The 57,055-nt window shown below is 59.6% G+C and carries 52 protein-coding genes (2 of these 52 cut by a window edge); 23 read left to right on the forward strand and 29 right to left on the reverse strand.

Translation table 11 applies throughout. The features are described 5' to 3' along the window. Both tcyJ and AC3Y64_RS01240 read right to left on the reverse strand, forming a co-directional pair. Positions 1–170: the 5' end (the start) of a cystine ABC transporter substrate-binding protein gene (gene tcyJ / locus AC3Y64_RS01235; RefSeq protein WP_489986160.1), read on the reverse strand. 631 nt of this gene lie to the left of the window's left edge; only the first 170 of its 801 coding nucleotides appear in the window; the start codon lies at positions 168–170; its stop codon lies beyond the left edge, outside the window. A gap of 286 nt (positions 171–456) precedes the next feature. Then, the gene (locus AC3Y64_RS01240; RefSeq protein ID WP_489986161.1) at positions 457–1,449 is read right to left on the reverse strand and encodes a D-cysteine desulfhydrase; all 993 of its coding nucleotides are present in this window, start codon (positions 1,447–1,449) and stop codon (positions 457–459) included. A 190-nt stretch (positions 1,450–1,639) separates the two neighbouring features. On the opposite strand from AC3Y64_RS01240, the gene epsC reads away from it, so the two are divergent. Beyond that, on the forward strand, positions 1,640–2,566 hold the full coding sequence (gene epsC, locus AC3Y64_RS01245) for a serine O-acetyltransferase EpsC (RefSeq protein ID WP_489986162.1): 927 nt from the start codon (positions 1,640–1,642) through the stop codon (positions 2,564–2,566). Positions 2,567–2,967: 401 nt separating this feature from the next. Beyond that, entirely contained in the window at positions 2,968–4,929 is a 1,962-nt protein-coding gene (gene betT, locus AC3Y64_RS01250; RefSeq protein ID WP_489987912.1) for a choline transporter BetT, read from the forward strand. 24 nt (positions 4,930–4,953) lie between these two features. Here the strand turns inward: betT and AC3Y64_RS01255 are convergent, their stop codons facing one another. Both AC3Y64_RS01255 and AC3Y64_RS01260 read right to left on the reverse strand, forming a co-directional pair. Further along, positions 4,954–5,214, reverse strand: a complete 261-nt coding sequence (locus AC3Y64_RS01255; protein WP_489986163.1) for a hypothetical protein — start codon at positions 5,212–5,214, stop codon at positions 4,954–4,956. Positions 5,215–5,398: 184 nt separating this feature from the next. Next, positions 5,399–6,436: a LacI family DNA-binding transcriptional regulator gene (locus AC3Y64_RS01260; RefSeq protein ID WP_489986164.1), complete on the reverse strand. Its 1,038-nt coding sequence runs from the start codon at positions 6,434–6,436 to the stop codon at positions 5,399–5,401. 206 nt (positions 6,437–6,642) lie between these two features. Between AC3Y64_RS01260 and AC3Y64_RS01265 the strand changes: the two genes are divergently transcribed. The 3 genes from AC3Y64_RS01265 to mgrA all read left to right on the forward strand — a co-directional run bounded on the left by AC3Y64_RS01265 (position 6,643) and on the right by mgrA (position 11,375). Further along, positions 6,643–8,868 (forward strand): TonB-dependent receptor, encoded by a 2,226-nt coding sequence (locus tag AC3Y64_RS01265; RefSeq protein ID WP_489986165.1) that lies wholly within the window; start codon positions 6,643–6,645, stop codon positions 8,866–8,868. 2 nt (positions 8,869–8,870) lie between these two features. Then, a complete protein-coding gene (locus AC3Y64_RS01270; protein ID WP_489986166.1) occupies positions 8,871–10,190 on the forward strand; it encodes an LLM class flavin-dependent oxidoreductase in 1,320 nt (439 codons plus the stop codon). Positions 10,191–10,337: 147 nt separating this feature from the next. Next, entirely contained in the window at positions 10,338–11,375 is a 1,038-nt protein-coding gene (gene mgrA, locus AC3Y64_RS01275) for an L-glyceraldehyde 3-phosphate reductase (protein WP_016983660.1), read from the forward strand. A gap of 130 nt (positions 11,376–11,505) precedes the next feature. Here mgrA and tauD read toward each other — a convergent pair whose 3' ends face one another. From tauD to AC3Y64_RS01310, 7 genes are all read right to left on the reverse strand, one after another. Further along, positions 11,506–12,348, reverse strand: coding sequence for a taurine dioxygenase (tauD, locus tag AC3Y64_RS01280; RefSeq protein WP_489986167.1), 843 nt, complete (start codon positions 12,346–12,348; stop codon positions 11,506–11,508). A gap of 156 nt (positions 12,349–12,504) precedes the next feature. Then, on the reverse strand, positions 12,505–13,344 hold the full coding sequence (gene tauC / locus AC3Y64_RS01285) for a taurine ABC transporter permease TauC (protein ID WP_489986168.1): 840 nt from the start codon (positions 13,342–13,344) through the stop codon (positions 12,505–12,507). After that, positions 13,341–14,135, reverse strand: a complete 795-nt coding sequence (gene tauB / locus AC3Y64_RS01290) for a taurine ABC transporter ATP-binding subunit (RefSeq protein ID WP_489986169.1) — start codon at positions 14,133–14,135, stop codon at positions 13,341–13,343. The genes tauC and tauB overlap by 4 nt, the downstream gene beginning before the upstream one ends. A 16-nt stretch (positions 14,136–14,151) precedes the next feature. Beyond that, positions 14,152–15,129 (reverse strand): taurine ABC transporter substrate-binding protein, encoded by a 978-nt coding sequence (gene tauA, locus AC3Y64_RS01295; RefSeq protein ID WP_489986170.1) that lies wholly within the window; start codon positions 15,127–15,129, stop codon positions 14,152–14,154. Between the two features lie 283 nt (positions 15,130–15,412). Continuing rightward, positions 15,413–16,996: a glutamate--cysteine ligase gene (gene gshA, locus AC3Y64_RS01300; RefSeq protein ID WP_489986171.1), complete on the reverse strand. Its 1,584-nt coding sequence runs from the start codon at positions 16,994–16,996 to the stop codon at positions 15,413–15,415. Between the two features lie 269 nt (positions 16,997–17,265). Beyond that, positions 17,266–17,649 carry a PaaI family thioesterase gene (locus tag AC3Y64_RS01305; RefSeq protein WP_158955248.1) on the reverse strand — a complete coding sequence of 128 codons (384 nt, stop codon included), beginning with the start codon at positions 17,647–17,649 and terminating at the stop codon, positions 17,266–17,268. Then, positions 17,649–19,973 carry a Tex family protein gene (locus AC3Y64_RS01310; protein WP_489986172.1) on the reverse strand — a complete coding sequence of 775 codons (2,325 nt, stop codon included), beginning with the start codon at positions 19,971–19,973 and terminating at the stop codon, positions 17,649–17,651. The genes AC3Y64_RS01305 and AC3Y64_RS01310 overlap by 1 nt, the downstream gene beginning before the upstream one ends. A 358-nt stretch (positions 19,974–20,331) precedes the next feature. Here AC3Y64_RS01310 and ompR point away from each other — a divergent pair, with 358 nt between their 5' ends. Then, positions 20,332–21,072, forward strand: coding sequence for an osmolarity response regulator transcription factor OmpR (ompR, locus tag AC3Y64_RS01315; protein ID WP_008080479.1), 741 nt, complete (start codon positions 20,332–20,334; stop codon positions 21,070–21,072). A 114-nt stretch (positions 21,073–21,186) separates the two neighbouring features. Beyond that, on the forward strand, positions 21,187–22,500 hold the full coding sequence (locus AC3Y64_RS01320) for an ATP-binding protein (protein ID WP_489986173.1): 1,314 nt from the start codon (positions 21,187–21,189) through the stop codon (positions 22,498–22,500). Positions 22,501–22,585: 85 nt separating this feature from the next. Here AC3Y64_RS01320 and rimK read toward each other — a convergent pair whose 3' ends face one another. Genes rimK through rimA form a run of 3 tightly spaced genes read right to left on the reverse strand, consistent with a single transcriptional unit; the run spans position 22,586 to position 24,763 of the window. Continuing rightward, complete coding sequence (rimK, locus tag AC3Y64_RS01325; RefSeq protein ID WP_007952690.1) at positions 22,586–23,491, reverse strand: 30S ribosomal protein S6--L-glutamate ligase; 906 nt, start codon at positions 23,489–23,491, stop codon at positions 22,586–22,588. Next, a complete protein-coding gene (gene rimB / locus AC3Y64_RS01330) occupies positions 23,488–23,967 on the reverse strand; it encodes a retropepsin-like aspartic endopeptidase RimB (RefSeq protein ID WP_007917936.1) in 480 nt (159 codons plus the stop codon). Before rimB ends, rimK begins: the two co-directional genes overlap by 4 nt. 16 nt (positions 23,968–23,983) lie before the next feature. Further along, positions 23,984–24,763 carry a S6 modification regulatory phosphodiesterase RimA gene (gene rimA / locus AC3Y64_RS01335; protein ID WP_489987913.1) on the reverse strand — a complete coding sequence of 260 codons (780 nt, stop codon included), beginning with the start codon at positions 24,761–24,763 and terminating at the stop codon, positions 23,984–23,986. A gap of 115 nt (positions 24,764–24,878) precedes the next feature. On the opposite strand from rimA, the gene AC3Y64_RS01340 reads away from it, so the two are divergent. Beyond that, positions 24,879–25,286, forward strand: a complete 408-nt coding sequence (locus AC3Y64_RS01340; protein WP_158955242.1) for an RNA-binding S4 domain-containing protein — start codon at positions 24,879–24,881, stop codon at positions 25,284–25,286. Between the two features lie 134 nt (positions 25,287–25,420). On the opposite strand, the gene AC3Y64_RS01345 is transcribed toward AC3Y64_RS01340, so the two are convergent. After that, positions 25,421–26,221: a phosphatase PAP2 family protein gene (locus AC3Y64_RS01345; protein ID WP_489986174.1), complete on the reverse strand. Its 801-nt coding sequence runs from the start codon at positions 26,219–26,221 to the stop codon at positions 25,421–25,423. Between the two features lie 106 nt (positions 26,222–26,327). Between AC3Y64_RS01345 and hslO the strand changes: the two genes are divergently transcribed. After that, entirely contained in the window at positions 26,328–27,230 is a 903-nt protein-coding gene (gene hslO, locus AC3Y64_RS01350) for an Hsp33 family molecular chaperone HslO (RefSeq protein ID WP_489986175.1), read from the forward strand. Positions 27,231–27,412: 182 nt separating this feature from the next. Next, on the forward strand, positions 27,413–28,954 hold the full coding sequence (locus AC3Y64_RS01355; RefSeq protein WP_008080486.1) for a phosphoenolpyruvate carboxykinase: 1,542 nt from the start codon (positions 27,413–27,415) through the stop codon (positions 28,952–28,954). Positions 28,955–29,036: 82 nt separating this feature from the next. Here the strand turns inward: AC3Y64_RS01355 and AC3Y64_RS01360 are convergent, their stop codons facing one another. The 5 genes from AC3Y64_RS01360 to AC3Y64_RS01380 all read right to left on the reverse strand — a co-directional run bounded on the left by AC3Y64_RS01360 (position 29,037) and on the right by AC3Y64_RS01380 (position 32,025). Then, positions 29,037–29,309, reverse strand: a complete 273-nt coding sequence (locus AC3Y64_RS01360; protein WP_489986176.1) for a type II toxin-antitoxin system RelE/ParE family toxin — start codon at positions 29,307–29,309, stop codon at positions 29,037–29,039. Continuing rightward, positions 29,309–29,752: a hypothetical protein gene (locus AC3Y64_RS01365; protein WP_489986177.1), complete on the reverse strand. Its 444-nt coding sequence runs from the start codon at positions 29,750–29,752 to the stop codon at positions 29,309–29,311. The genes AC3Y64_RS01360 and AC3Y64_RS01365 overlap by 1 nt, the downstream gene beginning before the upstream one ends. Before the next feature lie 122 nt (positions 29,753–29,874). Beyond that, a complete protein-coding gene (locus AC3Y64_RS01370; RefSeq protein ID WP_489986178.1) occupies positions 29,875–30,174 on the reverse strand; it encodes a hypothetical protein in 300 nt (99 codons plus the stop codon). A 348-nt stretch (positions 30,175–30,522) separates the two neighbouring features. After that, on the reverse strand, positions 30,523–31,665 hold the full coding sequence (locus AC3Y64_RS01375; RefSeq protein WP_489986179.1) for a hypothetical protein: 1,143 nt from the start codon (positions 31,663–31,665) through the stop codon (positions 30,523–30,525). A 96-nt stretch (positions 31,666–31,761) separates the two neighbouring features. Further along, positions 31,762–32,025, reverse strand: coding sequence for a hypothetical protein (locus tag AC3Y64_RS01380; protein WP_489986180.1), 264 nt, complete (start codon positions 32,023–32,025; stop codon positions 31,762–31,764). A gap of 299 nt (positions 32,026–32,324) precedes the next feature. On the opposite strand from AC3Y64_RS01380, the gene AC3Y64_RS01385 reads away from it, so the two are divergent. The 4 genes from AC3Y64_RS01385 to AC3Y64_RS01400 all read left to right on the forward strand — a co-directional run bounded on the left by AC3Y64_RS01385 (position 32,325) and on the right by AC3Y64_RS01400 (position 36,878). Continuing rightward, entirely contained in the window at positions 32,325–32,828 is a 504-nt protein-coding gene (locus tag AC3Y64_RS01385; RefSeq protein WP_489986181.1) for a polysaccharide deacetylase, read from the forward strand. Positions 32,829–33,001: 173 nt separating this feature from the next. Continuing rightward, the gene (locus AC3Y64_RS01390; protein ID WP_489986182.1) at positions 33,002–34,936 is read left to right on the forward strand and encodes a RecQ family ATP-dependent DNA helicase; all 1,935 of its coding nucleotides are present in this window, start codon (positions 33,002–33,004) and stop codon (positions 34,934–34,936) included. Between the two features lie 140 nt (positions 34,937–35,076). Further along, on the forward strand, positions 35,077–36,303 hold the full coding sequence (locus AC3Y64_RS01395) for a 3-hydroxyacyl-CoA dehydrogenase (RefSeq protein WP_489986183.1): 1,227 nt from the start codon (positions 35,077–35,079) through the stop codon (positions 36,301–36,303). A gap of 143 nt (positions 36,304–36,446) precedes the next feature. Continuing rightward, entirely contained in the window at positions 36,447–36,878 is a 432-nt protein-coding gene (locus tag AC3Y64_RS01400; RefSeq protein ID WP_489986184.1) for an acyl-CoA thioesterase, read from the forward strand. Positions 36,879–36,931: 53 nt separating this feature from the next. On the opposite strand, the gene AC3Y64_RS01405 is transcribed toward AC3Y64_RS01400, so the two are convergent. The 4 genes from AC3Y64_RS01405 to AC3Y64_RS01420 all read right to left on the reverse strand — a co-directional run bounded on the left by AC3Y64_RS01405 (position 36,932) and on the right by AC3Y64_RS01420 (position 41,865). Beyond that, positions 36,932–37,411, reverse strand: a complete 480-nt coding sequence (locus tag AC3Y64_RS01405) for a glycine zipper domain-containing protein (protein WP_489986185.1) — start codon at positions 37,409–37,411, stop codon at positions 36,932–36,934. A 289-nt stretch (positions 37,412–37,700) separates the two neighbouring features. After that, entirely contained in the window at positions 37,701–40,049 is a 2,349-nt protein-coding gene (locus AC3Y64_RS01410; protein ID WP_489986186.1) for an FdhF/YdeP family oxidoreductase, read from the reverse strand. Then, positions 40,046–40,885 (reverse strand): formate dehydrogenase accessory sulfurtransferase FdhD, encoded by an 840-nt coding sequence (gene fdhD, locus AC3Y64_RS01415; RefSeq protein ID WP_489986187.1) that lies wholly within the window; start codon positions 40,883–40,885, stop codon positions 40,046–40,048. The genes AC3Y64_RS01410 and fdhD overlap by 4 nt, the downstream gene beginning before the upstream one ends. Positions 40,886–40,977: 92 nt before the next feature. Then, the gene (locus AC3Y64_RS01420) at positions 40,978–41,865 is read right to left on the reverse strand and encodes a LysR family transcriptional regulator (RefSeq protein WP_489986188.1); all 888 of its coding nucleotides are present in this window, start codon (positions 41,863–41,865) and stop codon (positions 40,978–40,980) included. A 136-nt stretch (positions 41,866–42,001) separates the two neighbouring features. On the opposite strand from AC3Y64_RS01420, the gene lysM reads away from it, so the two are divergent. After that, the gene (lysM, locus tag AC3Y64_RS01425) at positions 42,002–42,442 is read left to right on the forward strand and encodes a peptidoglycan-binding protein LysM (RefSeq protein WP_489986189.1); all 441 of its coding nucleotides are present in this window, start codon (positions 42,002–42,004) and stop codon (positions 42,440–42,442) included. Positions 42,443–42,543: 101 nt separating this feature from the next. On the opposite strand, the gene yrfG is transcribed toward lysM, so the two are convergent. Continuing rightward, positions 42,544–43,206 carry a GMP/IMP nucleotidase gene (yrfG, locus tag AC3Y64_RS01430; RefSeq protein WP_489986190.1) on the reverse strand — a complete coding sequence of 221 codons (663 nt, stop codon included), beginning with the start codon at positions 43,204–43,206 and terminating at the stop codon, positions 42,544–42,546. Between the two features lie 88 nt (positions 43,207–43,294). On the opposite strand from yrfG, the gene nudE reads away from it, so the two are divergent. Beyond that, positions 43,295–43,861, forward strand: coding sequence for an ADP compounds hydrolase NudE (gene nudE / locus AC3Y64_RS01435; RefSeq protein ID WP_489986191.1), 567 nt, complete (start codon positions 43,295–43,297; stop codon positions 43,859–43,861). 11 nt (positions 43,862–43,872) lie between these two features. Further along, on the forward strand, positions 43,873–44,700 hold the full coding sequence (gene cysQ / locus AC3Y64_RS01440; protein ID WP_489986192.1) for a 3'(2'),5'-bisphosphate nucleotidase CysQ: 828 nt from the start codon (positions 43,873–43,875) through the stop codon (positions 44,698–44,700). A gap of 82 nt (positions 44,701–44,782) precedes the next feature. On the opposite strand, the gene AC3Y64_RS01445 is transcribed toward cysQ, so the two are convergent. From AC3Y64_RS01445 to rfbC, 4 genes are read right to left on the reverse strand one after another with little or no spacing between them, the layout of a single operon-like run. Continuing rightward, positions 44,783–45,238, reverse strand: a complete 456-nt coding sequence (locus AC3Y64_RS01445; protein WP_489986193.1) for a YiiD C-terminal domain-containing protein — start codon at positions 45,236–45,238, stop codon at positions 44,783–44,785. Further along, positions 45,235–46,620 (reverse strand): sigma-54-dependent transcriptional regulator, encoded by a 1,386-nt coding sequence (locus tag AC3Y64_RS01450; protein WP_489986194.1) that lies wholly within the window; start codon positions 46,618–46,620, stop codon positions 45,235–45,237. The genes AC3Y64_RS01445 and AC3Y64_RS01450 overlap by 4 nt, the downstream gene beginning before the upstream one ends. After that, entirely contained in the window at positions 46,617–48,425 is a 1,809-nt protein-coding gene (locus tag AC3Y64_RS01455; protein ID WP_489986195.1) for a sensor histidine kinase, read from the reverse strand. Before AC3Y64_RS01455 ends, AC3Y64_RS01450 begins: the two co-directional genes overlap by 4 nt. A gap of 42 nt (positions 48,426–48,467) precedes the next feature. Next, entirely contained in the window at positions 48,468–49,013 is a 546-nt protein-coding gene (gene rfbC, locus AC3Y64_RS01460) for a dTDP-4-dehydrorhamnose 3,5-epimerase (protein ID WP_489986196.1), read from the reverse strand. A gap of 168 nt (positions 49,014–49,181) precedes the next feature. On the opposite strand from rfbC, the gene AC3Y64_RS01465 reads away from it, so the two are divergent. The 6 genes from AC3Y64_RS01465 to AC3Y64_RS01490 all read left to right on the forward strand — a co-directional run. Continuing rightward, on the forward strand, positions 49,182–52,094 hold the full coding sequence (locus AC3Y64_RS01465; RefSeq protein ID WP_489986197.1) for an aminotransferase: 2,913 nt from the start codon (positions 49,182–49,184) through the stop codon (positions 52,092–52,094). Between the two features lie 255 nt (positions 52,095–52,349). Then, complete coding sequence (aguA, locus tag AC3Y64_RS01470) at positions 52,350–53,456, forward strand: agmatine deiminase (protein WP_489986198.1); 1,107 nt, start codon at positions 52,350–52,352, stop codon at positions 53,454–53,456. A 246-nt stretch (positions 53,457–53,702) separates the two neighbouring features. Continuing rightward, positions 53,703–53,915: a hypothetical protein gene (locus AC3Y64_RS01475; RefSeq protein WP_007952633.1), complete on the forward strand. Its 213-nt coding sequence runs from the start codon at positions 53,703–53,705 to the stop codon at positions 53,913–53,915. Positions 53,916–54,329: 414 nt separating this feature from the next. Then, positions 54,330–55,634 carry an OprD family porin gene (locus AC3Y64_RS01480; RefSeq protein ID WP_489986199.1) on the forward strand — a complete coding sequence of 435 codons (1,305 nt, stop codon included), beginning with the start codon at positions 54,330–54,332 and terminating at the stop codon, positions 55,632–55,634. Between the two features lie 233 nt (positions 55,635–55,867). Further along, the gene (locus AC3Y64_RS01485; RefSeq protein ID WP_489986200.1) at positions 55,868–56,614 is read left to right on the forward strand and encodes a 2OG-Fe dioxygenase family protein; all 747 of its coding nucleotides are present in this window, start codon (positions 55,868–55,870) and stop codon (positions 56,612–56,614) included. Positions 56,615–56,693: 79 nt separating this feature from the next. Continuing rightward, positions 56,694–57,055: the 5' portion of a GNAT family N-acetyltransferase gene (locus tag AC3Y64_RS01490; RefSeq protein WP_489987914.1), read on the forward strand. The gene runs 16 nt beyond the window's last position; only the first 362 of its 378 coding nucleotides appear in the window; the start codon lies at positions 56,694–56,696; its stop codon lies off the right edge, out of view.

The following is a 57,055-nucleotide window of genomic DNA, read 5'->3' on the forward strand; positions in this document are numbered from 1 at the left end:
TCGACGAAGCTGAACGGTGGATAAGTGCCTTCCAGGCCGACGTTGATAACGCCCTTGTCCTTGATCTGTTGCAGCTGCTCACCGGCCACTGCCTGGCCGATCAGACCGACGCTTAGGGCCAGGCCCAGCGAACCCACCAGCAGATTGCGACGTAGTGCGGAAAAATTCATGACGAGCCCCTGTGTTTTCTTATGGAAGACGCTAAAGGAAAGTTGGCGAATGGGTGATTCGTGCGCCTGCGTTATCGTGCCCTAAAGCAGCTTATGCGTCTTGCGCGAAATTCGCCTGCGGCGAGACTATAAGATGTCTTAGTTAGACTTGAAAATACTTAATAATCAAAATGTTATTCTTTATTGGAATATACAGCGTCTGTGGAAAAAGCTCGCAGCCTGCGGCAGCTCCTACCCGGTATCACCTGTAGGAGCTGCCGCAGGCTGCGAGCTTTTGATCTTGCTCTTAAAGAAAATCCTTGTAAGCAAACAACGCCGGCGCGCCACCGGTGTGCAAAAAGATGATCGGGCCTTCATCAAAACGCTGTCGGCCAATCCCATCGAGCAACCCAGCCATTGCCTTGCCGGTATAAACCGGATCCAGCAACACCGCTTCCTGACTGGCCAGCAACTTCACCGCCGCCAACGTCCCGGCATTCGGCTCGCCATAGCGCGGGCCGAAATATTCGTCCCACAACTCGACCTTGAAAGCCGCCGGCAGTTCGACGCCGAGCAGCTCCGCCGTACGTTCGGCCAGCCCCTGCACCTTCGGCCGCTGATCTTCTTCACTGCGCGAAACCGTCACGCCGATCACCGGCAACTGCGGCAACACTTCGCTCAGCGCCAAGGCCAGACCGCTGTGCGTCCCGGCGCTGCCCGAGGCTAATACCACCGCCGCGAAATCGAGCCCGGTGTCCTTGATCTGCTCGGCCAGTTCCAGACCGGCGCGCACATAACCCAGCGCGCCAAGGGCATTCGAGCCGCCAATCGGCACCAGGTACGGTTTCTTGCCGTTGCTTTGCAAACGCACCGCGAGGGCGGCCAGTTGTTCGTCGGCATTGTCGAGGTTGTCGACCAGTTCGACCTTGGTGTCGAACAGATCCAGCAGCAGACGATTGCCGTTGCCGGTGTAATTGCTGTCGTCGGTGCCCAGCGGATTTTCCAGCAGCGCCACACAACCCAGGCCGAGCTTGGCGGCGAGGGCGGCGGTCTGGCGAACGTGGTTCGATTGCAGCGCGCCGGCAGTGATCAGCGTGTCGGCACCTTGCGCGAGGGCATCGGCGGCGAGGTATTCGAGTTTGCGCAACTTGTTGCCGCCCATGGCCAGCGGCGTCAGGTCATCGCGCTTGATGAACACCTCGCGACCGAGCCATGCAGACAGGCGTTCGAGTTTTTCCAGCGGCGTCGGGTGGCCGAGCAGGTTGAGACGGTTAAAGCGTTCCAGCTGATTCTTAATCATGGTTCCGTACTGGCGGAGAAAGATGAAAGGACTATAGGCACGCGTTTTTGCAGGGGCAACCGTGAATCGCTTATAGCCAAATCGACTGAGGCCAGCACTATCGGTTCTTAATTCGCCCTCGCGACCTTGCCGTAAAGTAGGCGCCGTTGACGCGGCCAGACAGTCCGGCCGCCCGTGAGGAGTCTTTACCGTGAGCGAGCGTTCCAGCCATTGGCAATTGCAGACCATCGTCAGCCAACTGCGCAGCGCGCGGGATCAGTGGCGAGCACAGAACGGCCGGGCGTCCGGCGAGCAGGGTGGTCGCGAGTTGCCGTCGCGGGCGGCGATGGCGGAGATTCTTGAGGCGCTGTGCGGCGCGTTGTTCCCGATGCGCCTGGGGCCGGTGGATCTGCGCGAAGAGAGTGAAGATTTCTACGTCGGCCACACCCTCGATGTTGCACTGAATGCCTTGTTGGCGCAGACCCGCCTGGAGCTGCGTTACGTCGCCCGCCATAGCGCGCAGGCTGACACCGAGGTCGAGACCCGCGCCATTCAGATCGTGCAGGATTTCGCTCTGGCCTTGCCGGGCCTGCGCACGCTGCTCGACACCGATGTGCTGGCGGCGTACCACGGTGATCCGGCGGCGCGCAGTGTCGATGAAGTGCTGCTGTGCTACCCGGGGATTCTGGCGGTGATTCACCATCGCCTGGCTCACCATTTGTATCGCGCGGGTTTGCCGTTGCTGGCGCGGATCAGTGCGGAAATCGCCCATTCGGCCACAGGTATCGATATCCATCCGGGGGCGCAGATCGGCCGCAGTTTCTTTATCGACCACGGCACGGGTGTGGTGATCGGCGAGACGGCGATCATTGGTGAGCGCGTGCGGATTTATCAGGCGGTGACGTTGGGCGCCAAACGTTTTCCGGCGGATGAAGACGGCCAGTTGCAGAAGGGCCACCCACGTCATCCGATTGTTGAGGATGATGTGGTGATTTACGCCGGGGCGACGATTCTCGGGCGGATCACCATTGGCAAAGGCTCGACGATTGGCGGCAACGTGTGGCTGACGCGCAGCGTGCCGGCGGGGTGCAATCTGACCCAGGCGAATCTGCAGCATGATGACGGGACGCAGAAGTAGGCCTCTGAATTTGCTTCGCGTCTGCTGACCTCTTTGCGAGCAGGCTCGCTCCCACAATGGAATGCGTTTCAAATGTGGGAGCGAGCCTGCTCGCGAATGGTTTTCAGGCCAAATCGAGATAATGGCCTTCAGCCAATTCTGCAGTGAACGAATCCCCTCAAACCCACGTCATACCCCTCCTTGAGCTAGCGTAGGAAAACTACCGCCTGGCCGTACGATTAGTCCTAACCACCCCATCCATGTTTAACTTGAACGTTCATTCAAGTTAAACCGGTGGTTCGCTGCCCGCTCACAACAGGAGGCTTGCCTTTGCTGAGTCCGATCATTTCAGCCATGTTTCAACCCCTTGAGGTGCACGTTTCATGAGTGCATCGTCCACCCCCGCCAGCGGTCTGGTGCGCATGAATCCGCCGGTGTTCTATTTCGCCGCGACGGTCATTCTGCTGTTTGGTCTCGTTGTCATCGCCATGCCTGAGCAGGCCGGTGCCTGGCTGCTGGAAGCGCAAAACTGGGCGGCCAACACGGTCGGCTGGTACTACATGCTCGCGATGACCCTGTATCTGGTCTTCGTGGTGGTCACCGCCTTATCCGGCTACGGCAAGATAAAACTCGGTGCCGACCACGACGAACCCGAATTCAGTTACCTGTCCTGGGCCGGCATGCTGTTCGCCGCCGGGATCAGCATCACGCTGTTCTTCTTCTGCGTTTCTGAACCGCTGACCCACATGATTCAGCCGCCGCAAGGCGAGGCCGGCACCGCGGATGCGGCGCGTCAGGCGATGCAGATTCTGTTTCTGCATTGGGGCCTGCATGGCTGGGGCGTGTTCGCCTTCGTCGGCATGGCGCTGGCCTATTTCGCTTACCGCCACAACCTGCCGCTGGCCCTGCGTTCGGCGCTGTATCCGCTGATCGGCAAACGCATCAACGGCCTCATCGGTTACGCGGTCGACGGCTTCGGCATCATCGCCACGGTGTTCGGTCTGGGCGCCGACATGGGCTTTGGGGTGCTGCACCTCAACTCCGGTCTCGACTACCTGTTCGGCATCGCGCACACCCAGTGGATTCAGGTTGGCCTGATCACGCTGATGATGGGCGCGGCGATCATCGTGGCGGTCTCCGGCGTCGATAAAGGCGTGCGGGTGATGTCCGACATCAACATGCTGCTGGCCTGTGCGCTGCTGCTGTTTGTGTTGTTCGCCGGGCCGACTCAGCACCTGCTGAACACCTTGATCCAGAACATCGGCGACTACCTCGGCGCCCTGCCGATGAAGAGTTTCGACCTCTACGCCTACGACAAACCGAGCGACTGGCTTGGCGGTTGGACAGTGTTCTACTGGGCCTGGTGGATTGCATGGTCGCCGTTCGTGGGCCTGTTCATCGCACGGATTTCCCGTGGTCGCACCATCCGTGAATTCGTTTTCGGCGTACTGCTGATTCCACTCGGTTTCACCCTCGCGTGGATGTCGATCTTCGGCAACAGCGCCATCGATCAGGTACTCAACCACGGCATGAGCGCGCTCGGCATGTCGGCCCTCGACAATCCGTCGATGAGCATTTACCTGCTGCTGGAAACCTATCCGTGGAGCAAAACCGTCATCGCCGTGACGGTGTTTATCAGCTTCGTGTTCTTCGTCACGTCTGCCGACTCCGGCACGGTGGTGCTCTCGACCCTGTCGGCGAAGGGCGGCAACCCCGACGAAGACGGGCCGAAGTGGCTGCGGGTGTTCTGGGGCGCCATGACCGCGCTGATCACCAGTGCGCTGTTGTTCTCCGGCAGCATTGATGCACTGAAATCAGCGGTGGTGCTGACCTCGTTGCCGTTCTCGTTGATTCTGTTGCTGATGATGTGGGGCCTGCACAAGGCGTTCTATCTCGAGTCGCAGAAGCAAATCGCGCAGTTGCACTCGCTGGCACCGGTCTCTGGTTCGCGACGCGGCACGGGCGGCTGGCGACAGCGCTTGAGTCAGGCTGTGCACTTCCCGTCGCGTGATGAGGTGTACCGTTTCATGGACACCACGGTGCGCCCGGCGATTGAAGAAGTGACGGCGGTGTTCGTCGAGAAAGGCCTGAACGTGGTCACTCAGCCGGATCCGGCGAATGACAGCGTCAGCCTGGAAATCGGCCATGGTGATGCGCATCCGTTCATCTACCAGGTGCAGATGCGCGGCTACTTCACGCCGTCGTTCGCGCGTGGCGGGATGGGCTCGAAGCAGCTCAACAATCGTCGCTACTACCGCGCCGAAGTGCACTTGAGCGAGGGCAGTCAGGACTACGATCTGGTCGGCTACACCAAAGAGCAGATCATCAACGACATCCTCGATCAGTACGAACGCCACATGCAGTTCCTGCATCTGGTGCGTTGATTGGCACCTGAGCGCCGGGTCTTTTCAGGACTCGGCGCTCAGCACCATGAACAACACCATCGCCGCCAGCGGCACCCCAAACACCGCACTGCCAATCGCTATTTCCGAACCCACGGATTGGCCGGCATGCACCACACCTACCGCCCCGTTAATCACCGTCAATGCCAGCCACAGGGCGGCGAAGCTGTAGGCCATGGTCTGACGGCTGAAGCCGATGCGCTCGCCGATGTAGAGCATGAGGGCGAGCAGGGCCAGGCCGAAGAAGATGATGATGGCGGTGTGCATTGTGGTGCCTGCGGGATGTGCGGTGCCTGATCGGCCGCCATCGCGGGCAAGCCCGCTCCCACAGGGTTTTGCGTCGTTGCCAGATCTTGTATCCAACACAGAAACCTGTGGGAGCGGGCTTGCTCGCGATAGGGCCACCTCGGTGTCCTTTAGAGCATAGCCAATCCGGCCGCTGTCATATTCATCAGGTGCTTTCGCGTTCGATGACTTGGCACTGCAACAGATTCAAGCGTTGCACCTCGTCGCTCGGCAATACCCCAAGGCTTTCCAGAACGCGTATTGCGGCGAGTACGCCAATCTCCAGCGCCGGTGGTTTGATCGTGCTCAGGCTCGGCAGGAGCATTTCGGCGAAAGGGTAATCTCCGAAGCCGAGGACGGCGCAGTCTTCAGGGATTTTCAAACCCGCGCGTTGGCCGGCGAGCAGGCCGCCAGCGGCGAGGTTGTCGTTGGCGAAGATGATCGCGTCGGGGCGCGGAGAGGCGTTCATCAGGGCGTCCATCGCCTGTTTGCCGGCCTCGAATGGTGCACGATCAGCATCGGGGGCGAAGACCCACGGCTCCACGCCGGCCTCTCGCAAGGTCGCCGCGTAACCATCGCGGCGTTCCAGGGCGCTGAAGTCGCCCGGCGCGCTGTTCTGCACGAACGCAATGCGCCGATAACCTTTTCCCAGCAGATAATTTGCCGCCGTTACGCCCACGTCAAAATGCGAAAAACCGATCTGCATCGGCTCCCGCTCCGGTTGGTAATCCCAGGTCTCGATCACCGGAATATCCGCCTCGGCGATCATCTTTTCCGTGCCGGCGCTGTGAAAGTGACTGGTCAGCACCAGCGCCGCCGGCGACCAACCGAGAAACGCGCGCACCGCATTTTCTTCCTGCTCGGTGCTGAAGTAACTCGACGCCAGCAACAGCTGATAACCATGACGGCTGAGGGTGTCGCTGAAGCCCTGAATGGTGTTGGCGAAGATCGGCCCGGAGATGTTCGGAATGACCATGCCGACGATTTTCCCCCGCGCCGAGGCGAGCCCACCGGCCACCAGATTAGGCACGTAACCCAGTTCGGCCACGACCGCGGCAATCCGCTCGCGGCGCTCGGGCGAAACCTGCTCGGGCTGATTGAAATACCGCGACACGGTGATCGCCGATACCCCGGCCTCGCGCGCCACCGCATTCAGGGTCACGCGCCCGGCACCCCGGCGTTTGCGGGGCTTGTCTTCGCTCATGATTAGATTCTTCCTGAAAACCAAATCGCATATAAAACTAATTTTTCAGTATTGGACGGTCTATGTGCGGATCGCCAATATCGCTGATGTTAGCGCTAACAAAGCGCGTTGTCTGCTACTCGCTCGAGCGAATGCCCAAGACACCGATTCAGGCGCTGTCGTCGCAGAACGGCAGCGGATCAGGGCCAATTTCGAGCGGGCAGAACATGCACAACATTCCTGGGGCGACACACAAACTGGCGCAATCGATTCGCGCCGCTGGCTGGTTATTGACGGGGTTGGCGGCGCTGCCGCTGCCCAATGCATTCGCCGCTGACAATAGCGAGCAAGAGCCGACACTGAAGTCGGTGACCGTTACCGCCACTCGCCGCGAAGAGTCGCTGCAAAAGGTGCCGGTCGCGGTTTCTGTGATCGACGGCGAACAGCTTGAACGCGATAACCGCAACGGCGTGGCGAGCATTGTTCAGCAAGTGCCGTCGCTGAATTTCCGCACCGGCGCATCGAACAAGGACACCTCGTTGTTCGTGCGCGGCGTCGGCACGATTTCCACCTCGCCGGGCGTCGAGCCAACCGTGGCGACGGTGATCGATGGCGTGGTGTATGCGCGGCCGGGACAGGCGACCCTGGATCTGCTGGATCTGGAGCGCGTCGAAGTTTTGCGCGGCCCGCAAGGCACGCTGTTCGGCAAGAACGCCTCGGCTGGCGTGCTCAACATCACCAGCAAGGCACCGACCGCCGAGACTCACGGCTACATCGATCAGTCGTACTACAGCGGCAACGAAAGCCGCACCCGATTCGGCCTCGGCGGCAGCCTGATTCCGGACACGTTGAAAGGCTCGATCAGCACGCTGTTCGGCACCTACGATGGCAACGTCGATAACGAACATAATGGTCAGGAGGTCAACGGCTACAACCATCGCGGCGTGCGCGGCAAACTCGAATTCACCCCGAATGACGACGTCACCTTCACCCTGATCGCCGACTACATGCAGTCCCACGACGACGGCCCCAACGGCGTGGTCAGCAAGTCGCTGACCCCGGCCTTCGCCAATGCGCTGAACCCGGCTTATGCCTCCAGCCATAACCGCGACATCAACACCGACACCCGCTCTCACGTTGAAGACACCAACAAAGGCCTGTCCGGCCAGCTCGACTGGCAATTGGGCGATTACACCCTGACGTCGATCACCGCATGGCGCGGCTGGGACAACACCCAATATCAGGACGGCGACCGACTCGGCACGGTGACCGCAGCGTTTCCCGGCACGGCTGACAAAGGTGATCTGGCCTTCGATCAATATTCACAAGAGTTGCGTCTGGCCTCACCGAAAGGCGAGTTCCTCGAATACGTCGGTGGCCTGTTCTACATGCACGGCAAGGACGAAGAGACCTATCAGCGCACGCTTACAACCACCACGCGCACTGACCGTGGCGTCGCCGATTACAGCACCACCAGCGACAGTTACGCGGTGTTCGGTGAGAGCACACTGAACTTCACGTCCGACTTTCGCGGCATCGCCGGCCTGCGCTACACCCACGATGATCTGGAATACGATCATCGTCGCGTCTCGACTTCAGCGACCACCGTCAGCGGCATTCAACCGGCGACCAGCAGCTCAGGTTCTGTCGATGAAGATGGCTGGTCCGGCCGCCTCGGTGTGCAGTACGACTTGAGCGATGCCGTCACCACTTACCTGACCTACTCGCGTGGCTACAAAGGCCCGGCCTATAACGTGTTCTTCAACATGCAGCCGCGCGACACCGAAGCGCTCAAACCCGAGACGTCGAACACCTGGGAGGCGGGCATCAAAGCCACGTCCTGGAACAATCGCCTGACCACCAACCTCGCGGTGTTCCATAGCGACTACGACAACTACCAGGCGAACTTCTTCGACACTGTCGCCGGGCAAGTGGTGACGCGTTTGATCAACGCCGGCAGCGTCAGCACCGAGGGCGTCGAACTCGATTACGCTTTGCAGGCCACCCAGCAACTGAAACTGTCCGGCGCACTGGCTTACACCCGCGCGCGCATCGACGAGTTCGCCTGCCCGGCGGGCGCGGCGGCGTCGTGCAACGTCAATGGCAAACCGCTGCCGTTCAGCCCGGACTGGAAAAGCTACGTGCGCGCCGACTACACCATCCCGCTGGATAACGGTCTGGATATCGAACTCGGCACCGACTACAGCTGGCAGAGCGAAGTGCAGTACGACATCAGCCAGAACGTCGACACCAAGCAAGGCGCCTACGGCATCTGGAACGGCAGCATTGCCCTGGCCGATTACAGCAACGGCTGGCGCGTCGCGTTGCTCGGCAAGAACCTCACCGACAAATCCTATTCACCCGTGCTCGCCAGTGGTGGCAACTACATCTATCGCGCCGTGCCACGGGATGACGAGCGCTACTTCGGCGTGCAACTGCGCAAGGATTTTTAACCATGAGCAGACAGTTGAAACTCGGCGCGTTTCTCATGGCCACCGGGCACCACGTGGCGGCGTGGCGCCACCCGGAAGTTCCAGCAAATGCGGGACTGGATTTCGCTCACTACAAGCGTCTGGCACAGATTGCCGAGGCAGCGAAGTTCGATGCGCTGTTTGTTGCCGACAGCGTCGCCGCGCCGACCCAAGACATCGCCAGTCGCATGGCGCGCTCTGATCACTTTGAACCGCTGACCTTGCTCTCGGCGCTAAGTGCGGTGACCGAGCACATCGGTCTGATTGCGACGGCGACCACCAGCTACAACGAGCCGTACCACGTGGCGCGCAAATTCGCCTCACTAGATCACCTTTCGGGCGGCCGGGCGGGGTGGAATCTGGTGACCTCGGACAATGCTGCCGAAGCGCTGAATTTCGGCCGCGACGAACATATCGGCCACGCCGAGCGCTACAGCCGCGCGCGCGAATTTCATCAAGTGGTGACCGGGCTTTGGGACAGTTGGGAGGACGACGCCTTTGTGCGCGACAAGGCGAGTGGGGCGTATTACGACCCTGCGAAGTTGCATGTACTGGATCACGTTGGCGAACACTTCCGGGTCAAAGGCCCGCTGAACGTTGCGCGTTCGCCGCAAGGGCAACCTGTGATTGTTCAGGCCGGATCTTCCGAAATCGGGCGCGAACTGGCGGCGCAGACGGCTGAAGTGGTGTTCACTGCGCAAACCTCATTGGCTAGCGCTCAAGCGTTTTACGCTGATCTCAAAGGACGTCTGCCGAAATACGGTCGCAGCGCCGATTCGCTGAAAATCATGCCGGGTGTTTTTGTTGTGGTTGGTCGCACCGAAGCCGAAGCGCAGGAAAAATATGAAACGTTTCAGCAATTAGTCGAACCCGAGGTTGGCGTCGCCTTGCTTGGGCGTATGCTGGGCAACTTCGATTTGTCGAAGTACCCGCTGGACGGGCCGTTGCCCGACTTGCCCCTGACCGAAAGCGGCCAGCAGAGCCGGCAGAAATTGCTCACTGAACTGGCGGGCCGGGAGAACCTGACGCTTGCCGAACTCGGTCGCAAGATTGCTGGCGGACGAGGGCATTACAGCTTGGTTGGTACGCCCGAGCAGATTGCCGATCGCTTGCAGGAATGGTTCGAACAGGGCGCGGCGGACGGCTTCAACGTTCTGGTGCCGCACCTGCCGGGCGGCCTCGAAGACTTCGCCAACAGCGTGGTCCCGGAACTGCAACGGCGTGGGTTGTTCAGAACGGAGTATGAGGGTCGGACGTTGCGCGAGAACCTTGGCCTGGCACGACCCGGCAATCGATTTGTGTAACGCCCAATCGCTAGCAGGGCTAGCTCCCACAGGGGAGTGCATTGCAAGTGAAGGGCCGCATCCTTCAGCAGACAGCAATCCAATGTGGGAGCGAGCTTGCTCGCGAAGCAGTCGACACCCATTTCAAGACAGACAAGAGAGGATTCGATGACTTACACCGCTGCCGAAAACCGCTATGACTCCATCCCTTACCGCCGCGTCGGGCGCAGCGGTCTGGTGCTGCCGGCGCTGTCGCTGGGCCTGTGGCACAACTTTGGCGACAGCACGCCGATCGACACCCAGCGAGCCTTGCTGCGCACCGCGTTCGACCTGGGCATCAACCATTTCGATCTCGCCAACAATTACGGCCCGCCGTACGGCAGCGCCGAAATCAATTTCGGCCGCTTGCTGCGCGAAGATTTCAAGCAATACCGCGACGAACTGATCATCTCCAGCAAGGCCGGTTGGGACATGTGGCCCGGTCCTTACGGTCAGGGCGGCGGTTCGCGCAAATACGTGCTGGCCAGCCTCGACCAGAGCCTGCAACGCCTGGGTCTGGACTATGTGGATATCTTCTATTCGCACCGCTTCGACCCGGACACCCCGCTGGAAGAAACCGCCAGCGCCCTCGCCACTGCAGTGCAACAGGGCAAGGCGTTGTACATCGGCATCTCGTCGTATTCCGGGGTGAAAACTCGCGAGATGGCGGCGCTGTTGAAAGAGTGGAAAGTGCCGCTGCTGATCCATCAACCGGCATACAACCTGCTCAATCGCTGGGTGGAAAAAGATCTGCTCGATACCACCGATGAACTTGGCACTGGCGTGATCGCTTTCACGCCGCTGGCGCAAGGTCTGCTTACTGACAAGTACCTCAACGGCGTGCCGGCGGATGCGCGGGTCAATCGTCCGGGCGGTGGTTCGCTGCAGGCTTCGCACTTGTCCGAGGCCAACATCGCTCACGTGCGCGCGCTGAACGAGATCGCCAAGCGTCGAGGTCAGAGTCTGGCGCAATTGGCGCTGGCGTGGACGCTGCGCGATCCGCGAGTGACTTCGGCGTTGATCGGTGCGAGCCGGCCGGAGCAGATTATCGAGAACGTCGGGGCGCTGAAGAACTTGAGTTTTAGCGCTGAAGAGCTGGCGGAGATTGACCGGTTTGCCCAAGAGGGCGGGATCAATCTGTGGGAGAAGCCTTCGACGGCGGAGTGAGTGACTGGCGCCGGATTAGTCGGCGCCTGTTACATCGCAATCGCTAGCAGGGCTAGCTCCCACATTGGAATGCGTTCCCCTGTGGGAGCTAGCCCTGCTAGCGATGAGGCCATGAAAGGCAACAAAAAAGTCAGCGGAAGAAAGGTACATCCCCCAGCACCGTCGCCCGTTGCATCACCCGCCGCGCTGGCCGGTAATCGTCCACCGCGTAATGCTGAGTCACGCGGTTATCCCAGAATGCAATATCGTCCTGCTGCCAGCGCCAGCGAATGGTGAACTCCGGCCGCGTGGCATGGGCGAACAGAAACTTCAGAACCGCCTCGCTCTCGGTGTCCGACAGCTCATTGATCTTCGAGGTAAAGCCTTCGTTGACGAACAGCGAGCGTCTTCCGCTCACCGGATGGGTACGAATCACCGGATGCGACAGCGGTGGATTCTTGCGTCGCGCCTCTTCCCACTGCGCCAGCGCTTCCGGCGTGTTGCCGTAGCGCTCCAGCGGAAACGAGAGAGTGAAATCGTGAGTCGCCGTCAGCCCTTCGAGCAAGCTTTTCATCGGCGCCGACAGCGCTTCATACGCGGCAATGCCGCTGGCCCACAAGGTGTCGCCACCAAACTCCGGCAGCAACTTGGCGCTGAGCACTGCGCCCATCGCTGGCGTCGGCAGGAAGGTCACGTCGGTGTGCCAGATCGCGTTGTCGCGCACGTCGGTGACGGCGGTGTCGAGGATCAAGACTTCCGGTTGCTCCGGCACGTTCGGGTAGATCGGGTGGATGTGCAGGTCACCGAAGTAGGCGGCGAAACGCGCCTGTTGCGGTGGTTCGATGGGCTGGTTGCGGAAGAACAGCACTTGATATTTGAGCAGCGCCTGCTCGATGGCGTCGCGGTGGTCCACGCTCAATGGCTGACTGATGTCGACGCCGCTGATCTGCGCGCCGAGGGCCGAGCTTAATGGGGTGATGTTGAGGCTGCTCATGGTCTTTCTCGTCAATTCCGGATAACCACCCTCTGTAGGAGCTGCCGAAGGCTCGGGCCGCGATCGGACGATCTTTTGATCTTGATCTTTTTAAAAGCAAGATCAAAAGATCGCAGCCTGCGGCAGCTCCTACAGGGGGGTGATTCAAAAGATGTTTTAGTGCGCCTGGCCGTGCCACGGCACCAGTTTGCGCTGCAGGGCGCGCAGGCCCATTTCCATGGCGAAGGCAATCAGGGCGATGACCAGGATCCCCAGTACCACCACATCGGTGACCAGGAACTGCGCGGCCGACTGCACCATGAAACCCAAACCACTGGTGGCCGCGATCAGCTCAGCAGCGACCAAGGTCGACCAACCAACGCCTAGACCAATGCGCACACCGGTAAGAATGTCCGGCAGGGCGCTCGGCAAAATCACATGGCGAATAAGCTGCACGCGCGTTGCGCCCAACGACTGCGCTGCGCGCAATTTCGCCGGATCAACCGTGCGCACACCGGTCGCGGTAGCAATGGCAATCGGCGCGAAAATCGCCAGATAAATCAGCAGCACTTTCGACAACTCGCCGATACCGCACCAGATCACGATCAATGGCAGATAGGCCAGCGGCGGAATCGGGCGGTAGAACTCGATCAGCGGATCGAGCACACCACGGGCGATGCGATTGGCACCGATCGCAATGCCCACCGGCACAGCGGTCAAAATCGCGAAGCCGAGGCCCAGGCCAATGCGACTCAGGCTCGCACCAAGGTGCTGCCACAACGTCGAATCCATGTACCCAGTGGTCGCCAGCAACCAGCCCTTTTGCAGCACGGCGGACGGTGGCGGCAGGAACAGCGGTTCGATCAACCCAGTGGCGGTCACTGCCCACCAGATCGCTAACAGAGCAATCAGCGTCAGCAAACTGATCCAGCGCGTGCTGAGGCTGCGGCGCACTGGAATCACCACGGATGCGCTGACCGGTTTTACCGTAGCCGAGGAAACGTCGAAACTGCTCATGCGCGCTCCTGCCGTTGTCCGGCGCTGCGTTGCGAGAACACTTTGCTCAGCACGTGTTCGCGGGTTTCGATAAAACGCGGATCGGATTTGATCGCACGGGCGGACTCGCCAGCGGCGTAACGCTGGCCGAAATCCAGGTGCAGGCGTTCAACGATCTGCCCCGGATTCGGCGCGAGCAGAATCAGGTCAGTGGCGAGGAACACCGCTTCTTCAATGTCGTGGGTGATCAGGAAAACCGGCTTGGCGGTGCGCTGCCAGACTTGCAGCAGCAGCTCCTGCATCTGTTCGCGGGTGAACGCATCGAGGGCGCCGAAGGGTTCGTCCATCAGCAATACACGCGGATCAGCGGCGAGGGCGCGGGCGAGGCCGACGCGTTGTTTCTGGCCGCCGGAAAGCTGCCAGATCCGGCGACTTTCGAAACCGGAGAGATCAACCAGCGCGAGCATTTCACGGGTGATTTTTTCGCGTTTGTCTTTGGCGACACCGGCCAGTTCCAGGCCGAACGCGACGTTGGCCAACACATCCTGCCAAGGCAGCAACGCATCGTCCTGGAACACCACGCCACGTTCGGCGCTCGGGCCTTTGACCGGTACGCCGTCGAGGGTGATGCGCCCGGCGCTCGGTTCAACGAAACCGGCAATCAGGTTCAACAGCGAAGTCTTGCCACTGCCGGACGGGCCGAGGGCGACCAGCAATTGCTGAGGCCCAAGGGTCAGAGAAATATCCGCCAGCACCGGTTCCGGGCTGCCCGGGTACTGTGCGCTGATGCGCTCCAGCTGTAGCAAGGCCATCGCAGTTAACTCCCGATCAGTTGGTGATGAATTTGGCGCTGACGTACGGCGCGTAGTCCGGCAGAACGGCTTCGACCTTGCCTTGCTCCTTGAGGAACGCGGCGGTGTCGGTGATGGCTTTGGTGGTCGGCGCGCCGAGGGTAACGACCTGATCCGCCGCGAGCGGGTAGACGTTACCTTGCAGCAGCAGCGGAATGTCGCTGGCCTTGGCGCCGGAGAGTTTCACCAGTTTGTCGACGTTGGATTGATCGGCGAGCCAGGCTTTCGGGTCTTTGCGGTAGTCGGCGTAGGCATCGAGGGTGACCTTGGCGAACGCGGTGACGATTTCCGGGTGCTTCTCGGCGAAGTCTTTGCGCACGATCCACGCATCGAAGGTTGGCGCGCCGAATTTGGCCAGTTCGCCGGAGGTGATCAGCACTTTGCCGTTTTCCTTGGCCACGCCCAGCGCCGGATCCCAAACGTAAGTGGCGTCGATGTCACCGCGTTTCCACGCGGCGATGATCGCTGGCGGCGCGAGATTGAGCACGGTGACTTTCGATGGATCGATGTTCCAGTGCTTCAGTGCGGCGAGCAGGCTGTAGTGACCGGTCGATACGAATGGCACGGCGATTTTTTTGCCGACCAGATCCTGCGGGGTCTTGATGCCGGAACCGTCGCGCGCGACCAGTGCTTCGGCGGCGCCGATCTGAGTGGCGATGAGGAAGGTTTCGACCGGTACTTTGCGAGTGATCGCAGCGGTCAATGGGCTGGAACCGAGGTAGCCGATCTGCACGTCGCCGGAAGCAATGGCGGCGATGATGTCGGCGCCGTTGTCGAACTTGCGCCAGGCGATGTCGGCTTTGGTGGCTTTTTCGTAAGCGCCGTCGGCCTGAGCGACTTTCGCCGGGTCAACGGTGGTTTGGTAGGCGACGGTGAGGTCGGCGGCCTGAGCCAGAAAGCTTGCAGCAGCCAGAGAGGCCACAGCGAGCAGGCGAAGCGGGAAATTCAGTTTCATTGAACAGCTCCATATCAGGCGACCGAGCGTCGGCGTGAAAGGAGACTAAATGATCTAAGAATCAGTAAATAAATAACTTTTTCGAATGAGCTTATGAGCGGAAAAATCTAAGAGCTGGGTGAGATCGGTGGTGCAGATCGTTCCCACGCTCTGCGTGGGAATGCAGCCGGTGACGCTCCGCGTCACCTGGACGCGGAGCGTCCCTTGAGGCGTTACCACGCGGAGCGTGGGAACGATCAAGTGTAGGAGCTGCCGCAGGCTGCGATCTTTTTACCGACAACTTTTAATTACTGATCGCCAGAATACTCGCCTGATACGACCCAACAAACACATCAAAATCGCCCACTTCGTTCTGCTCAAGCTCAGCCTGCGCTGCCAGAGAAGTACGCGCCAATTCCTCAAACTTCGCCTGCTCATCCGCCGCCAAAGGCTCGCGACGGAAAAACTCCGCATGCGCCTGACTTTGACGCAGCGAGAACTGCGCGAAGCTTTCCTTATGCTCAGCCATCTCCGCTAGCACTTGCGCGGACGGTGTCAGGGACGGGTCGCTGACCTTGGCCAGTTGCACATCCAGCGCCTTGCTGTGGGCATCGCCGCCATGGCTCTGATCGAGCAACGCCGCTAGCGGGGCGATTTGCTCCAGCAGCTCGGCAGCCCAGGTCTTCATCTCGACCGACTCGCCGTCACGCTGTAATTGCAGGCCGGGACGACGACCTTCCTTGACCACGCTGAGGAAGTTCGACGTCGCGTTGCCGCAGGACGTGTTGGTCAGCAACGGACTGTCGTTGAGCGCGCAGTACAGGAGGAACGCATCGAGGAAACGCGATTCGGTCAGGTCGATGCCCATCGGCAGGAACGGGTTGATGTCCAGACAACGCACTTCGACGTACTGAATGCCACGGGCCACCAGCGCCTGAATCGGCCGCTCGCCGGTGTAGGTCACGCGTTTCGGGCGGATGTTGGAGTAGTACTCGTTTTCGATCTGCAGGATGTTGGTGTTGAGCTGCACCCACTCACCGTCCTTGTGCGTGCCGACTTCAACGTACGGCGGGTACGGCGTGGCCACGGCTTTGCGCAGGCTGTCGGTGTAGCTCGACAGATCGTTGTAGCACGGCGTCAGACCGGCCTGGGCGTTGCTCTGGTAACCGAGGTCGCTCATGCGCAGGCTGGTCGCGTACGGCAGATACAAGGTGTCTGGATCGAGTTGTTCCAGCTGATGCGAACGACCGCGCAGGAAACCGGCGTCCAGCGCCGGCGAGGCACCGAACAGATACATCAGCAGCCAGCTGTAGCGACGGAAATTGCGGATCAGTGCGATGTAGGAGACTGACTGGAAATCCCGGTCAGTGCCGACAAAACCTTCGGTTTCGCGCAGCAGCGGCCAGAGCTTTTCCGGCAGGGAGAAGTTGTAGTGAATCCCGGCGATGCACTGCATGGTCTTGCCGTAACGCAGGGCCAGACCCTTGCGATAGACGTACTTGAGCTGACCGATGTTAGAGGTGCCGTAGTAGGCGATCGGGATGTCTTCCTCGGCCGGCAACGGGCACGGCATCGATGGACTCCACAGGTACTCGTTGCCGAGTTTGCTGTAGGCAAAACGATGAATCTTGTCCAGGCTCGCCAGCGTATCAGCCGGATCCGGCAGGGCGGGCGTGATGAATTCCAGCAGCGACTCGGAGTAGTCGGTGGTGATCTGTTCGTTGGTCAGCGCGGAACCCAAGGCTTCGGGGTGCGGCGTTTGCGCCAGGCGACCTTCGCTGGTCACGCGCAGGCATTCACGTTCGATACCGTGCAGGCACTGCTCGAGCAGAGAGAGGTTAGCGCGCTCGCCGAGCAGAGCCAGGCGGCGGTTGAGAAGTTCGCTCAATTTGGATTCCTTCACGCGTCAGTCGCCCCAATATGGGGGTGGGCAGGACGGTCTACAAGGGTGAAGTTGAAACTGGCGTTATCGCCTGGTTTTGTAGCGGCAGGCCATTTGCCGGTCAGTCAGGAACTGCACAATCCCTGTGGGAGCGAGCCTGCTCGCGAAGGCGGTGTGTCAGCCAACATCTGCATTGCTGATACACCCTCTTCGCGAGCAGGCTCGCTCCCACAGGATTCGTTGCGCCGAAATTAACTCAAATTGATGGCGTCTAGCTACAGGACAGCGAACGTGCCTTGTGCTTTTGCGACCAGTTTGTCGCCTTGCATCACGTCGGCTTCGACCACCAACGTGCGGCGGCCCGGGTGAATCACCCGCGCCGTGCACATGACCTCGCCGTCGGAAACGGCGCGGATATAGTTGATCTTGCACTCGATGGTCGCGCTCTGCTGATCGAAACCGTGGGTGCTGGAACAGGCCAGCCCCATGGCGATATCGACCAGACTGAACAGCGCGCCACCGTGCAATTTGCCGCCGCGATTGCGCAGTTCCGGTTCCAGCACCAGGGCGACTTGCGCCACCCCGGTTTCCAGGCTGTGCAGGCGGCAGCCCAACAGCTTGAAAAACGCGCTCTCGACGAGCCCGGCCGGAATGTCCATCAGCGTTTCTTCAACTGCTTGGCGTTGGCGAACAGCGAGGCCATTGCATTGTTCACCGGTGCGGCGGTCGCGGTTTCCTTGCGCGGCGCGTTGTTCGACGGCTGGCGCTGGGCCGAGCCCGGACGCGAGCCACGGGCACCGTCGATTTTCTCGCCCGGGGTGTCGCCCATGCGCATCGACAGACCGACGCGTTTGCGCGGGATATCGACTTCCATGACTTTCACCTTCACCACGTCGCCGGCCTTCACCGCTTCACGCGGATCCTTGATGAACTTCTCCGACAGCGCCGAGATGTGCACCAGGCCGTCCTGATGCACGCCGATATCGACGAATGCGCCGAACGCGGTCACGTTGGTGACGACGCCTTCAAGGATCATCCCCAGTTGCAGGTCTTTCAGGTCTTCAACACCTTCCTGGAACTCCGCAGTCTTGAACTCCGGACGCGGGTCGCGGCCCGGTTTTTCCAGTTCCTGGATGATGTCGGTGACGGTGGGCAGACCGAAGGTTTCGTCGGTGAACTTCTTCGGATCCAGACGCTTGAGGAAGCTTGCGTCGCCGATCAGCGAGCGAATGTCGCGGTCGGTTTCAGCGGCGATACGCTGCACCAGCGGATAAGCTTCCGGGTGAACGGCCGACGAATCCAGCGGGTTGTCGCCGTTCATCACGCGCAAGAAACCGGCCGCCTGTTCGAAGGTTTTTTCGCCCAGACGCGCGACTTTCTTCAGTGCTGCACGGGTTTTGAACGCGCCATGTTCGTCGCGGTGAGCAACGATGTTTTGCGCCAGGGTCGCGTTGAGGCCGGAGATGCGGGCCAGCAGCGCTACGGAGGCGGTATTCACATCAACGCCAACGGCGTTCACGCAATCCTCAACCACGGCGTCCAGACCGCGCGCCAGTTTCAGCTGCGAAACGTCGTGCTGATACTGGCCGACACCGATGGATTTCGGATCGATTTTCACCAGTTCAGCCAGTGGATCCTGCAGACGGCGGGCAATCGATACCGCGCCACGGATCGACACGTCCAGGTCCGGGAATTCCTTGGCCGCCAGTTCCGACGCCGAGTACACCGATGCGCCGGCCTCGGACACCATGACCTTGGTCATCTTCATGGCTGGGTATTTTTTGATCAGCTCGATCGCCAGTTTGTCGGTTTCACGGCTGGCGGTGCCGTTGCCGATGGCGATCAGATCAACCGAGTGCTTGGCGCACAGGGCGGCCAGAATGGCGATGGTCTGATCCCACTTGTTGTGCGGCACGTGCGGATAAACCGTGGCGTGGTCGAGCATCTTGCCGGTCGAATCAACCACGGCGACCTTGCAGCCGGTACGCAGGCCCGGGTCGAGACCGAGGGTTGCGCGCGGGCCGGCCGGGGCGGCCAGTAGCAAGTCGTGCAGGTTGTGGGCGAAGACGTTGATCGCTTCGGTTTCGGCGCCGTCACGCAGTTCGCCGAGCAGGTCGGTTTCCAGGTGCGTGTAGAGCTTGACCTTCCACGTCCAGCGCACCACTTCGCCAAGCCATTTGTCGGCCGGGCGGTTCTGGTTCTGGATGTTGAATTGCTGGCCGATCATGCCTTCGCACGGGTGCATGGTGCCCGGCAGTTCGTCGCCGACTTTCAGCGCGGAGCTGAGGATGCCTTCGTTGCGGCCACGGAAAATTGCCAGCGCGCGGTGCGACGGCATGCTTTTCAGCGGTTCGTCGTGTTCGAAGTAGTCGCGGAACTTGGCGCCTTCTTCTTCCTTGCCAGCGATGACGCGGGCACTGAGGGTGGCTTCCTGTTTCAGGTAGTTACGCAGTTTTTCCAGCAGGCTGGCGTCTTCCGCGAAACGTTCCATGAGGATGTATTTCGCGCCTTCCAGCGCAGCTTTCACATCGGCCACGCCTTTTTCGGCGTCGACGAAGCGCGCGGCTTCGGTTTCCGGGGCCCGGTTCGGGTCATTGAACAGGCCATCCGCGAGGTCGCCGAGGCCGGCTTCCAGGGCGATCTGGCCCTTGGTGCGGCGCTTCTGCTTGTACGGCAGGTACAAGTCTTCGAGGCGGGTTTTGGTGTCGGCGAGTTTGATGTCGCGCTCGAGGGCAGGGGTGAGTTTGCCTTGCTCTTCGATGCTGGCGAGGATGCTGATGCGCCGTTCGTCGAGTTCTCGCAGGTAGCGCAGGCGCTCTTCCAGATGACGCAACTGGGTGTCATCGAGGCTGCCGGTGACTTCTTTCCGGTAACGGGCGATGAAGGGAACGGTTGAGCCTTCATCGAGTAGCGCGACGGCCGCTTCGACCTGTTGTGGGCGTACACCGAGTTCCTCGGCAATGCGGCTGTTGATGCTGTCCATAAAACCACCTGACATATTGTGAAAGCAGGCTCACAGGCGCGCAAATAAAGGCCCGGAGTCTGGTTGAGCGGCTAGAAAATTGCCGCTGCCTGGGTCGAAAGGCAGACCATTGACCCGTTAAATCGAACAATTACTGCGCAAGCCCGGAAAAAATCCCGGCCACCTGCGGTAACGATTCAGACGTTGCCTGGCACAAAACGCCGCGCATTATAACCAGCGTTCTGTCATTCGGGGGCGATGCAGTCTGTAGGCATAAACCCCGGTTTTCTGGCAGTGAAGGAAAAATCTGCTAACAATGCACACGGTGCGTATAACGGCAGCTACGCCATAATGCGCGCCGAGCTAAAAGGAGCATCCAATGAGCAGCACTGCACAAACTGCTGAAGGCGAAAAAATTCTCATCGTTGACGACGATCCGGGGCTGAGCAGCCTGCTGGAACGGTTTTTCGTCAGCAAGGGCTACCGCGCCCGTACCGTTCCGAACACCGAGCAGATGGATCGTCTGTTGTCCCGTGAAGTGTTCAATCTGGTCGTCCTCGACCTGATGCTGCCGGGCGAAGACGGCCTGACCGCTTGCCGCCGTTTGCGTGCGGCGAACAATCAGATCCCGATCATCATGCTCACCGCCAAGGGTGATGAGATCAGCCGCATCAAGGGCCTGGAACTGGGCGCCGACGATTATCTGGCCAAACCGTTCAACCCGGACGAGCTGATGGCGCGGGTCAAAGCGGTATTGCGTCGTCAGGCCGCACCGGTGCCAGGCGCGCCGGGCAGCGAAGACGAAAACGTCACCTTCGGTGATTACGTGTTGTCGCTGGCCACCCGCGAACTGAAACGCGGCGACGAAGTGCACATGCTCACCACCGGTGAGTTTGCGGTACTCAAGGCTCTGGTGATGAACGCGCGTCAGCCACTGACCCGCGACAAGCTGATGAACCTGGCCCGTGGCCGCGAGTGGGATGCCCTCGAGCGTTCCATCGACGTGCAGATTTCCCGTCTGCGCCGGATGATCGAGCCTGATCCATCCAAGCCGCGCTACATCCAGACTGTCTGGGGCGTGGGCTACGTGTTCGTACCGGATGGCGCCGCCACCAAGTGATCGGCGATTTGTAGGAGCGGGTCTGTCGGGCCCGGGTTGAATGACCCGGTCCGCAGACTCGCAATCCGCAATATGCGAGCATTGCTCGCTCCTGCAAGTGTGTAGCGGTTATTCATGAAAACCCCCGTCTGGTTCCCCCAAAGCTTTTTCTCCCGCACCCTCTGGCTGGTGCTCATCGTCGTGCTGTTTTCCAAGGCGCTGACCCTGGTTTATCTGTTGATGAACGAGGACGTGCTGGTGGATCGTCAATACAGCCATGGAGTCGCCCTGACGCTGCGCGCCTATTGGGCTGCCGACGAAGAAAACCGCGCGAAGATCGCTGATGCCGCGACCCTGATCCGGGTGGTCGGTGCCGGCGTGCCAGAAGGCGAGCAGCATTGGCCGTACAGCGAAATCTACCAGCGGCAGATGCAGGCGGAGCTGGGTGCCGACACCGAAGTGCGCTTGCGCATGCACTCGCCGCCGGCGTTGTGGGTGCGCGCGCCAAGCCTCGGTGATGGCTGGCTGAAAGTGCCGTTGTATCCGCACCCGTTGCGTGGCCAGAAAATCTGGAACGTGCTCGGCTGGTTCCTCGCCATCGGGTTGCTCTCGACTGCCTCGGCGTGGATCTTCGTCAGTCAGCTCAATCAGCCTTTGAAGCGTCTGGTCTATGCCGCCCGGCAACTCGGTCAGGGCCGCAGCGTGCGCCTGCCGATCAGCGATACGCCGAGCGAAATGACCGAGGTTTATCGCGCCTTCAACCAGATGGCGGAAGACGTCGAACAGGCCGGACGCGAGCGTGAGTTGATGCTGGCGGGGGTTTCCCATGATTTGCGCACGCCGTTGACCCGTCTGCGGCTGTCGCTGGAGTTGATGGGCGACCGCAATGACCTGACCGACGACATGGTGCGCGACATCGAAGACATGGATGCGATTCTCGACCAGTTCCTCGCGTTCATTCGTGATGGTCGTGACGAGTCCGTGGAAGAGGTCGATCTCAGCGATCTGGTGCGTGAAGTCGCGGCGCCGTACAACCAGAACGAAGAGAAAGTGCGCTTGCGCCTTGAGCCGATCCAGCCGTTTCCGCTGCGTCGGGTATCGATGAAACGCATGCTCAACAACCTGATTGGCAACGCCTTGAACCATGCCGGCGGTCACGTTGAAGTGGCGGCGTATGTGTCCGGTGACGTCAGCGCGCCGTATGTAGTGTTGAGCGTGATGGACCGAGGGGCGGGGATTGATCCTTCGGAGCTTGAGGCGATTTTCAACCCGTTTACCCGAGGCGATCGTGCGCGGGGAGGCAAGGGCACTGGCTTGGGCCTGGCGATTGTGAAGCGGATTGCCTCGATGCATGGCGGCAATGTCGAACTTCGCAATCGCGCCGGGGGTGGACTGGAGGCGCGGGTAAGGTTGCCGCTGGGGTTGATGTTGCCGCGCGATGCGGTATAGAAGCAGCGACGAGTTTCAAGCGGCAAGCTGCAAGCAAAAAGCGTTTTTTACTTGCCGCTTGAAGCTTGCCGCTCGAAGCTGACTTTTAGCCTTTGCCTTTGGTCCGGGTCATATTCGGCCCGCCATTCTTCTCAAGATGCTCGATGATGATCCCCGCCACGTTCTTGCCGGTGGTGGTCTCGATCCCTTCCAGCCCCGGCGACGAGTTCACTTCCATCACCAGCGGTCCGTGATTGGAACGCAGGATATCCACACCCGCCACCGACAAGCCCATGACCTTCGCCGCACGCAATGCAGTCATGCGTTCTTCCGGGGTGATCTTGATCAGGCTCGCGCTGCCGCCACGGTGCAGGTTGGAACGAAACTCGCCCGGTTTGGCCTGACGCTTCATCGCCGCGATGACTTTGTCGCCGACCACGAAGCAACGAATATCCGCGCCGCCCGCTTCCTTGATGTATTCCTGAACCATGATGTTCTGCTTCAGACCCATGAACGCCTCGATCACCGACTCAGCGGCGGTCGCAGTTTCACACAACACCACACCGATGCCCTGGGTGCCTTCCAGCACTTTGATCACCAGCGGTGCGCCATTGACCATGTCGATCAGGTCGGGAATGTCATCCGGCGAGTGCGCGAAACCGGTGACCGGCAGACCGATCCCGCGACGCGACAGCAGTTGCAGCGAGCGCAATTTATCCCGCGAACGGGCAATCGCCACCGACTCGTTGAGCGGGAACACGCCCATCATTTCGAACTGGCGCAACACCGCGCAACCATAAAACGTCACCGACGCGCCGATCCGCGGAATCACCGCATCGAAGCCTTCCAGCGGTTTGCCACGATAGTGGATCTGCGGCTTGTGGCTGGCGATGTTCATGTAGGCGCGCAGGGTGTCGATCACTACCATTTCATGCCCGCGCTCGGTTCCGGCTTCGACCAGACGGCGGGTGGAATACAGACGCGGGTTCCGCGACAGCACAGCGATCTTCATGCAACACCTGTGGAGGAGGTAGATACCGGGAACACCGGCTTGTCTTGTACATATTTGATGCCCGGATTGACCACCAATTGGCCATCGATCAGGGCTTTGGAACCGAGTAGCAAGCGATAGCGCATGGACTTGCGGCAGGCGAGGGTGAACTCGACCGGCCAGACCCGATCACCGAGGGCCAGGGTGGTGCTGATCACGTAGCGCACCTGCGCATGGCCGTTGGAGCTCTTGATGGTTTTGCGGGTTACCAGGGGCGCTTCGCAGCGGCGGTGACGCAACTGCACCACCGTGCCGAGGTGCGCGGTGAACCGCACCCACTTTTCACCGTCACGTTCGAACGGTTCGATGTCAGTGGCATGCAGGCTCGAGGTGCTGGCGCCGGTGTCGATTTTCGCCCGCAGGCCGGCGACTCCCAAATCCGGAAGCGCCACCCACTCGCGCAGACCGACAACGGTCAAATGGTCAAATGTCTTCAATAGGAAAAACCAACGATTAACGCTTCCAGGCCTCAGGTGAAACCTGGGCCAACGCTTTGAATGCAGGTCTGGCGAACCAGTAGCCTTGCATCAGAAATATTCCACAGTCCGCCAGGAAGTCCCGTTCACCGGCGCTCTCGATGCCTTCGGCAATGACTGTAACGTCCAACTCCGCACAGATTGTGACAATCCCCCGGACGATCGCCTGACGAACACGGTCTTGATCGACATCGCGGATCAGCGCCATGTCGAGTTTGATCAGGTCCGGTTGGAAATCAGCCAGCAGATTGAGCCCCGAATAACCGGCACCGAAATCGTCGATGGCGGTCTTGAAGCCGAATTCGCGGTATTCACGCAGAATATTGGTCAAATGGCGATAGTTATCTACGTGCTCGCTTTCCAGCGTTTCGAAAATCAGTCGGTCAATCGGAAAGTTGTGTTTTTTTGCCGCCTCCAGAGTGCTGCGAATGCATAGCTCTGGACGATAGACGGCGTTGGGCATGAAGTTGATCGACAAGTGTGTCTGCATATTTAGATGGGCCGCGCCTTCGATGGCGCGGGTGCGGCAGAGCTGGTCGAAACGGTAGCGATTTTCTTCTGTAACCTGGTCCAACACAGTGAACGCGCCTTCACCGGCCACACCACGAACCAGCGCCTCATGGGCGAAAACCGATTGGTCGCGCAGGTCGACGATGGGTTGATACGCGAAGGCAAAGTCGAAGCCCAGCGGCTCGCTTTGCTGGCAGCCCTGGCAACCGGCCTTGGGCGAGGTTAATGAAGATGGAAATTTTGTCACTCGATCTCTCCGTGCCGATGAACCGGCCAAGATCACAGTCTATCTGGGGGGCGGGTTGTTGCGCCCGACAGAAACGGTAGTACAGTTCCGACTACTGGCTGAGCGAGGAATTCAAATGGCACAAAAAAGCGAAGAAGACGACAAGGTCCGTCTCGACAAATGGCTGTGGGCCGCGCGTTTTTACAAAACCCGCGCGTTGGCCAAAGCGGCGATCGAGAGTGGCAAGGTGCATTGTCGGGGCGAGCGCTGCAAGCCTGGCAAAGAGCCCCGCATTGGCGATGAATTCGACATTCGTACTGGTTTCGAAGTGCGTACGGTGAAGGTTGAAGCGTTGTCGATTGTCCGGCGCGGCGCGCCCGAGGCGCAGACGTTGTACGCCGAGACTGAGGCGAGTGTCGCCAAGCGTGAAGCGGCAGCGGCGATGCGCAAGGCGGGCGCGCTGGGCGTGAGCACCGACGGCAAGCCAAGCAAGAAACAGCGGCGGGATTTGTTCAAGTTTCGCGGCAGCAGCAACGACGAATAACGGCGAAGGTTATGCGCTGTCTGTGCTGGCCTCATCGCCAGCAGGGCTAGCTCCCACAGGAGATCGCATTTCAATGTGGGAGCCAGCCCTGCTGGCGATTCGAGTGCGCAGCACTCGCAGGAAGCGACGCGGTATCAGGCGCTACGCATCACACTCATCCGCGACACCACCGGCAACTTGCCCAGCAACGCGAAGATCGGCGCTGTCACCTTCAACCAGAAATTCGCCGCGTGATAAGCAAACGGCGTGTAATACCCCCAGCCCAACGCCCACACCGCCAGCAGCACACCACCGATGTAATCGTCCTGGCCCCAATGCGCACCGGCCACCAGTCGCGGCAGCATGAACAGAACAGCCAGGCCCCACACCGTCAAAAACTGCCCAACCGTGCGGCTGAACACGCCCATGAACAGCGCCCAGATAAGCAGCACCGAAGCATGGTCCCCCGGAAAGCTCTGGCTCGAGCGATCCTTCAGCTCCCAGGTTTTTTCCAGATTCGGAAAGTAGTCGCTGAGGTGTACCGCGCCTTCCAGCACCATCGACGGACTGCTGTGCTGCCAATCCATGTAGTCGGCGAACTTGGAAAACAGCGCGCGAATCACCACCATCAACAACAGGATCGACAGAAAACCGAAAAAAGCCCGGCGCACGTCAATTGCCTTGAACACCCAGTCGCCCTTGATCAGCAGCGTCAGCAGAATCAAGCCGACGACAATGTCGAACGGACGCAGACTTGCAATTGCCCAGATGTGGAGCCATATGGGGTTGCTGGCCAGTGGTGCATTGAGCGAGCGGAACAGCCACTCGTCGAAAATCACACACAGCGAGTTGCCCGTAGGCCATAACCAGAAAGCCAGTAGCGCTAATGGCACTACGTTGCAGAGAACCAGCCGGCCGAGGTTCCACCTAGATTGGAACAAACCCGGATTGTTCATAAAATGCCTCCCATGGCAGAGCAGTCGGCACCAAAAAAGGGTGCCAAGAAGCGCAAATTTTCACGTCTTGTAACCATTTTGTCACCACATTCAGATACCCAGACCTATGACCGACCTACCGGATACCGATTTCACCCAACGCTTCATCTTCGATGACAGCGACACCCGCGGCGAACTGGTGGCGCTTGAGCGCAGCTATGCCGAAGTCCTCGCCAAGCACCCGTACCCGGAGCCAGTGGCGCAACTGCTGGGCGAATTGATGGCGGCCGCCTCGTTGCTGGTCGGCACCCTGAAGTTCGACGGCTTGCTGATTTTGCAGGCGCGCTCCGAAGGCCCGATTCCGATGCTGATGATCGAGTGCTCCAGCGATCGCGAGATCCGTGGCCTGGCGCGTTATCACGCCGAGCAGATTGCTGCGGACGCAACCCTCGCCGACCTGATGCCAAACGGCGTTCTGGCCCTGACCGTCGACCCGAATGTCGGTCAGCGTTACCAAGGCATCGTCGACCTCGACGGCGAAACCCTGTCCGACTGCTTCACCAACTATTTCGTCATGTCGCAACAGGTGGGCACCCGCTTCAAGCTGTTCGCTGACGGTCGCCGCGCCCGTGGCCTGCTGCTGCAGCAACTGCCCGCCGATCGTCTGAAAGACGAGGAAGATCGCGCCGCCAGCTGGCAGCACATCACCGCGCTGGCCAGCACTCTGAGCGCCGATGAATTGCTCAGCCTGGACAACGAAACCGTGCTGCATCGCCTCTACCACGAAGAGCAGGTGCGTCTGTTCGATGTGCAGAATCTGCGCTTCCGTTGCAGTTGCTCGCGGGAACGCTCGGGCAATGCGCTGGTCAGTCTGGGTCTGGAAGATGCGCAAGCCTTGGTCGCCGAACAGGGTGGCACCGTCGAGATCGATTGCCAGTTCTGTAACGAGCGCTACCTGTTCGATGCAGCCGATATCGCTCAATTATTCGCCGGCGCAGGTGTCGACACGCCATCCGACACCCGGCACTAAAACGGTTCAGCGCAGGTAAATTCACTGCTCAAACGCGCATTTACGCCGTTACGACGGGAGGGCCCTACTCTTTTTGGGCGTTTCTGGCATAATCCGGCCCACTTTTTGTCGCGGTAGTAGTGCACGACTTTCTACTACAAAACGTTTGGAGCACACTCGGCCACTGGCCGACGGGGAATCTCATGACGCAAGCCAATAACGCCGTGTACACCGATCTGAGTGTCGATGATCTGGTAAAAGAAGCCTTGAATCGCGGTGAGGGCGAGCTTGCCGATACCGGCGCTCTGGTTGTTCGCACCGGTCACCGCACCGGTCGTTCGCCAGTCGACCGTTTCATCGTTGAAGAGCCTTCCACTCAGGCCGCTATTGCCTGGGGCCCGATCAACCGCAAGTTCCCGGCCGACAAGTTCGACGCGCTGTGGGCTCGTGTCGAGGCGTTCAACAACGCGCAAGAACACTTCGTTTCCCACGTGCATGTAGGCGCAGCTGAAGATCACTACCTGGCCGTGAAAATGACCACCCAGACTGCCTGGCAGAATCTGTTCGGTCGTTGCCTGTTCATCAACCCGGCCCAGTACAACCCGGCCGGTCGTGAAGAGTGGCAAGTGCTCAACGTGGCCAACTTCGAGTGCGTGCCAGAGCGTGACGGCACCAACTCCGACGGTTGCGTGATCCTCAACTTCGCCCAGAAAAAAGTGCTGATCGCCGGCATGCGTTACGCCGGTGAGATGAAGAAAGCCATGTTCTCCGTGCAGAACTTCCTGCTGCCGGCCGCTGACGTGCTGCCAATGCACTGCGCTGCCAACATCGGCGAAGAAGGCGACGTGACCCTGTTCTTCGGTCTGTCGGGCACCGGTAAAACCACCCTGTCGGCAGACGAAAGCCGTTACCTGATCGGTGACGACGAGCACGGCTGGGGCGAAGGCGTTGTCTTCAACATCGAAGGCGGTTGCTATGCCAAGTGCATCGACCTCTCCGAGAAGAACGAGCCGGTTATCTGGAAAGCCATCAAGCACGGCGCGGTGCTGGAAAACGTTGTCATCGACGACGCCAAGCACGCCGACTATGCCGATGTCAGCCTGACCCAGAACAGCCGCGCGGCTTACCCGCTGGAGCACGTTGCCAAGCGTTCCGAGCAGAACCTGGGCGGCGAGCCAAACGCTGTAATCTTCCTGACCTGCGACCTGACCGGCGTACTGCCGCCAGTGTCGATCCTCAACGAAGAACAAGCGGCCTACCACTTCTTGTCCGGCTACACCGCGCTGGTGGGCTCGACTGAAATGGGTTCGGGCAGCGGCATCAAGTCGACCTTCTCCACCTGCTTCGGCGCACCGTTCTTCCCGCGTCCGGCTGGCGAATACGCAGAGCTGCTGATCAAGCGCATCCGCGGTTTCGGTTCGAAGGTTTACCTGGTCAACACCGGCTGGACCGGCGGCGGCTATGGCGTTGGCAAGCGCTTCAACATCCCGACCACCCGTGCGGTGATCGCAGCGATCCAGAGCGGCGCGCTGATCGGTGCTGCCACCGAACACCTCGACACCATCAACCTCGACGTGCCACTGGCCGTACCGGGCGTTGAAACCAACCTGCTCAACCCACGCAACACCTGGGCTGACAAGGCTGCGTACGACGAGGCTGCGAAAGCACTGGCCGGTCTGTTCATCGAGAACTTCAAGAAGTTCGAAGTGAGCGACGCGATCAAGGCTGCAGGGCCTAAGTTGTAAGATTGGTTTGTTGTGAATGAAAAAGCCGCCCTTTGGGGCGGCTTTTTTGTGGGTGAACTGAATTTCGATGTATTTGCCGCCATCACGGCCATTGCTGCCGAGCATGCATTATTCGAAGCACTTCTACACAATCATCTCTAAGCATGTAGACGATGACGTAGTTGGAAGCGGCGACAATTTCTCGTGTGCCCTCAAGTTTGCCCTTTCTGTATAACGTCGGGCGCTGTCGGGCGACTTCCCCTTTTGATTCGAAAACATCGTCGAGATCCGCAGCCGCTTCAGGGTTGTCTTGACCAATGTGGTTCATGATTCGGTCTCGGTCATCAAGCGCTTCCTGGCGCCAGACTAACTTCATCAGCGCGCTCGTTGACGCAAGGCATCACGCTTGGCGGCGAATATTCGGCGAGCATCTTCATCGCTGACGCTTGGTCTTGGATCGTCAATGCTGATTTGCACCTGCTGCTTGAACCATTCTTCGTATGCAGCAGCGTCATGAGCTTGTTTCAACGCTTCGGATCGATCCGGCCGGGCATAGGTTTTCAGTTGCAGCGGGTCGTAGCTGGAGGCATCCACACTAAAGCGGCTGATACCCAAGCCTTGCAAATAGCTCACCAGTGTTTCAAGCCGTTTGAACAGACGTACCTGACCACTGCGCTGCGCTGCCAGCGAATACTGTCTGCTTCCCTGCTGAATATGAATCGACCAGCCACCCGGTTGAGCGACGATATTTATGCTGCTGACGGACCCATTTTCAATCAAGCGAGCGAGAGTGCTGTGATCGATAGTTTCATTGGTCATGAAGGTGAGCCCTTGACTGAACAGTGGCGCCCATCGTACGCAATCAATAGTAGTTTGCAAATTTCAACTCCTGCTTTGGACGTTGGCTGTCGAGCATTCATGCTCTTTGGTGTGGCAGATTTTTACGCCGGCGCCTTCCAATTGAGCATCCGCTGCTGCGCAACCTGTAGCAGGTCACAGCCATCCTGCGTCAGCAGATAGAGGGCGTGAGTGATGTGGGGGATGTCTTCGACGTCGGCTTGTTTGAAGTTGAGGCAATAGAGGGTGCGAAGCAGGTCGCTTGACGCGCGCAGGCGCTGGACCGCGCATTCGAGGATGTCTTGGGGGTTGGCGCTTGTGTCGATGATCAGGGGTTTGGTGTCGGTGAGGTTGGATTCGAGTGGGCGGTAGCGATCGGTGGTGAATTGATTCCATGTTTTCATTATTTTTTGCCTCGTTTTGCGTCATGAGAATCCGCACCCACCGTGACCAAGCGATAGGTGGCGGACTGCGTTCGGGTTGGTCAACCGATGAGGCATTCACAACCGGCACGCCCGAAGGCGTCCCGAACACAGCCGCCATAAAGCGTGCTGACACAAAAAAGCGCCAGCAGCATACAACGACTGTGAATGCACATCTAATACGGGTGACCAAGCCCGAGCCGCTGATTAGCAGCGGCAGCCACAACTATAGGTTCACACCCTCAAGCGCCGATAGGCGACAAAGCGTCTGCTCCTGTAGGAACCGGACGAAGATTTCGCCGGACGTTCCTACTGCTTGATCAACACTTTTCAACGCAAATGCGCATACGCCGAAATATCCAGCAGGCTCGTCGCCAGCCCTGTCGCCGGCTGATAGATCGTGCCCTTCACCGTCGAGAAGGGCACGCCTTTGCTGCCCAGCGAAACCGAGCGCTCGCCTTTGTCCAGTTCGGTGAAGTAGGTGTAGGACTGGCCATGCATCAGTTGGTAGAGCGCTTCATTGCGAGCGATATTGCCGGTGAGGAGGTTCAGATCGGCGTCGGTCAGGTTCAGGGTTTTGCTCAGTTGAACGCCCCAGCGCTTCAGGCAGGTTTCTGCGAAGTGGCGGACGATGCGCCCAGGTTCGACCAGCCTTTTCAGGTCGTCGGTGTTAAGCGGAACACCACCGCTGGCAGTGGCATTACCCGCCATGGTCGCGTGGCGGCCGGCCATGGGATAGATGGAGGTTTTAGTGCCCGGGGCGGTTTGCGGGATGACGCAGCTGAAGCCTTTGGAGCGCTCGTCGCGAGCGTAAAAGCCCACATATTCTTTGACGTTGGCGCCGAGTTTGACGCGCTCTTCCTGGAAGTTGCCGATACCCGGCACAGGGTCGAGGGCAAATATATTGATCGGAATATGCTTAAGTTGTTGATCTTTTAACAGGGTGTTGGCCAGCATGTGGCAACTAATGCCACCCCGACTCCAGCCTACAAGATTGACTTGGGTTGGAATAACGCCGCCGCTGCGGAAGGTCTTGATTATTTGTTCCTGCAGTTTTTGTTGAGTAACGCTGCGATCGCCGTAGTTATATTTACGCCAGAACCACGAACCTTCGACTTTCACATCTTCGATAGGAATACCGGCGGCCTTCAGGCGGTTGTATTCGGCTTCGGTCAGTTGCTCGCGCTGCCAGTCACATTTGCCCTTGATGACATTGACGGCGTGCTGCACGTTTTCTTCCCAGCCCTTGCCGAACAAGGTGCCGGTAAGGCCGTATTCCGTGCTCTTGGTGAACAGGTCGTCGGCCTGCAGGTTGCCGCTGCCGGGGCCGTCGACGACGATCCATTCGGCAAACTCGCGACCGGCATGATTGCCGGCCAATGTGGAAACCAGCTCACCGTCGTGAAAGTTTTCATGAGCGGTGTCGAACTTGTTGGAACCCGTACCGCAAAAGAAAATAGTTAGAATTGTCATGCTGTTTTGCCCTTGGTTAAATATAAGAGCAAACAACTTAGTGTTGGTTGAGTTGATAAATAAAGAGTTCTGTTGTTTCCTGGTTTGTATAGGCAGCTATTCAGGGTGTTTGTGTTTTGCAACTTCCAACAGGTCGCAACCATCCTGCACTAACAAATAAAGTGCATTGACGATGTTGGGGATGTCTTTCGCATCGGCGTGTTGGAAACACATGCAGTAAAGGGTTTCCAGCAGATCGCTGGCTGCGCGCAATCGTTGGTCGGCGGCATCAAGCAAGTCGCCATGGCTGGATTGAGTGTCAATGAGCAGGACAGGGTTTTCGCTGTAACAGGTTTTGAGCGGGCGATAGCGGGTGATCATGGTGAGGCGTTTCCTTCGAAGGCACTCCGGCGGCGAATACGATTTGTCAGCCACGCCGGCCACTATAGAAGGCTGCAGAATGGCGGAACAAGAGAGCCAAAATGGACGGCGTTCGTAGGGGTTTTTCCGGGGTTCGGGCATTTGCCCTACGCGTTTTCAGGGCTCTTTCAAGGCAAAACCCTTAGATGCGAAATTTCCTACGGCTATATCAGGCGTTTCTCGACAAACCTCTGTATGGTGCGCGCCAGAATCTGTGGGACGTTTCCAAACGTCCGATACGCGCTTAAAGGGAATTAGGTATGCATTGGCTACGAACGGCCTCGATGGTATTGCTGTGGGCCAGCGGTTGCCGGTTTGCGATGGCGACCGAACTCGGCAATACACTGGCGGTGGATCAGTTGGATCGTACCGGGTGGCCGGACGCGCTCAGCACTCAGGAAAATCTCGACACGGCATCGCGCGCCGAAGTGTTGATGTTCGGCAAAGCCCTGCTGGCCAGTGAAGCGCTGGATGAGGCTGATCTGAAACAACGCTTGGGCGTGCCGCATGTGCACCTCAAGTCGATCAGGCAAGTGCGCGAGGGACTCTGGGATCGGTTGCTCAGTACCTATCGCAACGCCAGTCAGGACTGTGACGGGCAACCGTTTTGCCCGCGTGTGCGCAGTGTCACCGATCTGCGTCAGTTGGCGGCGGCGTTCACCGGCGACATCAGCCCTGCCCATGCGCTGTGGGCAAGCAAAAGCCAGGGCGTGCATGAGCAGGTGTTGAACGAGCAACTGCGCGTAGCGGTTCTGCATCCCTGATCTGAAAACTGTGCATTGCTGTGCCGGGCCTCTTCGCAAGGAGGCTCGCCCCTGCCTTCTACCGGGTGGATCCGCTGTATCATTCCGAATCGATTTGGCCCCGACCTTTTCTCGACTCGCTGCGATTGCCCGCTAGGCTGTTGGCATGGCAGCGGTCAAAGGAGTGACAGCGAATGCACAACACCCTGGAACAGGTTTTTGGTTATCCACAGTTTCGTCCCGGACAAGAGGCCGCGATCAGCGCGGTGCTGGCCGGGCGCTCGGCGGCAGCGATTTTTCCCACCGGTTCTGGCAAATCCCTTTGCTATCAATTATCGGCGCTGATGCTGCCGCACCTGACGCTGGTGGTTTCGCCGTTGCTGGCGTTGATGCAGGATCAATTGGCGTTTCTGCAACGCCACGCAATTTCGGCGGGCAGCATTGATTCGGCGCAGAGTCGCGATGATGCCAATGACGTGATGGCCCGCGCCCGGTCGGGCGAACTGAAAATCCTGATGATCTCCGTGGAGCGCTTGAAGAACGAGCGCTTCCGCAACTTTTTGCAGCAAGTGCCGATCTCGTTGCTGGTGGTGGACGAGGCGCACTGCATCTCGGAGTGGGGCCACAATTTCCGCCCTGACTACCTCAAGCTGCCGGACTATCAGCGCCAGTTCAACATCCCGCAGGCCTTGCTGCTGACGGCCACGGCGACGCCGAAAGTCATCGTCGACATGCAGGCCAAATTCGCCATCGCCGCTGACGACGTTGTGACCACCGGCTTTTACCGGCCCAACCTCAATCTGCTGGTGGAACCGGTACGGGGTCCTGACAAACGTCGGCGTCTGGTGGAGTGGATGAGTGAGCGTCCGGGTCAGCCAAGCATTGTCTACGTGACCCTGCAGAAAACCGCTGAACACATCGCCGAACACCTCGAACGCAATGGTATTCAGGCCGAGGCCTACCACGCCGGTTTGCCCCACGATAAGCGCGAGGCAATCCAGAAACGCTTCATGGCCGGGCAGTCCAATTGCATCGTCGCGACCATCGCTTTTGGCATGGGCATCGACAAGAGTGACATCCGCAATGTGGTGCACTTCGACCTGCCCAAATCCATCGAAAACTATAGTCAGGAAATCGGTCGCGCCGGACGTGACGGGCAGCCCTCGGACTGTCTGGTGCTGGCCAATCGCGACAGCCTCAACGTGCTGGAAAACTTCGTCTACGGCGACACGCCGGAACGCGAAGGCATTCGCTATGTGCTCGATGAATTGAAAGCCTCCGTGCCGGAAGGGCAGTGGGAGTTTTTGCTCGGGCCGCTGGCGGATCAAAGCAATATTCGTTCGTTGCCGCTGAAGACATTGCTGGTGCAACTGGAACTGCACGGCTTGATTGCGCCGCGTTATGCGTATTACGCCGAATACCGTTTTAAATATTTGTTGGAGCCCGAGGCAATCCTTCAGCGATTCGAGGGCGAGCGCAGGGATTTCGTCGCGGCGCTCATCCAGACCTCAAGCCGCGCACGCACCTGGGCCACGGTGAATTTCGACGCGATGTACGCGCAGTATTCGGCGGAGCGCAACCGGGTGGTGACGGCACTGGATTACTTTCAGGAGAAGGGCTGGGTCGAGCTTGAAAGCAAGCAGATGACTGAGGTCTACAGCTTGCTGCACAGCGATTTTGACAGTGACGTGTTGAGCGGCGAGTTGCATGGCTACTTCACCCGGCATGAACAGACCGAGGTCGCGCGAATTCACGCGATGCTCGAGGTGTTCGCCACCGAACGGTGCCTGGGTTATCGATTGGCCGAGTATTTCGGCGATCACAATGCGCCCGAGCATTGCGGGCATTGTTCGGTGTGTCACGGGCATGTCGCACTGTTGCCGGCGCCGCCGGAATTGCCGGCGCTTGTGGATAAAAACTTTGCGGCGTTGTGCGGCGATTTTATCCACAGGCATGAGCAGCACACTGGCAGTGTTCCCACCGCAGAGCGACTCACGCGGTTTTTGTGCGGGATCAGCGTGCCGCTTTTTACCAAGCTCAAGGCGCGGGCGATTTCCGGGTATGCGGCGCTGGAGGAATATCCTTACGCCGAAGTGCGCAACTGGGCGGACAACCATTTGCTCGACTGAACACAAAACCCATGTGGAAGGGATTATTACAAGGGTGCATCCATCCGCTGAATGTCGATCATCACGGTAATAAACTTCAAAAACCACGGCGGGCTGACTATGGTTGGGATCTGTCTTCGGATCGCCAACAAGAGAACAACATGAGCCAGACATCCTTCGATATTCAGCAGGCTGCCGTGATCGGTGCGGGCACCATGGGCCGTGGCATTGTCATGTGCCTGGCCAATGCCGGCGTTGCAGTGCAATGGGTGGACAACAATCCACAGATGCTTGAACAGGCACTCGCCACCGTCGCCGACAACTATGCGCACAACGTGCGCCAGGGACGGATTGATCAGGCCGAGGCCGATGCGCGCATTGCCCGAGTCAGTGCGGCGGCGGACTACGCGGCCATTCGCAATGTTGATCTGGTGATCGAGGCGGTGTACGAGAATCTCGAGCTCAAGCAGAAGATTTTCCGTGAGCTGGATGGCCTGCTCAAGCCTGAGGCACTGCTGGCGAGCAACACCTCGGCGCTGGATATCGATGCGATTGCCGCAGCGACAAAGCGTCCGGCTCAGGTGCTCGGCCTGCATTTCTTCAGCCCGGCGCACATCATGAAATTACTGGAAATCGTTCGAGGGGCACAGACTTCTCCGGCTGCGCTGGAAGCGGCGTTGGCACTGGGCAAACGAATGGGCAAGGTCAGCGTTGTATCCGGCAACTGCCACGGTTTTATCGGCAACCGCATGCTGCATCCGTATGTGCTGGAGGCGCGCAAGATGTTGCTTGAGGGCGCTTATCCACAACAGGTCGATGCGGTGTTGCAGGGTTTCGGTTTTGCCATGGGGCCGTTTCGCATGTACGACGTGGTCGGCATCGATCTGGAATGGCGTGCGCGCGAGCTGGCCGGCAAAGGCCAGGAGGCGCCAGAGGTTCAAGTGGATAATCGCTTGTGTGAGCTGGGCCGTTTTGGCCAGAAGTCCGGTAACGGTTACTACCATTACGAGCCCGGCAGTCGTCAGGCCGAGCATGATCCTGAGGTCGATGCGCTGGTGCTGCAGGTCAGCGAGGGCTTGGGCTTCCAGCGTCGTGAAATCGGCCCGGAGGAAATTCTCGAGCGCTGTCTGCTGGCCTTGGTCAACGAGGGCGCGAAAATCCTTCAGGAAGGCATTGCCGAATCGGCCCATGACATCGATCTGGTCTATCTGAATGGCTATGGCTTCCCGGCGGACAAGGGCGGGCCGATGGCGTGGGCGGATCAGCAAGGGCTGGCGGATATCCATCAGCGGCTGTTAGCGCTGGAGACCCGGCAGGGCGATCAGTGGAAACCGGCGCGGTTGATAGGTGAATTGGCGGCGCAGGGGAAGGGGTTCTCAGATCGTTAAGACCTGGCGGCTGTACTGACGTCTTCGCGAGCAGGCTCGCTCCCACATTGGATCTCGCTTTCCTGTGGGAGCAAGCCTGCTCGCGAATGGGGCACCACGGTTTCAATTAGACTCGTAAAAATACTTTCAGGGATTGCTGATCCATGTCCAACCCCATGCCACAACGCACCGACTACCCACACTTCCAGCCCATCACCACGCGCTGGCACGACAACGACGCCTACGGTCACGTCAACAACGTTACCTATTACAGCTTCTTCGACACCGCCGTGAACACATACCTGATTCAGGTCGGTGGTCTGGATATCCATGACGGCGACGTGGTGGGTTTCGTGGTGAGTTCGGCGTGTGATTACTTCGCCTCGGTCGCCTTTCCGGATCTGATCGAGATCGGTCTGTGGGTCGGCAAACTGGGCAACAGTTCGGTGCAATACGAACTGGCGGTGTTCAAGGTTGGCGAAAGCGAGGCCTGCGCAGCGGGGCGCTTCGTGCATGTGTTTGTCGACCGGGCGAGCAATCAGCCGGTGCCGATCCCTGCCGAACTGCGGCAGGCACTGGAATACCTGGTGGTGTAACAGGCAAAAAAAATCGCAGCCCTCGGGCTGCGATTTTTATTCAAGCACTCGCCTTAGTGATGGCGATAGTACTTGTGGTGCTTGCGGTGGCCATAGGCATGACCGCGACCACGGTGATCATCGCGATAGTAGCGACGGTCACGGCCGCGATCGTAATGACGATCGTCGTCATCGCTCTTGTTGCCCATGTAGTTGCCCAGCGCGCCACCGGCGCCGCCACCTGCTGCGGAGCCGATCAGGCTGCCGGTGGTGCCGCCCATGCTGCGGCCAACCACGTTACCGCCGGCGGCACCCAACGCACCGCCGATGGCGGCTTCGCCACGGCTGCGTTTGTCGGCGCCGACCGCACTACCACCCGCGCCGCCCAAGGCTGCGCCGATGGTGGAACCTGTATTGCCGCCTAACGACTGACCGACGACCGAGCCAAGAACCCCGCCTAATGCGCCGCCCACACCTGCTTCGGTGGTGCCGCCTGCAGACGCAAAACCACTGACCAGGCCAAGGGACAACAAGAGAATCTGGGAGAACTTCATAGAGGAGCCTCAAAGGGATGACGGCGCCGATCCTGAGGCTGCGTAAGAAGCGTGACAATCGAAATCCGACGAATAACACGACTTGTATACAATTTCGCAAGTGACTGTTTTGTATGCGGAACTTAACCGATTTTCGCCGGTCTTTAATTACTTCGGACAGGCCGCTTTTGTGAAAAAGCGGCCTTTTTTGTGGGCGTTTGAAATGTAAAAAAAAGAGATCGCAGCCTTCGGCAGCTCCTGCACTGATCCCTGCAGGGGCTGCCGAAGGCTGCGATCTTTTGATCTTGTGTTAAGCCGACTTGGCCATGATCAACCCCGTCTCACTCGCCGCTTCCAACCGAATCGCAATGAACTTCGATGTCGGCGTGTGGCTGCCATCCCCGGTGCTTTCCAATGGCACCAGCGGATTCACTTCCGGGTAGTAAGCCGCTGCCTGCCCCGCCGGAATATCAAACGCCAACAGCGTAAAGCCCTTCACCCGACGCTCGCGACCATCGTCCCACAGCGAAACGATGTCAGCCTTCTGTCCCGGGCGGAAGCCCAGGCGAATGATGTCGGCCTCGTTAACGAACAACACATCACGCTGGCCTTTCACGCCGCGATAACGGTCGTCGAGACCATAAATCGTGGTGTTGTACTGATCGTGGGAGCGCATCGATTGCAGGATCAGATCCGGCAATTGGCCGGTGGCGCGGGTGCGTTCGTGCACCAGATCTTTCGGCAGCAGGTTTGCGCGGAAATTGGCGCGCCCCGACGGCGTGTTCCACTTGCGCGCGCCGGCGCTGTTGCCGAGGTAGAAACCGCCCGGGTGCTTGACCTTCTCAGCGAAGTCCTTGAAGCCCGGGATGGTGTCGGCGATCAGCTCGCGGATGCGCCCGTAATCGGCCACCAGCCAGTTCCAGTCCACCGGTTTGCTGCCCAGAGTGGCGGCAGCGATGCCGGCGATGATCGATGGTTCCGAGCGCATCTGGTTCGACAGCGGCTGCAACTGGCCGTTGGAGGCGTGAACCATGCTGAACGAATCTTCGACGGTGACCGCTTGCGGGCCTTCGGTCTGGATGTCGATGTCGGTACGACCGAGGCACGGCAGGATCAACGCGTCTTTACCGTGGGCCAGGTGGCTACGGTTGAGCTTGGTGCTGATCTGCACGGTGAGGTCGCAATTGCTCAGCGCTTCGAACGTGCGCGGACTGTCCGGCGTCGCTTGCGCAAAATTGCCGCCCAGACCGATGAAGACTTTGGCGCGACCTTCGGCCATCGCGTGGATCGCCTCGACCACGTTGTGACCGTTGTGACGCGGCACCTTGAATTGGAAACGACGCTCCAGCGAATCGAGGAACGCCACCGGCGGACGCTCGTTGATGCCCATCGTGCGGTCGCCCTGCACGTTGCTGTGACCGCGCACCGGGCACAGGCCGGCGCCCGGTTTGCCGATGTTGCCGCGCAGCAGCATCAGGTTGGCGATTTCCTGGATGGTCGGCACCGAATGGCGATGCTGGGTGATGCCCATCGCCCAGCACATGATCACATTCTTGCCTTTGGCGTACATGCGCGCGGCTTGCTCGATCTCGACCAGAGTCAGGCCGGACTGCTCAACGATTTGCTCCCACGATGTGTCATCGACGACACCGAGGTAGTCCAGCACATTGGCGCTGTGGGCATTGAGGAAGTCGTGATCGAACACGGCGGGTTCGCCAGCCTTCTGCGCATCGCGCTCCCATTGCAGCAGGAACTTGGCCATGCCGCGCAGCACCGCCATGTCGCCGCCGAGTGCCGGGCGGAAGTATGCAGTGTTGGTCGGCTTGTCGCCGTTGGTGAGCATTTCGATCGGGTGTTGCGGGTGTTGGAAACGTTCCAGACCGCGCTCTTTCAGTGGGTTGATGCACACCACCTGCGCGCCACGCTTCACCGCTTCACGCAGGGGTTCGAGCATGCGCGGGTGGTTGGTGCCCGGGTTCTGGCCCCAGACGAAAATCGCATCGGCGTGCTCGAAATCGTCGAAGGTCACGGTGCCCTTGCCGACGCCAACGCTTTGCGCCAACGCGACACCGCTGGCCTCGTGGCACATGTTCGAGCAATCAGGGAAGTTGTTGGTGCCGTAGGCGCGCACAAACAGTTGGTACAAATACGCTGCTTCGTTGCTGGCGCGACCCGAGGTGTAGAACTCGGCCAGATCCGGGCTCGGCAGGTTTTGCAGGTGTTTGGCGATCAGCGCGTAAGCGCCGTCCCAGCTGATTGGCTTGTAGCGATCGGTTTCGGCGTCGTAGACCATTGGCTCGGTCAGACGGCCCTGATACTCCAGCCAGTAGTCGCTCTGCTCCAGCAGCGAAGTCACGCTGTGCTTGGCGAAGAACTTGGCATCGACGCGGCGCTTGGTCGCTTCCCAGTTCACCGCTTTCGCGCCGTTTTCGCAGAATTTTACCATGCCGCTTTCCGGCGAATCGCCCCACGCGCAACCCGGGCAGTCGAAGCCGCCGTTCTGGTTGGTCTTGAGCATCATGCGCAGGTTTTTCAGCGCGTTGTCGCTGGTCAACCAGGCCTGAGCCACACTGATCAGGGCACCCCAGCCGCCGGCGGCGCCTTTGTAAGGCTTGTAGCGCGGGACAGGTTTCTGGTCGGCTTGATGATGTTGGCTCACGCTTGATTCTCCATCGCGGGGCTGTACACCCGCGGCGCACTTTTCTGCGGCAGGTGGATGAGATTGAGGTTGTGTCGACGGGCCCATTGCACGGCAAGGCCCGTGGGTGCGGACAGGCTGACCAGGGTCTGGATGCCGGCACGCAAAACTTTCTGGATCAATTCGAGGCTGCAACGGCTGGTGACAATCGCCAGCCCGCCCTCTGTGGATATCTTCTGGCGGATCAGGCCGCCGATCAGTTTGTCGAGGGCGTTGTGTCGGCCGATGTCTTCGCGCCCGAGCAGCAATTCACCACTGGCGTTCATGAACACCGCCGCATGCACCGCGCCGCAATGCTGCCCCAACGGCTGAAACGCACCGATGCGTTGGCGCAAACCGTCGAGCCATTCAATCGGCGGCAACGGCGCGCCGGCCAGAACCTTGAGATCGGGCAGCGCCTGCTCCACGGCTTCAACGCCGCACAGTCCGCAACCGCTGGTGCCCGCCAGTTGCCGGCGCTGTTGCTTGAGGCTCCAGAACGCGCGGTTGGCGATGGTCACTTGCGCGTATTGCGCAGACCCGGCGCCGGTCAATTGCAGGTCGTAAATGTCTGTAGCGTCTTCGATGATGCCGCTGCCGAGGCTGAAGCCGACGATAAAGTCTTCAAGGTCGGTCGGCGTTACCAGCATCACCGCTTGGCTGATGCCGTTGTAGGCGATCGCCAACGCGACTTCTTCGGCCAGCGCGGTGCTGGCCGATTCCTCACGGGGTAAATCGCTGTAACTGTAGGTCTGGCTGGCGGTTGGCGCGGGCGTTTCGAGTGCTGGCGCCGCGCAGGCTGGGCGCTTGGCGTTCATGGCATCACCGACGGTTTGATCAACGTTAAGACTAGGCGCGGCAAGTTGTCGCGTCTAATCGCTAGTGTCGATCTGTCGATAGATGCCGTCGATCAAGTTGCCGGTGGCGATTGTTGGTAAAGGGCGATACAGGCCTCGGCGAGCGCCGAACGCGGGGCGCCGCGGCGCATGATCAGGCCTAGCGGCGCGAGAGTCTTGGCGTCTTCGATCGGTTGCAGGCGCAGGTGATCGGTGAGTTTTTCCAGGCCGGCGTCGAGCGGCATGATCGCGCAGCAAAAACCACCGTGCACGGCTTGTAACAATTGATGGACGGCATCGGTTTGCAGCAACGGTTGCGGCGTCAGGCCACGGCTGTGGAAGTTGTGGTCGATGGACTGGCGAAAGTGCATGCCGCTGGTGAGCATGCCCAGCGGCAGTTCGATCAGCGACTCCCAACTCAACGGCGCCTCGCCGAACGTGAAGGTGCGTTGATCGTAGAGCAGGCCCATGCGGGTTTCATTGAAGGCGAGGGATTCGAAGCGCTCATTGTCCAAACGATCCAGATAGGACACGCCGAGGTCGATGCGGTTGTTCGCCAGGTGTTCGAGGATTTGCTCGGAGCTTAAAGAGCACATCTCGAAACGCAGTTCCGGATGCGCAGCGTGCAGGCGTTGCATCAACGGCAGCGGATCGAAGCTCGATAACGGCACCACGCCGAGCCGCAACGTACCGATCAGGTTGCCGCGACAGGCCGCCGCTTCCGCGTGCAAACCGTCATAGGCCGCCATTACCGAGCGCGCCCACGCCAGCACGCGTTCACCCGGCGCGGTAAAACCTTCGAAGCGCTGGCCGCGGTTGACCAGCGGCAGGTCGAGTTCTTCTTCGAGATTGCGCAAGCGCATCGACAGCGTCGGCTGGGTGATGTGGCAACGCGCGGCGGCCTGGCCGAAGTGGCGGGTTTCGTCGAGGGCGATGAGGAATTTCAGCTGCTTGATGTCCATCTTCGCTCCTGGGCTTGGCGGGGTGAGGGATTCTAACCCGTGTGCACAAGCAGGGTCATTGGTCGGCTTGGGATCGTGTTTGTCCGGGGTGGTCTAGGCTTGGACGACTGACCCTGTATTCAATGGAGAGAAGACGATGAGCCTTTTAAGTTTTGTCAAAGAAGCCGGTGAAAAACTGCTCGACCTGCTGACCCCTGGCAATGCCAATGCCGGTGAGCAGCTAAAGGAACATATCGACAAGGTCGGCTTGGGTAATCCGAATGTGCAAGCAACGGTGGACGGCGACAAAGTCACCGTTACGGGTGAAGTGGCAAGCCAGGAAGAAAAAGAAAAGATTCTGCTGGCTCTGGGCAATATCGCCGGCGTCGGCAGCGTGGATGATCAAATCACCGTTACCGGTCCGGTGGTGACTGCCGCGCAATTTGTTGTGGTCAAGTCAGGTGACACGCTGAGTGCGATTTCTTTGCGCGTTTACGGTGACGCCAACAAGTATCAAAAAATCTTCGAAGCCAACAAACCCATGCTCAAGGATGTGAACAAGATCTATCCGGGGCAGACTTTGCGTATTCCTGAGTAACACGACACCCCTGTAGGCGCTGGCGAAGGCGGCGATCTTTTGTTCTTGGTCGTAAAAATCAAAATCCAAAGATCGCAGCCTGCGGCAGCGCCTACAGCAAATCAGAGTCCGGCAATCAAATCGCGATAATCCTCGACGGCGGCAAACTCAGCCGTGTCCTTTGGGCCCTTGCGGCTGTCCGGCTCTTTTACCGCCAGCAAATGCGCCACGCCAAAATCTCGCGCACTGCGCAGAATCGGCAAGGTGTCATCGATAAACAGGCTGCGCGCCGGATCAAAATCGATGTCCGCCTGCAGCGCATCCCAGAATTGCGGGTTCTCCTTGGGGAAACCGTAATCGTGCGAGCTGATCAGCCGTTCGAAATAAGGCGCCAGTTCGATCCGCTCCAGCTTCAACGACAGTGAGTCACGATGGGCATTGGTGATCATGATCACCCGTTTGCCCGCCCGTTTGATCGCCTCCAGAAACGTATCGGCATCCGGTCGCAGGGCAATCAGATGGGCGGTCTCCTGTTTCAGCTCGCGCACCGACAGCTTCAGTTCGGCACTCCAGAAATCCAGGCAATACCATTGCAACTGGCCGGCGTGGCGTTTGAACAGTGGCTGCAATTCCATCTCGGCCATGGCCCGGCTCACCCCGTGTAACTCGGCGTAGCGCTGAGGCAGGTGTTCCAGCCAGAAGTGGTTGTCGAAGTGCAGATCCAGCAGCGTGCCGTCCATGTCGAGCAGAACGGTATCGATGTCGGACCACGGTAATGAAGGCATGGCAACGTCTCGAACGGTAGAAAGATATCCGACATAAACAATCGGGAAAGCCGCGTTATAGTAGCGCGTTCACGCCAAGGAGCTTTGCATGCGCCAGAAACCCACCGTACTTGCCCGCGAGATCGTCGCCACCAGTCGCCTGTTCTGCGTCGAAGAACTCAAACTGCGTTTCTCCAATGGCGTGGAGCGCACGTACGAACGTTTGGTCGGCAAGGGTGCCGGGTATGGCGCGGTGATGATTGTGGCGATGCTCGATGCCGAACACGCAGTGTTGGTCGAAGAGTATTGCGGCGGTACTGACCAATACGAACTGTCTCTGCCCAAAGGCTTGATCGAGCCGGGCGAGGATGTGTTGGCGGCGGCCGAGCGTGAGCTCAAGGAAGAAGCCGGTTTCGGTGCACGACAATTGGAGCATCTGACCGAGCTGTCGCTGTCGCCCGGTTACATGAGCCAGAAGATCCAGGTGGTGCTGGCTACCGATTTGTACGAAGAGCGGCTGGAGGGCGACGAGCCTGAGCCGATGCGGGTCGACAAGGTCAACCTGCGTGATTTGTCATTGCTGGCGCAGAATCCGCAATTCTCCGAGGGGCGGGCGCTGGCGGCGTTGTACCTGACCCGTGACCTGCTGACGCAACGGGGTTTCTTTCAGTCATGAGTGAGATGTCGATGAATTTCCCCCATCCGTTGATGGCACCCGTGGTCGAGTTGGCCTTGCAGGCGGGCGAAGCGATTCTGCCGTTCTGGCGTGCGGGCGTTGAAGTCACGGCCAAGTCCGATGACTCACCGGTGACGGCGGCGGATCTGGCCGCGCATCATCTGATCGTCGCCGGGCTGACGGCGCTGGACCCGAGCATTCCTGTGCTGTCCGAAGAGGACGCCAATATTGCGCAAAGCGTCCGCGCCGGTTGGCAGCGCTGGTGGCTGGTGGACCCGCTGGACGGCACCAAGGAGTTCATCAGCGGCAGTGAAGAATTTACGGTGAATATTGCTCTGATCGACAACGGTCGGGTGGTGTTCGGTGTGGTGTCGATGCCGACCAACGGTCGTTATTACGTCGGCGGTGCCGGGCTCGGTGCCTGGCGTTGCGACCAGGGCGGCACGCCGGTTTCGATTCAGGTGCGTGATGTGCCGGGGCCGGGCGAAGCGTTCACTGTCGTCGCCAGCCGTCGCCACTCCAGTCCTGAACAGGAGCGTTTGCTGGCCGGGTTGAGTGCGAGTCTGGGCGAGCTGCAATTGGCGAATATCGGCAGCTCGCTGAAGTTTTGTCTGTTGGCCGAGGGTGCGGCGGATTGCTATCCGCGTCTGGCCCCGACTTCGCAGTGGGACACGGCGGCGGCGCAGGGTGTGCTGGAAGGGGCGGGCGGTGAGGTGCTGGATCTGCGCGGTGAAGCGTTCAGCTATCCGGCGCGGGAATCGCTGCTCAATGAGTTCTTTTTGGCGTTGCCGGCGAAAGCGGCTTGGCGCGCAAGATTGCTCGAATTGGCTCGCTCTTGAGATCAAAAGATCGCAGCCTTCGGCAGCTCCTGCAGGGAATGTATTTCACTGTGGGAGCTGCGCAAGGCTGCGATTTCTTGCTTTACCGGTGCAAAACGTACTGCCCGCTAAACGTCACGGCATCGTCTGCGCTGCCCTGATTGACGATCCGCGTGTGCAGCGTCAACCGCGCCCGTCCATAACGCTGATACATCGCCAGAAACTTCTTCCACACCTTCGCATCGGGCGCCGGGCAAATCGCCGTGGCATCGCCGGTGACGGGCAATGGATAACTGATCTGCCCCTCCTGAATCACGATGTGCCCGTCCTCGATCCCTTCTTCTTTCAAACGCAAATGCAGCCAGCCCCAACCGGCCAGCACCGCGCCGCAGTAGAGGCTGCCGCCGAACATGGTGCTTTTGTGATTGACGTTAGGTTCGAGTGGCAAGTGCAGGCTTAGCTGCTGCTCATGCCAGTCCAGCACCTTGAGGCCCATGTCTCGGGTCAGCGGAATGTCGTGATGCAGGACCGACTCCAGATAGCGAGTGTCAGTGCTCATTCGTTTTCCTCGGCATGGCTGCTGTCGCCGAAATTCAAACCGTGCTTGCGCAGTTTGTCGTGCAGGGTTTTGCGTGGAATGCCCAAGGCTTCGGCGAGGCTGCGCACCGAACTGTGCGAGCGCGCCAACTCTGCGGCGATCAGCGACTTTTCGAAATGTTCGACTTGCTCGCTGAGCCCACCGTTGATGACCTCGACGGAGCTGCCGCCGCTGCCTTCGACGCCACTGTTATCCAGCGCCAATTCCAGGCCAAGGGCGAAGCGCTCGGCGGCGTTTTGCAATTCGCGCACATTGCCTGGCCAAGTGTGGCGCAGCAGCAGGGCGCGTTGTGCCGGTTGCAGCTCGTGGGGCGGCAAGCCGTGGCGGGCACTGGCTTCGTCGGCGTAATGCTGGAACAGCATCAGCGCGTCTTCGCCGCGTTCGCGCAGCGGCGGGATGCGCAGCGGTGCGACGTTGAGGCGGTAATACAAGTCGGCGCGGAAACGCCCCTGATCGGCAGCCTGGCGCAGGTCTTCCTTGGTCGCCGCGATGACGCGGATGTCCAGCGGGATCAATTGATTGCCGCCCAGCCGTTCAACCACGCGCTCCTGCAGCATGCGCAGCAGCTTCACCTGCACATCCATGCTCATGCTTTCGATTTCATCGAGGAACAAGGTGCCGCCGTTGGCGAACTCAAACTTGCCGATCCGGCGTTTTTGCGCGCCGGTGAAGGCGCCGGGTTCGTGGCCGAACAGTTCGCTTTCCACCACTGATTCGGCCAGCGCGCCAGCGTTGATCGCGACGAACGGGCCGTTACGCCGGCTCGACAGATCGTGCAGGGCGCGGGCGACCACTTCTTTACCGGCGCCGGTTTCGCCGAGGATCAGCACGTCAGCCTTGGTCGCGGCCAGCGCGCCGATCTGCTCGCGCAGGCGCAGCATCGGTGCCGAGTGGCCGACCAGCCGCGCACTGAGTTCATTGCGGTCGCTCAGGGCCAGCCGCAGGCTGCGGTTGTCCAGCACCAGTCGGCGCAGCGACAGCGCGCGGCGCACGCTGTCGAGCAGTGCGTCGCTGGCAAAGGGTTTCTCGAGAAAGTCATACGCCCCGGCGCGCATTGCTTGCACCGCCAGCGGCACGTCGCCGTGGCCGGTGATCAGCAGCACCGGCAGCTCGGGATCTTGCGCGTGCAACTCGCTCAACAGTTCGAGGCCATCCATGCCTGGCATGCGTATGTCACTGACCACCACGCCGGGCCAGTCACGCTCCAGTTGCCCGGCCAGACCTTTGGCTTCGGCCAGTGGCAGGATTTTCAGGCCGGCCAGATCCAGTGTCTGGCCGAGGGCCTGACGCAGGTGTGGATCGTCGTCGATCAACACCACCTGAATGCGATTGTCGATGGTCATGCACTTCGATCCTCGGACGGTTGCAGGCTGACCCCGGGTGCGCCGGCGCGCAGCCGCAGGGTGATCAGGGCGCCGCCTTGCTTGTGATTGGCAAATGACAATTCGCCACCGAAGGCGCGCATCAGCGTTTCACAGATGGCGAGCCCCAGACCCAGACCTTGGGTGCGGGTCTTGGTGGTGTAAAAAGGTTCGCTGGCGCGGCCGAGTGCTTCCATGCAGAAACCCGGGCCGTTGTCGCGAATGTACAGATTGACGCCGTCCTCGGTGGATTCGGCACTCAACCACAGTTTGCGCGGCGGGCCTTTTTCGGTGAGGGCATCCAGCGCGTTGGCCAGCAGATTCCCCAGCACCTGACGCAAACGGGTTTCCCCGGCTTCAACCCACAACGTGGCGGCGGGCAGGTCGCGAATCAGCTCGACCTCCATGCTGCGGCGCCGTTTGGCTAGCAGCGCCAGCGCATCGTCCAGCGCCGGTTGCAGGGCTACGCTCTCCGGGGCGTGACGATCACGACGAGCGAAGGCGCGCAGATGGGCGATGATTGAGGCCATGCGCCCGGTCAGTTCGCTGATCAGTTTGAGGTTGCCGCGGGCATCATCGGTGCGTTGATGATCGAGCAGCACTTCGGCGTTTTCGGCGTAGCTGCGGATTGCGGCCAGCGGTTGATTGAGTTCGTGGCTGATGCTCGCCGACATGGTGCCCAGCGCCGACAGTTTGCCGGCCTGAACCAGATCATCCTGAGCGCGGACCAATTCCTGCTGTGCGGTTTCGCGCTCGAGCACTTCCTGCTTCAAGCGGCGGTTGAGGCCTTCGAGGTCGCTGGTGCGTTCGGCGACCCGCCCCTCCAGCTCCCGGCGCGCCTTGGCTTCGAACGCGATGCGTTCCAGATAGTGGCGACGACGCTGCATCATCAGTCCGACCAACAGCATGACCACTAACAACGTCGCGCCGCCGATGGCCACCACTGTGCGTACCGGACGATCGATCAGCGTGCGCGGCGCAAGGATGCTCACGCTCCAACCGGTCTCGGCAATGTCGTGGGTCTGGATCAGCCACGCGGTAGGGCTCAGGTTCAAGGGGCGTGGTTCGCGAGTTGGATAAGGCTGGATCGCGGTGATCGCTGAGCGCTCGCTGTCGCTCAAGTCACGGGTCGAGCGGAAGCGCCATTCCGGTCGCGAGGTGAGAATGACCACGCCGTTGTGGTCGGTCACCAGCAGTTGTTCCGGGGTTTTGCCCCACAGACTTTCGGTGTGATCGAGGTCGACCTTGATCACCAGCACGCCGATGATTTTTTCGCCGTTGCGCACGGCGGCGGCGAAGAAGTAACCGCGTTTGGCTGAGGTTGTACCGAGGCCGAAAAAGCGCCCGAGACGCCCGGCCATGGCTTCGCTGAAATACGGACGGAAGGAGAAATTGCGGCCGACGAAACTGTCGTGCTTATCCCAGTTAGACGCCGCCAGGGTCTGGCCGTTGGTGTCCATCAGGTACATGACTTCGGCGCCGGTCTGCGCGGCGATGTTCTTCAGCAATCGGTTGGCGTTGCCTTGGCTCACGCCATCGTCCGGTGCGCCGAGTACCGAGCGCAGAGCCGGCAGATCGCCGAGAATCTGCGGCAGCACTTCGTAGCGGTGCAGGGTGCCCAGCAGGTTGGCGACGTACAGGTCGAGGGTCTGGCGGTTTTGCCCGGCCAGTTCGCTACGGTAGTAGCGCTCGGCGAGATGTTCCAGCGGCCACAGCAACGGCGCCAGACACAGGGCCAGCAGGGCGAGGCTGCGCCAGCGAGGTCTGCGGGGGAGGGTGGGTTTCATAAGCCGGTTGCGCCTGAGGTGACAGGCGCATTATGCCCGGCCTCAGGCGAAGACGTCAGCGTCCTTGAGCAGCGCTGCGGCCTGATCCTTGGCCGACAGCTTCGGCGCTTCGTCCAGCTGCCAGTCGATGCCCAGCGCGGGGTCGTCCCAGCGAATGCTGCGCTCGGACGACGGGTCGTAGTAGTTGGTGGTCTTGTAGAGGAATTCGGCGAACTCGCTGAGCACCACAAAACCATGGGCGAAACCTTCCGGAACCCACAACTGACGGTGATTGTCAGCAGAAAGACGCACGGCTACGGACTTGCCGAAATGCGGCGAGCTGCGGCGGATGTCCACGGCGACGTCGAGCACTTCGCCGACGGTCACGCGGACCAGTTTGCCTTGGGTATTTTCCAATTGGTAATGCAGACCGCGCAGCACGCCTTTTTGCGAGCGCGAATGGTTGTCCTGGACGAATTGCGTATCCAGCCCGGTCGCTTCCTGGAACGCCTTGGCGTTGAAACTCTCGTAGAAGAAACCGCGCTCGTCACCAAAAACCTTGGGTTCGATGATCAGAACACCGGGTAGATCGGTGGTGATTACATTCATGAGGATTTCCATAGACAGGTGTGAATGGCTGCCATTCTTGCGCAAAGTGCCGGAGGGCGCGAGTGTTCGAATACAAATAGAGGCGAGCGGTGTACCGACGGTTAGGGGTTGCGTCTCGCCAGAAGCAATGGCGATATAGGCGCCTAATAAAATTTCAGGGGTCGTTTCATGCCGCTCGCCACGTTGATTCATCGCGCCAGTTTGCCCAGCCCGCAGGTTTCTGCGGAGCAGGCCCAGCAGTGGCTGGCAGAACATTACGGGCTCAGCGGTACGTTGCAGGCGCTTGGCAGCCAGCAGGATCTCAATTTCCGCGTCGACAGCGCACGTGGGCGGTTCGTGCTGAAAATCTGCCGTGGCGATTACGCACTGGTGGAATTGCAGGCGCAGCACGCCGGGCTCAAGTATCTGGCTGAACATTCCCATGTGCCAGTGCCTCGGGTGATTTTCGCCAACAATGGGCAGGACCTGTTGACGCTGGAAACGGCAGGCCAAGCGGTGCATGTGCGTCTGCTCGATTACATCGAGGGCCAGCCGCTGACCGATCTCGATCATCTGGGCCGGGAGGTGGTGTCCGGGTTCGGCCGGCTCTGCGGCGAGATGGATCTGGCACTGGCGGGTTTCGATCACCCGGGCCTTGAGCGCACGCTGCAATGGGATGCGCGCCACGCCAGCGCGCTGATCAAGCATTTGCTGCCGGTGATCAAGGATGAACAGCAGAGGGCATTGATCGCCGATGCCGCCGAGCAAGCCGAGCGTCGTTTGCAGCCGTTGCAGGACAAGCTGCCGGTGCAGGCGATCCACATGGACATTACCGACGACAACGCCGTTTGGGCGCGCGACGCTCAGCGTCATTGGCAGTTGCAGGGTGTGATCGATTTCGGCGATCTGGTGCGCACCTGGCGGATCACCGATCTGTCGGTGACGTGCGCGGCGCTGCTGCATCACGCGGGCGGCGATCCTTTTGTCATTTTGCCGGCCGTGCAGGCGTATCACGCGGTCAATCCGCTGCAGCACGAAGAGTTGCAGGCGTTGTGGCCATTGATCGTTGCACGCGCGGCAGTGCTGGTGCTCAGCGGCGAGCAACAGGTCAGCATCGATCCGGCGAATACTTACAGCCGCGACAACCTCATCCACGAGAGGGAAATCTTCCGCGTCGCGACTTCGGTGCCGCTGGCGCTGATGGAAGCGGCGATCCTGACTGCCGTCGGCCACGTTTTGCCGGTGATCGACAGCGCAGGTTTTGCTCCTCTGCTGCCGGGTCTGGTCGGGCGCGAATTTGCCTTGATCGATCTCGGTGTTCTCAGCCCGCATTTCGAGGCCGGTAACTGGGAACAGGACGGTATCGACCAGCGTCTGTTGACTGAAGCCGCGGCGGCGCATGGTTTGGCGGCAAGCCGTTATGGTCAGTACCGTTTGTCACGCACCCAGCCCGATAGCGCCGTTGAACCGGACACCTTCCCGTTGCACGTCGAACTGCGCGTGCCAAATGGCACGGCAGTGGAATCGCCGTTCGCTGGCGTCATGCATCAAGCAGCCGACGGTGCCTTGCAACTGGACGGCCCGCAGCTCAGCGTGCGGCTGTGGGGCGTAACGCCTTCGCTGCACAGCGGCGCAGCACTGGTGAAAGGTCAGGAGCTGGGCGCGGTCAGCGGCCCATTGCGGGTGCAGATGTGTCGCGGGTCGGATTTGAACGCGCCGCTGTTTTGCACGCCATCTCACGCAGCGGCTTGGCAGGCGCTTTGCCCCTCGCCTGCGGCGTTGCTGGGACTGGCCTGTGATGCCGAGCCAGAGCTGGACGGGAAAACCCTTCTGGAGCGGCGTGACGCCAGTTTCGCCCGCACGCAAAAACATTATTATGTCGACCCGCCGCGCATTGAGCGCGGCTGGCGCAATCACCTGATCGACATGCAGGGCCGTTCCTACCTCGACATGCTCAACAACGTCGCGGTGCTTGGTCACGGTCACCCGCGCATGGCGGCGGTCGCGGCACGGCAGTGGTCGCTGCTCAACACCAATTCGCGCTTCAACTACGCGGCAGTTGCCGAGTTCTCCGAGTGTTTGCTGGCACTGGCGCCGGAGGGCATGGATCGCGTGTTTCTGGTCAACAGCGGCAGCGAGGCCAATGACCTCGCCATTCGCCTGGCCTGGGCCTACAGCGGCGGGCGCGACATGATCAGCGTACTCGAGGCCTATCACGGCTGGACCGTCGGTGCTGACGCAGTGTCGACCTCGATCGCCGATAACCCGAAAGCCCTGGAGAGCCGCCCGGATTGGGTGCATCCGGTGACCGCGCCGAACACCTATCGCGGTGAGTTCCGTGGCCCCGATTCGGCAGCGGATTATGTGCGCAGTGTTGAGCATCACCTGGAAAAGCTTGCCGAACAGAAACGCCAACTCGCCGGATTTATTTGCGAGCCGGTGTACGGCAATGCCGGGGGGATTTCATTGCCGCCGGGATATCTCAAGCAGGTCTACGCCTTGGTGCGTGCGCAGGGCGGGGTGTGCATCGCCGACGAAGTGCAGGTCGGTTACGGGCGCATGGGCAAGTTCTTTTGGGGTTTTGAAGATCAGGGCGTGGTGCCAGACATCATCACCATGGCCAAAGGCATGGGCAACGGCCAGCCGCTGGGCGCGGTGATCACCCGTCGAGAGATCGCCGAGGCGCTGGAGGCCGAGGGTTATTTCTTCTCCTCGGCGGGCGGCAGTCCGGTTAGCTGCCAGATCGGCATGGCGGTGCTGGACGTCATGGCAGAAGAAAAGCTCTGGGAGAACGCGCAGGTCGTCGGTGGCCACTTCAAGGCGCGGCTCGAAGCATTGATCGATAAACATCCGCTGGTGGGCGCGGTGCATGGTTCCGGGCTCTATCTCGGGCTGGAGCTGATCCGTAATCGCGAGACGCTGGAACCGGCAACCGAGGAAACCGCGCTGCTCTGCGATCGCTTGCGCGAGCTGGGGATTTTCATGCAACCGACCGGCGATGATCTGAACATCCTCAAGATCAAACCGCCGATGGTGACCTCGCGGCGCAGTGTCGATTTCTTTGTCGATAGGCTCGATCAGGTGCTTGAGGAAGGTCTGTAAACCCACCGGATCTTCTGTGGGAGCGAGCCTGCTCGCGAAAGCGGAGTGTCAGACCAGGATATGCCGGTTGGTATGACGCCTTCGCGAGCAAGCTCGCTCCCACATAGGATTTGTGCGCATAGTTCGATTTGTATCGGGTTTAATTAGGTTATTTTAGACGGAAGACATTTTTTGAGATTTTAAATACGATATTTATCGGTTATAAAGTCGCCATCGCTTTGAAAGCCTTCGACGGTTCCCAGGAGTCCAGATCCCATGACCACTTTGAAAAGTACCCCGCGCGCTGACGGTTTCTATATGCCGGCCGAGTGGGCGCCGCAGACGCAAACCTGGATGATCTGGCCCGAGCGTCCGGACAACTGGCGGCTGGGCGGCAAACCGGCGCAAGCCGCCCATGCTGCCGTGGCCAAAGCCATTGCTCGTTTCGAACCGGTGACCGTCGCGGTTTCCGCCGGCCAGTACGAAAACGCCCGTGTCCGTCTCGACGTGCCGAATATCCGTGTGGTCGAGATGTCCAGCGATGACGCTTGGGTGCGCGACAGCGGCCCGACCTTTGTCATCAACAACAGCGGTGAAGTGCGCGGCGTAAACTGGGACTTCAACGCGTGGGGCGGTTTCGACGGCGGCCTGTACTCACCGTGGAATCGCGACTCGCAGGTCGGCGGCAAGATCCTCGAGATCGAGCGCAGCCCGCGTTATCGCACCGAAGGTTTTGTGCTCGAAGGCGGCTCGATTCACGTCGACGGCGAAGGCACGCTGATCACCACCGAAGAGTGCCTGCTCAACCGCAATCGCAACCCGCACCTGGGCCGCGAAGAAATCGAAGCGGTGCTGAGCGCCAATCTGGCTGTGGATAAAATCATTTGGCTACCGGACGGTTTGTTCAATGACGAAACCGACGGCCATGTGGATAACTTCTGCTGCTACGTGCGACCGGGCGAAGTGTTGCTGGCGTGGACTGACGATCCGCAGGATCCGAACTACCCACGCTGCCAGGCTGCCATGAACGTGCTGCAAAACAGCACCGACGCCAAGGGCCGCCCATTTACGGTGCACAAGATGCCGATCCCGGGCCCGCTGTATGCGACCGAAGAAGAGTGCGCCGGTGTTGATCCGATGGACGGTACGCAGGAGCGCAATCCATCCGTGCGCCTCGCCGGTTCCTACGTGAACTTCCTGATCGTCAACGGCGGCATCATCGCGCCAAGCTTCAACGATCCGATGGACGCGCCGGCGAAAGAAATTCTGCAGAAACTGTTCCCGCAGCACGAAGTAGTGATGGTGCCGGGCCGCGAACTGTTACTGGGTGGCGGCAATATCCACTGCCTTACCCAACAGCAGCCAGCGCCGCACAAAGAGTGAGTTGAGTCGTAACAGCTTGAGTTGATTACCAAATCAGCCAGGCAATGATTAGCTCGCTATGCACGTAGAGAAGCCCGCAGCCCGAAAGGACGGCGGGCTTCTTTGTATCCACTTGTCGACAAATGAGAAACCTTGGCATAGCTCTTGTATTCATCACCCGTGCACTAGGGAGGGGGGAGAACTTCAACAGTTCTGTCATAAACCTTGGATAACGTAGCCGCTCACGAACGGGGAGAGAGCGCTGAAATGAACGCCGAAGTGAACGTAATCAGCGAGCGGACTTTGCATCCCATGGCCGTCAACAGCGAATCGCTCCAGATTGTTGCGCACTGGTTGAAATCCAATGGAACGCGTCAGATCAGGGAACCTGATCCGCGCCGGATGATGATCGAGCGTTACCCCGCTGGCCTGTTCAGCGAGGCCGAACTGGAAGCGTTGTGGGATGTGATGGAAGGATAGGAATTACAACAGGGATTGGTAAAAGCGCTGCCGGGATGGCGGCGCTTTTTTATGCGCGACACGAAAACTACAGTAGGCATTAAACACTTGGATGATGCGGTGTCGGTGGATGCATTTAACCCACGAATTCACTGCAAGCCTGCATTTCCGTGCAAGGAGCCAGCGCAAAAATTACGTTTCTTAGACGTTTTTTACCTATTTAAAGACGATTCTTGAAATTGACACATAGTTCTGGGCGCGGCTACGATTCGGCCCAACGCCTGTGGCCAACCGCCATGACTCAAAAAAAATGAAAGGGCTCGCCAAGGTTTGGCTTTGGCGAGCCGTTTTATTTCGGGGTGAAAAGAAGAGTGCAAAAAGCGCCGTTTCAGCCGTTCGACACAGCGCGTTTCAACCCGTAATAAGGAAAACAAAATGTTGAACAAGCGGATCAGTCTGATCGCATTGGGGATGTTGAGCGCCACTCAGGCCATGGCTAACGACCAAGCCGAGTCCAAAGGTTTTGTTGAAGACAGCAGCCTCAAAGTGCTGCTGCGCAATGCCTACATCAATCGTGATTACAAAGATGGTAACGACGACAAAGCCGAGTGGGGCCAAGCGGCCATCGGTACGTTCTCGTCTGGCTTCACCCAAGGCACCATCGGTGTCGGCGTTGACGCCTTCGGTCTGTACGCACTGCGTCTGGATGGCGGCAAAGGCCGCAGCGGCGCCGGTGGTATCGACTTCTTCAAGCAAGACAACGGCAACGTTGCAGGCACGCACGGCGATGCTTCCAGCGATCTGGCCAAGGCTGGCGCAGCGGTAAAATTCCGCTTCTCCAACACCGTGCTGACCTACGGTGACCAGATGCCGGCTCTGCCGGTGCTGAACTACGACAACTCGCGTCTGCTGCCGGAAAGTTACACCGGTACTTTGATCACCTCCCGTGAGATCAAGGGCCTGGAGCTGAATGCCGGCCGATTCACCGCCGAATCGCGCAAGAGCGATGAAGGCCGTGACAGCGGTGGCCTGAAGTCGATCAATGTATTGGGCGGTAGCTACCAGTTCACTGAACACTTCAAGGGTGCGTTGTACGCTTCCGACGTTGAAGACGTGTTGAAGAAACAATACGTAAACGCCAACTACGTGTTGCCGTTCAACAAGGATCAGTCGCTGACTCTGGACTTCAACGGCTACCGCACCAAGCTGGACAACTCCTATGTCCGCGAAAACGGTGTGACCGGCGACGACAACAAGATCTGGAGCCTGGCTGCTACATTCGCTACGGGTCCGCACTCGTTCACCGTGGCGCATCAGCGTTCTACCGGTGACAGCAACCTCGGCTACGCCTACGGCGGCTACCAGAAAGATCAAAATCGTGTCGGTGACGGTGGCAACACCATCTACCTGGCCAACTCCTACTGGTCGGACTTCAACGCTGAAGACGAACGCAGCTGGCAGCTGGGCTACGGCCTGGACTTCGGCGCATTCGGCGTGCCGGGTCTGAGCTACAACTTCGCATACGTGCGTGGCGACAACATCACCACTTCCACCAGCACCGGTGGCACCGAGCGCGAAATCTTCAACCAGTTCAAGTACGTCGTGCAATCTGGCCCGGCCAAAGATCTGAGCGTGAAACTGCGTAGCTCGATCCTGCGCGTATCGCAGAAATCCAGCGAATACAACGTGGGCGGCAACGAAGTGCGCGTGTTCGTGGATTACCCGATCAACATCTTCTGATGATCGATCGAGTGTAAGAAACCTGAGAAAAACCCCGACTGGCTCGGGGTTTTTTTTTCGACGGTTTTTCGATGAAAACCGGAAAAAACCCGTGTTTTTGTCATGTAAAAGTTGTTTTTAAGTCGCTTCAAACTTCGTTTCAAACAGAGCTTTAAATGCCTGAAATTCTTTCTCATGGACGCAAATTCTCCACCTAATAGATTAGGCCGCTCAATGCAGCGGAGAATTTGGTAATGATCGTTTTGAACAGAGAAGTGGGCGAATCGCTACGGCGCGACAAATATGTCAACGTCCAGGGTGGTGACTTCAATCTCTACGGTCATTTCGCCGACTTCGTCAGACTGACCAAAAGTTGGGAAAACATGGAACCTGACAGTTACTACGGTCAGGCCGAAGCCGGCATGCGTTACCGTCGTTACAGCGACTTCGAGTACAACCCGAAGACGCGTGAATTGAAGCAACTCGAACACCGCGCGTACGTGCAGTCGAAGGAAAACAACGCTTATGTCGGCGGTCTGGTGCGGCACTTCCAGGATTTCTCCGATGAAGTGATCAGTTCTCCAGTCATGCGCAGCCTGATCGACACCGATTTCGAAGTGTACAAAAGCGTGCTGCCGGAAGAGTTGCACGATGAAATCTGGCAGTGCCAGATCCATCAGATCCGCATTGAAATTAAACCGGGCAAGCAACTTGAAATCACTCCGGAAGGGATTCACTGCGACGGTTACCCGTTCAGCGGTGTGCATTTCTGGGGGCGCAATAACGTTGAGGGTGCGGAGAGTCGTCTGTACGACATTCACGAGCATCAACTGGCGTCGACCACTTACCAGGAAATTCTCGACACCACTTATTTCCTCGACCGCGACATGCGCCACTACGTGACGCCAGCGCGCAACAGTCACACCCATGCCATGGCGTACCGGCAGATTCTGGCGATTTCCTTCTCGCGGCCCGGGACCGCTTTCGACATTGTTCGCTAATCAGATCACCCCAATCGACGGCGTCGAGTGCTCGACGCCGGTGGTGCTGCGACGCGCCACGGCCAAGGATGCGCAGCGCATGGAGCGCTTTTTCCGCCAGTTCGACGAAGTGTCCTTCTGCGAATGGCAGGACGCCAAGTGCCTGCGCGGCGTGCTGATCCAGAAAACCACGACGTCGTATCTCGGCTTCGACATCGCCGGCGAAATCGTCGGCGCAGTGCTCGGCGGCATGCTCGGCAGTCGCGGCACGATCAATCATCTGGCCGTCTGCCCGCGCTATCGCAGCCAAGGCGTCGGTCAACGTTTGGTTGAAGCCGCCTCGTCCGACATGAAGCGCGTGGGTGTGTTGCGGATGTTTCTGTTCGTTGACGATGCTAACCTCGCGGGCAAGCGTTTTTGGACTGCCCAGGGTTTTTGCGAGCCCCATGGCGAACGGACATT

The organism is Pseudomonas sp. 4CAES_32.4, assembly GCF_058136335.1.

Excerpts from the sequence above, each read along its gene's own strand:
- yrfG (WP_489986190.1), bottom strand. The coding sequence starts at position 43,206 with ATGCCTTCATTACCGTGGTCCGACATCGATACCGTTCTGCTCGACATG.
- tauA (WP_489986170.1), bottom strand. The coding sequence starts at position 15,129 with ATGAAACTGAATTTCCCGCTTCGCCTGCTCGCTGTGGCCTCTCTGGCT.
- AC3Y64_RS01265 (WP_489986165.1), top strand. The coding sequence starts at position 6,643 with ATGCACAACATTCCTGGGGCGACACACAAACTGGCGCAATCGATTCGC.
- AC3Y64_RS01465 (WP_489986197.1), top strand. The coding sequence starts at position 49,182 with ATGCCGCTCGCCACGTTGATTCATCGCGCCAGTTTGCCCAGCCCGCAG.
- AC3Y64_RS01355 (WP_008080486.1), top strand. The coding sequence starts at position 27,413 with ATGACGCAAGCCAATAACGCCGTGTACACCGATCTGAGTGTCGATGAT.
- AC3Y64_RS01475 (WP_007952633.1), top strand. The coding sequence starts at position 53,703 with ATGAACGCCGAAGTGAACGTAATCAGCGAGCGGACTTTGCATCCCATG.
- AC3Y64_RS01400 (WP_489986184.1), top strand. The coding sequence starts at position 36,447 with ATGTCCAACCCCATGCCACAACGCACCGACTACCCACACTTCCAGCCC.
- AC3Y64_RS01255 (WP_489986163.1), bottom strand. The coding sequence starts at position 5,214 with ATGCACACCGCCATCATCATCTTCTTCGGCCTGGCCCTGCTCGCCCTC.
- ompR (WP_008080479.1), top strand. The coding sequence starts at position 20,332 with ATGAGCAGCACTGCACAAACTGCTGAAGGCGAAAAAATTCTCATCGTT.
- tauC (WP_489986168.1), bottom strand. The coding sequence starts at position 13,344 with ATGAGCAGTTTCGACGTTTCCTCGGCTACGGTAAAACCGGTCAGCGCA.
- rfbC (WP_489986196.1), bottom strand. The coding sequence starts at position 49,013 with ATGAATGTAATCACCACCGATCTACCCGGTGTTCTGATCATCGAACCC.
- AC3Y64_RS01370 (WP_489986178.1), bottom strand. The coding sequence starts at position 30,174 with ATGAAAACATGGAATCAATTCACCACCGATCGCTACCGCCCACTCGAA.
- betT (WP_489987912.1), top strand. The coding sequence starts at position 2,968 with ATGAATCCGCCGGTGTTCTATTTCGCCGCGACGGTCATTCTGCTGTTT.
- AC3Y64_RS01260 (WP_489986164.1), bottom strand. The coding sequence starts at position 6,436 with ATGAGCGAAGACAAGCCCCGCAAACGCCGGGGTGCCGGGCGCGTGACC.
- cysQ (WP_489986192.1), top strand. The coding sequence starts at position 43,873 with ATGAATTTCCCCCATCCGTTGATGGCACCCGTGGTCGAGTTGGCCTTG.
- AC3Y64_RS01270 (WP_489986166.1), top strand. The coding sequence starts at position 8,871 with ATGAGCAGACAGTTGAAACTCGGCGCGTTTCTCATGGCCACCGGGCAC.
- rimK (WP_007952690.1), bottom strand. The coding sequence starts at position 23,491 with ATGAAGATCGCTGTGCTGTCGCGGAACCCGCGTCTGTATTCCACCCGC.
- AC3Y64_RS01395 (WP_489986183.1), top strand. The coding sequence starts at position 35,077 with ATGAGCCAGACATCCTTCGATATTCAGCAGGCTGCCGTGATCGGTGCG.
- AC3Y64_RS01360 (WP_489986176.1), bottom strand. The coding sequence starts at position 29,309 with ATGAAGTTAGTCTGGCGCCAGGAAGCGCTTGATGACCGAGACCGAATC.
- fdhD (WP_489986187.1), bottom strand. The coding sequence starts at position 40,885 with ATGAACGCCAAGCGCCCAGCCTGCGCGGCGCCAGCACTCGAAACGCCC.
- AC3Y64_RS01455 (WP_489986195.1), bottom strand. The coding sequence starts at position 48,425 with ATGAAACCCACCCTCCCCCGCAGACCTCGCTGGCGCAGCCTCGCCCTG.
- AC3Y64_RS01480 (WP_489986199.1), top strand. The coding sequence starts at position 54,330 with ATGTTGAACAAGCGGATCAGTCTGATCGCATTGGGGATGTTGAGCGCC.
- AC3Y64_RS01380 (WP_489986180.1), bottom strand. The coding sequence starts at position 32,025 with ATGATCACCCGCTATCGCCCGCTCAAAACCTGTTACAGCGAAAACCCT.
- tauB (WP_489986169.1), bottom strand. The coding sequence starts at position 14,135 with ATGGCCTTGCTACAGCTGGAGCGCATCAGCGCACAGTACCCGGGCAGC.
- AC3Y64_RS01310 (WP_489986172.1), bottom strand. The coding sequence starts at position 19,973 with ATGGACAGCATCAACAGCCGCATTGCCGAGGAACTCGGTGTACGCCCA.
- AC3Y64_RS01420 (WP_489986188.1), bottom strand. The coding sequence starts at position 41,865 with ATGGACATCAAGCAGCTGAAATTCCTCATCGCCCTCGACGAAACCCGC.
- aguA (WP_489986198.1), top strand. The coding sequence starts at position 52,350 with ATGACCACTTTGAAAAGTACCCCGCGCGCTGACGGTTTCTATATGCCG.
- AC3Y64_RS01340 (WP_158955242.1), top strand. The coding sequence starts at position 24,879 with ATGGCACAAAAAAGCGAAGAAGACGACAAGGTCCGTCTCGACAAATGG.
- AC3Y64_RS01390 (WP_489986182.1), top strand. The coding sequence starts at position 33,002 with ATGCACAACACCCTGGAACAGGTTTTTGGTTATCCACAGTTTCGTCCC.
- AC3Y64_RS01485 (WP_489986200.1), top strand. The coding sequence starts at position 55,868 with ATGATCGTTTTGAACAGAGAAGTGGGCGAATCGCTACGGCGCGACAAA.
- mgrA (WP_016983660.1), top strand. The coding sequence starts at position 10,338 with ATGACTTACACCGCTGCCGAAAACCGCTATGACTCCATCCCTTACCGC.
- hslO (WP_489986175.1), top strand. The coding sequence starts at position 26,328 with ATGACCGACCTACCGGATACCGATTTCACCCAACGCTTCATCTTCGAT.
- AC3Y64_RS01375 (WP_489986179.1), bottom strand. The coding sequence starts at position 31,665 with ATGACAATTCTAACTATTTTCTTTTGCGGTACGGGTTCCAACAAGTTC.
- AC3Y64_RS01305 (WP_158955248.1), bottom strand. The coding sequence starts at position 17,649 with ATGGACATTCCGGCCGGGCTCGTCGAGAGCGCGTTTTTCAAGCTGTTG.
- lysM (WP_489986189.1), top strand. The coding sequence starts at position 42,002 with ATGAGCCTTTTAAGTTTTGTCAAAGAAGCCGGTGAAAAACTGCTCGAC.
- AC3Y64_RS01405 (WP_489986185.1), bottom strand. The coding sequence starts at position 37,411 with ATGAAGTTCTCCCAGATTCTCTTGTTGTCCCTTGGCCTGGTCAGTGGT.
- AC3Y64_RS01365 (WP_489986177.1), bottom strand. The coding sequence starts at position 29,752 with ATGACCAATGAAACTATCGATCACAGCACTCTCGCTCGCTTGATTGAA.
- tauD (WP_489986167.1), bottom strand. The coding sequence starts at position 12,348 with ATGAGCAGCCTCAACATCACCCCATTAAGCTCGGCCCTCGGCGCGCAG.
- nudE (WP_489986191.1), top strand. The coding sequence starts at position 43,295 with ATGCGCCAGAAACCCACCGTACTTGCCCGCGAGATCGTCGCCACCAGT.
- AC3Y64_RS01345 (WP_489986174.1), bottom strand. The coding sequence starts at position 26,221 with ATGAACAATCCGGGTTTGTTCCAATCTAGGTGGAACCTCGGCCGGCTG.
- AC3Y64_RS01385 (WP_489986181.1), top strand. The coding sequence starts at position 32,325 with ATGCATTGGCTACGAACGGCCTCGATGGTATTGCTGTGGGCCAGCGGT.
- AC3Y64_RS01450 (WP_489986194.1), bottom strand. The coding sequence starts at position 46,620 with ATGACCATCGACAATCGCATTCAGGTGGTGTTGATCGACGACGATCCA.
- AC3Y64_RS01240 (WP_489986161.1), bottom strand. The coding sequence starts at position 1,449 with ATGATTAAGAATCAGCTGGAACGCTTTAACCGTCTCAACCTGCTCGGC.
- AC3Y64_RS01320 (WP_489986173.1), top strand. The coding sequence starts at position 21,187 with ATGAAAACCCCCGTCTGGTTCCCCCAAAGCTTTTTCTCCCGCACCCTC.
- AC3Y64_RS01445 (WP_489986193.1), bottom strand. The coding sequence starts at position 45,238 with ATGAGCACTGACACTCGCTATCTGGAGTCGGTCCTGCATCACGACATT.